The 49,541-nt window shown below is 67.4% G+C and carries 37 protein-coding genes and 1 tRNA gene; 32 read left to right on the top strand and 6 right to left on the bottom strand.

The annotated features are described in order from the left end of the window. On the bottom strand, window positions 1–1,297 hold a 1,297-nt coding region (locus tag BN423_RS10610; protein WP_019238679.1), incomplete at its 3' end, for an iron-containing alcohol dehydrogenase. 347 nt (window positions 1,298–1,644) lie between these two features. Between BN423_RS10610 and gdhA the strand changes: the two genes are divergently transcribed. Next, the gene (gene gdhA / locus BN423_RS02375) at window positions 1,645–3,000 is read left to right on the top strand and encodes an NADP-specific glutamate dehydrogenase (protein WP_019238678.1); all 1,356 of its coding nucleotides are present in this window, start codon (window positions 1,645–1,647) and stop codon (window positions 2,998–3,000) included. Between the two features lie 330 nt (window positions 3,001–3,330). Here gdhA and BN423_RS02370 read toward each other — a convergent pair whose 3' ends face one another. Next, window positions 3,331–4,386: an endonuclease domain-containing protein gene (locus tag BN423_RS02370; RefSeq protein ID WP_232385472.1), complete on the bottom strand. Its 1,056-nt coding sequence runs from the start codon at window positions 4,384–4,386 to the stop codon at window positions 3,331–3,333. Window positions 4,387–4,623: 237 nt separating this feature from the next. Between BN423_RS02370 and BN423_RS02365 the strand changes: the two genes are divergently transcribed. Beyond that, on the top strand, window positions 4,624–4,884 hold the full coding sequence (locus BN423_RS02365; protein ID WP_019238676.1) for a hypothetical protein: 261 nt from the start codon (window positions 4,624–4,626) through the stop codon (window positions 4,882–4,884). A gap of 107 nt (window positions 4,885–4,991) precedes the next feature. Then, on the top strand, window positions 4,992–6,890 hold the full coding sequence (locus BN423_RS02360; RefSeq protein ID WP_019238675.1) for an amylosucrase: 1,899 nt from the start codon (window positions 4,992–4,994) through the stop codon (window positions 6,888–6,890). 192 nt (window positions 6,891–7,082) lie between these two features. On the opposite strand, the gene BN423_RS02355 is transcribed toward BN423_RS02360, so the two are convergent. Further along, complete coding sequence (locus BN423_RS02355) at window positions 7,083–7,937, bottom strand: AraC family transcriptional regulator (protein ID WP_019238674.1); 855 nt, start codon at window positions 7,935–7,937, stop codon at window positions 7,083–7,085. Window positions 7,938–8,375: 438 nt separating this feature from the next. Between BN423_RS02355 and BN423_RS02350 the strand changes: the two genes are divergently transcribed. From BN423_RS02350 to BN423_RS02290, 13 genes are all read left to right on the top strand, one after another. Then, window positions 8,376–9,485: an ABC transporter ATP-binding protein gene (locus tag BN423_RS02350; RefSeq protein WP_019238673.1), complete on the top strand. Its 1,110-nt coding sequence runs from the start codon at window positions 8,376–8,378 to the stop codon at window positions 9,483–9,485. An 18-nt stretch (window positions 9,486–9,503) separates the two neighbouring features. Beyond that, on the top strand, window positions 9,504–10,832 hold the full coding sequence (locus BN423_RS02345; RefSeq protein WP_019238672.1) for an ABC transporter substrate-binding protein: 1,329 nt from the start codon (window positions 9,504–9,506) through the stop codon (window positions 10,830–10,832). Window positions 10,833–10,844: 12 nt separating this feature from the next. Then, complete coding sequence (locus tag BN423_RS02340) at window positions 10,845–11,717, top strand: carbohydrate ABC transporter permease (RefSeq protein WP_019238671.1); 873 nt, start codon at window positions 10,845–10,847, stop codon at window positions 11,715–11,717. Next, the gene (locus BN423_RS02335) at window positions 11,717–12,562 is read left to right on the top strand and encodes a carbohydrate ABC transporter permease (RefSeq protein ID WP_019238670.1); all 846 of its coding nucleotides are present in this window, start codon (window positions 11,717–11,719) and stop codon (window positions 12,560–12,562) included. Before BN423_RS02340 ends, BN423_RS02335 begins: the two co-directional genes overlap by 1 nt. Before the next feature lie 126 nt (window positions 12,563–12,688). Then, the gene (locus tag BN423_RS02330; protein WP_019238669.1) at window positions 12,689–14,881 is read left to right on the top strand and encodes an alpha-galactosidase; all 2,193 of its coding nucleotides are present in this window, start codon (window positions 12,689–12,691) and stop codon (window positions 14,879–14,881) included. Between the two features lie 79 nt (window positions 14,882–14,960). Continuing rightward, a complete protein-coding gene (locus BN423_RS02325; RefSeq protein WP_019238668.1) occupies window positions 14,961–16,916 on the top strand; it encodes a BMP family ABC transporter substrate-binding protein in 1,956 nt (651 codons plus the stop codon). Further along, the gene (locus BN423_RS02320) at window positions 16,913–17,503 is read left to right on the top strand and encodes a metallophosphoesterase family protein (protein WP_019238667.1); all 591 of its coding nucleotides are present in this window, start codon (window positions 16,913–16,915) and stop codon (window positions 17,501–17,503) included. The genes BN423_RS02325 and BN423_RS02320 overlap by 4 nt, the downstream gene beginning before the upstream one ends. A 144-nt stretch (window positions 17,504–17,647) precedes the next feature. After that, window positions 17,648–17,731 (top strand) — tRNA-Leu (locus BN423_RS02315). Window positions 17,732–17,829: 98 nt separating this feature from the next. Further along, the gene (gene tig / locus BN423_RS02310) at window positions 17,830–19,161 is read left to right on the top strand and encodes a trigger factor (protein ID WP_019238666.1); all 1,332 of its coding nucleotides are present in this window, start codon (window positions 17,830–17,832) and stop codon (window positions 19,159–19,161) included. 131 nt (window positions 19,162–19,292) lie between these two features. Further along, window positions 19,293–19,916 carry an ATP-dependent Clp protease proteolytic subunit gene (locus BN423_RS02305; RefSeq protein WP_019238665.1) on the top strand — a complete coding sequence of 208 codons (624 nt, stop codon included), beginning with the start codon at window positions 19,293–19,295 and terminating at the stop codon, window positions 19,914–19,916. Next, complete coding sequence (clpX, locus tag BN423_RS02300) at window positions 19,916–21,367, top strand: ATP-dependent Clp protease ATP-binding subunit ClpX (RefSeq protein ID WP_019238664.1); 1,452 nt, start codon at window positions 19,916–19,918, stop codon at window positions 21,365–21,367. The genes BN423_RS02305 and clpX overlap by 1 nt, the downstream gene beginning before the upstream one ends. 70 nt (window positions 21,368–21,437) lie before the next feature. Further along, window positions 21,438–24,173 (top strand): valine--tRNA ligase, encoded by a 2,736-nt coding sequence (locus BN423_RS02295; protein ID WP_019238663.1) that lies wholly within the window; start codon window positions 21,438–21,440, stop codon window positions 24,171–24,173. 299 nt (window positions 24,174–24,472) lie between these two features. Continuing rightward, complete coding sequence (locus tag BN423_RS02290) at window positions 24,473–25,393, top strand: LysR family transcriptional regulator (protein WP_019238662.1); 921 nt, start codon at window positions 24,473–24,475, stop codon at window positions 25,391–25,393. 122 nt (window positions 25,394–25,515) lie between these two features. On the opposite strand, the gene BN423_RS02280 is transcribed toward BN423_RS02290, so the two are convergent. After that, window positions 25,516–28,593, bottom strand: a complete 3,078-nt coding sequence (locus BN423_RS02280; RefSeq protein ID WP_019238661.1) for a mechanosensitive ion channel domain-containing protein — start codon at window positions 28,591–28,593, stop codon at window positions 25,516–25,518. 9 nt (window positions 28,594–28,602) lie between these two features. Next, the gene (locus BN423_RS02275) at window positions 28,603–29,460 is read right to left on the bottom strand and encodes a transporter substrate-binding domain-containing protein (RefSeq protein WP_019238660.1); all 858 of its coding nucleotides are present in this window, start codon (window positions 29,458–29,460) and stop codon (window positions 28,603–28,605) included. Window positions 29,461–29,761: 301 nt separating this feature from the next. On the opposite strand from BN423_RS02275, the gene BN423_RS02270 reads away from it, so the two are divergent. The 8 genes from BN423_RS02270 to thrS all read left to right on the top strand — a co-directional run bounded on the left by BN423_RS02270 (window position 29,762) and on the right by thrS (window position 38,908). Continuing rightward, window positions 29,762–31,435, top strand: a complete 1,674-nt coding sequence (locus tag BN423_RS02270) for a formate--tetrahydrofolate ligase (RefSeq protein WP_019238659.1) — start codon at window positions 29,762–29,764, stop codon at window positions 31,433–31,435. Between the two features lie 275 nt (window positions 31,436–31,710). Then, complete coding sequence (locus BN423_RS02265; RefSeq protein WP_019238658.1) at window positions 31,711–32,361, top strand: cyclodeaminase/cyclohydrolase family protein; 651 nt, start codon at window positions 31,711–31,713, stop codon at window positions 32,359–32,361. A gap of 2 nt (window positions 32,362–32,363) precedes the next feature. Next, on the top strand, window positions 32,364–33,233 hold the full coding sequence (locus BN423_RS02260) for a bifunctional 5,10-methylenetetrahydrofolate dehydrogenase/5,10-methenyltetrahydrofolate cyclohydrolase (RefSeq protein ID WP_019238657.1): 870 nt from the start codon (window positions 32,364–32,366) through the stop codon (window positions 33,231–33,233). Between the two features lie 145 nt (window positions 33,234–33,378). Continuing rightward, on the top strand, window positions 33,379–33,945 hold the full coding sequence (gene folE, locus BN423_RS02255; RefSeq protein ID WP_019238656.1) for a GTP cyclohydrolase I FolE: 567 nt from the start codon (window positions 33,379–33,381) through the stop codon (window positions 33,943–33,945). Window positions 33,946–33,997: 52 nt separating this feature from the next. Then, window positions 33,998–34,693: a 5-formyltetrahydrofolate cyclo-ligase gene (locus tag BN423_RS02250; protein WP_232385471.1), complete on the top strand. Its 696-nt coding sequence runs from the start codon at window positions 33,998–34,000 to the stop codon at window positions 34,691–34,693. A 249-nt stretch (window positions 34,694–34,942) separates the two neighbouring features. Continuing rightward, a complete protein-coding gene (locus tag BN423_RS02245; RefSeq protein ID WP_019238654.1) occupies window positions 34,943–36,325 on the top strand; it encodes a bifunctional folylpolyglutamate synthase/dihydrofolate synthase in 1,383 nt (460 codons plus the stop codon). A 96-nt stretch (window positions 36,326–36,421) separates the two neighbouring features. Further along, a complete protein-coding gene (locus BN423_RS02240; RefSeq protein ID WP_019238653.1) occupies window positions 36,422–36,853 on the top strand; it encodes a double zinc ribbon domain-containing protein in 432 nt (143 codons plus the stop codon). 291 nt (window positions 36,854–37,144) lie between these two features. Beyond that, window positions 37,145–38,908, top strand: a complete 1,764-nt coding sequence (thrS, locus tag BN423_RS02235) for a threonine--tRNA ligase (RefSeq protein ID WP_019238652.1) — start codon at window positions 37,145–37,147, stop codon at window positions 38,906–38,908. A 114-nt stretch (window positions 38,909–39,022) separates the two neighbouring features. On the opposite strand, the gene BN423_RS02230 is transcribed toward thrS, so the two are convergent. Continuing rightward, window positions 39,023–39,676 (bottom strand): hypothetical protein, encoded by a 654-nt coding sequence (locus BN423_RS02230; RefSeq protein ID WP_232385470.1) that lies wholly within the window; start codon window positions 39,674–39,676, stop codon window positions 39,023–39,025. Window positions 39,677–39,899: 223 nt separating this feature from the next. Here BN423_RS02230 and BN423_RS02225 point away from each other — a divergent pair, with 223 nt between their 5' ends. From BN423_RS02225 to BN423_RS11325, 8 genes are all read left to right on the top strand, one after another. Next, the gene (locus tag BN423_RS02225; protein WP_019238650.1) at window positions 39,900–41,027 is read left to right on the top strand and encodes a PLP-dependent transferase; all 1,128 of its coding nucleotides are present in this window, start codon (window positions 39,900–39,902) and stop codon (window positions 41,025–41,027) included. Window positions 41,028–41,146: 119 nt separating this feature from the next. Then, window positions 41,147–41,719 carry a manganese efflux pump MntP gene (locus BN423_RS02220; protein WP_019238649.1) on the top strand — a complete coding sequence of 191 codons (573 nt, stop codon included), beginning with the start codon at window positions 41,147–41,149 and terminating at the stop codon, window positions 41,717–41,719. A gap of 218 nt (window positions 41,720–41,937) precedes the next feature. Next, entirely contained in the window at window positions 41,938–43,452 is a 1,515-nt protein-coding gene (locus tag BN423_RS02215; RefSeq protein WP_019238648.1) for an IMP dehydrogenase, read from the top strand. A gap of 190 nt (window positions 43,453–43,642) precedes the next feature. Next, window positions 43,643–44,434 (top strand): hypothetical protein, encoded by a 792-nt coding sequence (locus BN423_RS02210; RefSeq protein WP_019238647.1) that lies wholly within the window; start codon window positions 43,643–43,645, stop codon window positions 44,432–44,434. A gap of 103 nt (window positions 44,435–44,537) precedes the next feature. Next, entirely contained in the window at window positions 44,538–47,129 is a 2,592-nt protein-coding gene (gene leuS, locus BN423_RS02205) for a leucine--tRNA ligase (RefSeq protein ID WP_019238646.1), read from the top strand. A 275-nt stretch (window positions 47,130–47,404) separates the two neighbouring features. Next, entirely contained in the window at window positions 47,405–47,899 is a 495-nt protein-coding gene (locus tag BN423_RS02200) for a ribosome maturation factor RimP (protein WP_019238645.1), read from the top strand. 1 nt (window position 47,900) lies between these two features. Next, window positions 47,901–49,139 (top strand): transcription termination factor NusA, encoded by a 1,239-nt coding sequence (nusA, locus tag BN423_RS02195; protein WP_019238644.1) that lies wholly within the window; start codon window positions 47,901–47,903, stop codon window positions 49,137–49,139. A gap of 84 nt (window positions 49,140–49,223) precedes the next feature. Further along, a partial coding sequence (locus BN423_RS11325) for a translation initiation factor IF-2 N-terminal domain-containing protein (RefSeq protein WP_187367798.1) occupies window positions 49,224–49,541 on the top strand: 318 nt, incomplete at its 3' end.

Here is a 49,541-nt window from a genome sequence, read left to right as displayed (position 1 = left end):
GCCCGCGGGTGAGGCCGGCGCGGGGCGCGGCGGTCGCGCTCGGGGCCGTGTGGGCGTCGCGGGTCTGCGCTGCTCCATCGGCCGCATCGCGCTCCCCGCGTTCCTGCACGAGATGATACAGGCGCTCGAGCTCGCGCGCATCCATGAGCTTCGGGACGGGGTAGAGCGGGTTGCCCTCGGCGTCGGCGTGGCGCGCCATCTCGGGGATATCCTCGTTGCGGATGCCCGCGAGCTTCGTCGGGATCTGCATGGCGGCGTTCATCTCGCGCACCCATTGGATGAACGCGGTCGACGCATCATGGTCGTTCATGGCACCCGGGACCACGCCGGCGCGGCGCGCGAGGTCGGCGAGGCGGTGCTCGCAGGACGCGCCGTACTCCTCCAGGACGTAGGGGAGCAGCACCGCGTTCGCGAGGCCGTGCGCGATGCCGTACTGCCCGCCGAGCGAGTGCGCCACGGCGTGCACGTAACCCACGTAGGATTTCGTGAACGCGAGCCCCGCGCGATAGGCGGCGTGGAGCATGTGCTCCCGCGCCTCGGCATCCGAGCCGTCGCGGTAGGCGCGCAGCAGGTAGGTGTGGATCTCGTGCACCGCCTGGATGGCGTTGGCGCGCGTGTCGCGCGTCGTGGAGCGCCCGATGTAGGCCTCGACCGCGTGCACGAGCGCGTCCATGCCGGTCGTCGCGGTGATGCGCGGCGGCAGGCCGAGCGTGGTGCGGTAGTCGAGGACGGCGTAGCGCGGGATGAGCGCGAAGTCGTTGATGGGATACTTGTAGTGCGTCTCGCCGTCGGTGATGACGGCGGCGAGCGTCGTTTCCGACCCGGTGCCCGCGGTGGTGGGCACGGCGATGAGGAGCGGTAGGGGAGCGAGCACCTTGAGGATCCCGCGCATGCGCTTGACGGGCTTGCGCGGGCGGGCGATGCGCGCACCGGCCGCCTTGGCGCAGTCCATGGCCGAGCCGCCGCCGAAGGCGATGATCGCCTCGCAGCCGTCGGCGAGGTAGCGCTCGCGCGCCGCCTCGACGTTCGCGATGGTGGGGTTCGGCACGACCTCGTCGAAGACGCTCGCCTCGATGCCGCGCGCGCTAAGCTCCCGGATGAGCGGGCGGGGGAGCCCGAGCTGCATGATGGTGGCGTCGGTCACGAGCAGCACGCGGCGGATGCCCTTCTCGTGCAGGAGCTCGGCCGTCTCCTCGAACGATCCGAGCGGTTTGGGTTCGCGATAGGGCAGAAGTGGGATCGCGAGGCGGAAACAGGTCTGGTAGGCACGGCACCAGAGCATGCGAACGGGATTCATGCGGCTCCTCTCCGTATGGGCAAGATAGGTATGGCGCGGCCGGGCGATGCGGCCTGCGGCGCAGCTGGGGCGATACGGCCTGCGGCGGCACACGGGCGCTCGGTTTCGAAATGCCAGCTGAGAAGGATAATTCATTGAATCTTTATGACAAAACGTCAACATGAGAGATGGAGGCTCCGTGAAGCGGGTTGCCGCGCCGCGCCGCTTGCCGGCTCGTTTCGGAAACGTTACACGTTGATGACGCGGCGAGGCCGAAAAATCGCTGCGGTACAATGCGGCAGGTACGATGGGCGGGTTTATGCACACCCGCCTCGCTGGGTATCCGTTTCGATTCAGATTGGAGCATCATGACCTATTCAGAGCGCGTCATCGAAGAGCTCAAGGCCCGCTATGCCGATCAGCCCGAGTTCATCCAGGCTGCCACCGAGGTGCTGGAGACCCTCCAGCCCGCCCTCGATGCGCACCCCGAGTACGAGGAGGCCTCGCTGCTCGAGCGCCTCGTCGAGCCGGAGCGCGTGATCATGTTCCGCGTGCCCTGGGTTGACGATTCCGGCAAGGTCCAGGTCAACCGCGGCTACCGCGTCGAGTTCAACTCGGCCATCGGGCCCTACAAGGGCGGCCTGCGCTTCAACCCCACGGTCACCCTCGGCATGCTCAAGTTCCTCGGCTTCGAGCAGATCTTCAAGAACGCGCTCACCACGCTACCCATGGGCGGCGGCAAGGGCGGTTCCGATTTCGACCCCAAGGGCAAGTCGAACCGCGAGGTCATGGCGTTCTGCCAGTCCTTCATGACCGAGCTCTCGCGCCACATCGGCCCCAACACCGACGTCCCGGCGGGCGACCTCGGCGTGGGCGGCCGCGAGGTCGCCTACCTCTTCGGCCAGTACAAGCGCCTCCGCAACGAGTGGTCCGGCGTACTCACCGGCAAGGGTCTCTCCTTCGGCGGCTCGCTCGCGCGCACCGAGGCCACCGGCTACGGCCTCGTGTACTTCGTCGACGAGTACCTCAAGAGCCAGGGCGATTCCTTCGAGGGCAAGAAGGTCGTCGTCCACGGCTCCGGCAACGTGGCGATCTACGCCATCCAGAAGGTCGCGCAGCTCGGCGGCACCGTGGTGGCCTGCTCCGACACCAAGGGCTGGGTCGAGGACCCCGAGGGCATCGACTACCAGGTGCTCGAGCACATCTACAACAAGAAGCGCTCCGGCCACGATGCCGGCGTGAGCCTTGCGATGTACGTCGACGAGCGTCCGGGTGCCACCTGGCACGAGGGCGACGGCCGCGGCGTCTGGCAGCTGCCCTGCGACGTCGCGCTGCCCTGCGCGCGCGAGAACACGCTGCTGCTCGAGGACGCGCGGGCGCTCGTGGCGAACGGCTGCAAGGTCGTCGGCGAGGGCGCGAACATGCCCACCACGCCGGATGCCACCACCTACCTCATGGAGCACGGCGTCGCCTTCATGCCCGGCAAGGCCGCGAACGCCGGCGGTGTGCTCGTGTCCGGCCTCGAGATGAGCCAGAACGCCGAGCACCTCTCCTGGACGTTCGAGGAGGTCGACGGCAAGCTCGAGAGCCTCATGCGCGGCATGTTCCACAACGTCGACGACACCGCGCGTGAGTACGGCCACGAGGGCAACTTCGTGATGGGCGCCAACATCGCCGGCTTCACCAAGGTCGCCGACGCCATGATGGCGCAGGGCGTGTGCTAGGGAGCACTGCATCGTCCCATCGGTTGGTATCGTAGGTTCCGGCCGGTCATATACCCATGACGTTGCGCGGCTCGCACCGTAGCGTGCGAGCCGCTTTGCTTTTGGGCCCGATGCCTCGCCTCAACGGGGCGGGGTGGCCATTATTTCCAGATTTGTGACACGTTATGTGGAATATGGGGGTGTGCTTCGCTTACCGCCCTGATAGACGGCGTGGTTATCCCAGCTCTGGAGCAACCCCACCCCGATTTCCGCTGGATGCATGTCGCAAATCTGGAAAAAATGGCCAGCTTGGTTTCGTCGGGCTCTGTTGCGGGCGCTGATGCACATCCGTCAGCACGGTTTGAGCCCGAACGCCTCGCGCATGCCGTTGAGCAACCGCACGCGCCGCGCTGCGCCCTCCCGTGAACGATCCCTATATCTCATCTTGGCGCGGTGAAAGATCGTACTGCCCACGGCCTCGAGCGCCTCGACATCGCGAAGCGTGTCGTGGTTGAGCGCGATGACGGTTATACCGAGGGCGTTGAGCCCCCGGTTCCGATTCTCGTCATGTATGCGGGAGACGGTTTCGGCGTGATAGCCGCCGTTGTACTCAAGATCTACCCGTGCGCTCGGGATGAACGCGTCGCAGATGGTATAGGGCATTCCTGAAGCGTTTGAGGCGAGTCGGTTGAAATCGATCCGGCGGTTGAGCTGCATCTCCTTGATCCCGATGCCTCCCAGGGAGATCGGCATATGGAAGACCCCCGCCACGATCGCCTCCATGGGGGAGCGCGCGCCGTCAAGCAGGTTCGCGATGACCGACCGCGCCATCTTGACGCCCCGTACGTGGGGCATGCGCGCAACGACTCGGGCAAGGGCGGCGACCGTGGTCGCGGGCTCCGTTTCGAGGTACCCGGATGGGTCGGTCGAACCCTCGTCGCAATCCCAGCCGTCCCAGATGCCCTCGCACATGGAAAAGGTGCCGCACAGCTCATAGCCCAAGGCGAGCGCCTTGGGAAACGACAGCGTGGCGCAGCATTGGATGAAGGCGAGCTCCACCGACACCGAGAAGATGCCAGGAGCTGCTTCGAGGAGGGTCGCGCCGCGCGGGCTCACGCCCATGGTGTGGATGGAAACGTTCTCGCGGCGTCGGCGTGATGCCGAGCTCGAGGCGAGGAGGTGCACCCGCCGGGTGTCCTCGTCGCCCGGGCAGAACCCATGGCGCGCAAGCTCATCCAAGTCGACCGAGCGCGCGCTCGCGCGGGCTCGCGCCATGACGTCGCGCACCTCGCGCGCGGAGAGCGGCCGCCAGGGGAGGGCGGCATAGCGGCAGCGCGCGAAGCGGATGCCGCGCAGCGCGGACTCGTGGGAGACCACTATGACGGAAGGCGCTCGGTTCGTATCCATAGGGAAGGTATAGCGGCTCCGCCGCCCGCCAGCAAGCCCGGTGCGTCGCGCGGCTCCAATCTCCAGCGTTTCGCTACGCGATCGTTGCAAAAAACGCGAAAAACGGCCTTTTACGTGCGGAAATCTGACAGCCTTAGGGAGTTGGTGTGGAAAACGCCTCGACCGGGTGCGCTGCCGGACGGCGTATACTGTCAGTGTCCTGTCATGCGCGCCGCGCCGAGGCGTTAGGGGTTTGGTATGCAGCATGAATACATCGCCATCGCGCTCGGGGCGGTTTCGATGGCGCTCTCGTTCGTCCCGTCCAGCATCGTCCAGATCATCGGCGTCCTCGTGGGCGTCGCGGCGTTCCGCCTGGCCCGCCGCGTCAAGCGCGAGGATTACCGCCGCGACATGCCCTGCACGATCGCCCAGGTCATGGGTGTCGCGGGCGCGGTCCTGTGCGCCGTCGTCCCCATACTCAACGTCGTGGGCTGGATCATCCTCTGGGTCACGGGCTGATTCATGGTATAGTTTCCTTGGCGACGGACATATGCGTGTGAAAGCACGGTTGCAGCGGGGATCGAGGTTGCTCGATGACCCGTTGTGCTGATTCATGAGGAGCGCATATGTCTACCCGGCGAAAAAAGACGACACAACCCAATCCGCGCGGTTCGAAGGCCGCCCATCCCGCACCGGACGCGTTCGACGAGCGGCTCGCGCGCCATCACGACGAGCTGCGCTGGCTCTATATGGAGCTGTACGGCAACGGCGACATGTTCGCCGAGCTTATCCACACCATGCGCTACTACTACGACGAGCGCCCGAAGGCGCTGCGCGCGCTCGATGCGAAGCGCGAGGCTGAGGGCGCCTGGTATCGCGACCAGAAGATGCTCGGCATGCAGATGTACATCGATAACTTCGCGGGCACCATCAAGGGGGTCGAGGAGAGGCTCCCGTACCTCGAGCGGTGCAACGTGACCTGCATCCACCTCATGCCGTTCCTTGACACGCCGCTCGACAAGAGCCGTTCGGACGGCGGCTACGCGGTGAGCGATTTCCGCCGCGTGCGACCCGACCTGGGCACCATGGACGACCTCGCGCACTTGGCGGCGACCTGCCATGAGCACGGCATCAGCCTGTGCATGGACTTCGTGATGAACCACACGTCCGGGGACCATGAGTGGGCGCGGCGGGCGCGCGCCGGCGAGGGCGAGTACATGAGCCGGTACTTCTTCGAGGCGAACCCCGCGGTGATCGAGCGCTATTCGCGTGACGTGCCCCAGGTGTTCCCCACGACGGCGCCGGGGCACTTCACCTACCTGCCCGAGCTCGGCCAGAGCGTCATGACGCAGTTCTACCCCTACCAATGGGACCTCAACTACCGCAACCCGCGCGTGTTCAACGAGATGATGTACAACTTCCTGTTCCTCGCGAACCAGGGCATGGACATCATCCGTCTCGATGCCGTCCCCTACATCTGGAAGGAGCTCGGCACGAATTGCCGCAACCTCCCGCAGGTCCACACCATCGTGCGCATGATGCGCATGATCGGCGAGGTCGTCTGTCCCGGCATCGCGCTGCTGGGCGAAGTGGTCATGGCGCCCGTAGAGGTCGTGCCCTACTTCGGCACCCCGGAGAAGCCCGAGTGCCACATGCTCTACAACGTGACCACGATGGCCACGACCTGGCACACCGTCGCCACGCGCGACACGCGCCTGCTGCGCAGCCAGCTCGGCGCCGTGTGCTCGCTGCCCGCCTCGTACACCTTCCTCAACTACCTGCGCTGCCACGACGACATCGGCTGGGGCCTCGACTATCCGCTCCTCGCGTCCTGGGGCCAGCGCGAGGTGGAGCACAAGCGCTTCCTCAACGACTACTTCCTGGGGTGGGCGCCGGGCAGCTCGAGCCGCGGCGCGCTCTACAACGCCGATCCCGTCACGGGCGACGCGCGCTTCTGCGGCACGACGGCCTCGATGTGCGGTATCGAGGCGGCGGGCTTCGAGGGCGACGCGGCGAAGATGGACGTCGCCATCGCGCAGGACCTCATGCTCCACGCCTACATGCTCACCCAGTCCGGCCTCCCCATCATCTACAGCGGCGATGAGGTCGCCCAGGTGAACGACTACAGCTACGTCGAGGATCCCGAGCGCGCGGACGATTCGCGCTACATCCACCGCGGCCGCTTCCCCTGGGAGCTCACCGAGCGCATCGACGAGGAGGGGAGCGTCCAGCAGCGCATCTTCGACGGGCTGCAGCTCCTCGAGCGCGTGCGCCGCGAGGACCCGGTGTTCTCGGCCGGGGCGCGCGTGTGGCCGAAGGACTACAGCGACCCCGCGATCCTGTGGATCGTGCGCGAGGTCGACGGCGAGACGTTGCACGCCGTGTTCAACTTCAGCGACCAGCCCAAGACCGTGTGGATGCCCGAGCCCGCCGAGTACACCGACCTCGTAGCCGGCACAAATGAGGAAGTCGCCACCGTCGACCTCCCCGCCTGGGGCTTCACCTGGCTCAAGCACATCTGGTAGGAACCCGTTTGCGAGTACGTAACCCGCTCATCTGAGATACGTTCTCCGCATCAACGGCCGAGCCATCCGCCCTCCCGCCGGGGCAGGCGCTCGCTCCGGCGCAGTTCCGCAGAAACGGCCCTCCCAGGGCCGTTTCGAGGACTGTCTGAGCACGGAGGGAGCGCCGGCCCCGGCGGGAGGGCGGAGCGCTCGCTACCGTTGCGCGTGCTGCTGGCGCCAAGCCCTGGGCGAGAGCCCGCGGGCGTTCTTGAACGCGCGCGAGAAGTGCAGCTGGTTGGGGTACCCCACCGCGCGGCCCACCTCGCCCACGGAAAGGTTCGAGAGCTTGAGCAGCTCGCAGGCCTTCTCGATGCGGAACCCGATGAGGAACTGCTGCGGCGAGACGCCCATCGCGTCGCGGAACACCTTGCCGAAGTAGCTGCGGTTGAGCCCGGCGTTGCGCGCGATGTCCTCGACCGTGATGTCGCCCTGGTAGTTCTGCTCGATGTAGGCGAGGGCGTTGTCCACGTAGAAGCTGTGCAGGCGGCTCGAGGCGCCCGAGCGGTGCGGCCGCGCTGACCCGAGGAAGGCGTCGAAGAACAGGTAGGCGCACGCCACGAGGTAGAACTGCGAGGCGCTGCGGTGCTCGAGCAGGCTGCGCATGGCGTCGACCATCTGCTCGCAGCGCTCCTCGTCTTGCGCCTGGTACACCGGGGAGGCGGGGGAGAAGCCCAGGCGGTCGAGGTTGGACTTCACATGCGCGCCGTCGAACTCGATCCAGATGTACTCCCAGGGCTCATCGAGGTCGGCGACATAGGTGGTGATCTGGCCGGGGAAGATGAGGAACCCCTCGCCCGCGTGGAGCTCGTGGACGGTCGCGCTCCCCATCTCGTCGGTGGCGGTGAGCGACCCTTTCCCCTCAAGAATGAAATGGAAGAGGTAGTGGCTTCGGCGCGCGGGACCGAAGGCGTGCCCCGGCGTGCACACCTCGCGGCCGTACTGGTAGGGCATGAGGTCGGTGAAGACACCGCCCTCGAAGGTTGAAAACTCGATCTCGTGTGGACGCATGACATCCTCCATCGCGTCGTGACCGGCTGCGTCGCTGTGCCGTGCACTTATGGCGTACTATATACCAAAATGCGATAAATAATCAACAAGGGTATATAATTCCTCTATAGATGTCGCAATATGATATATAAGCCTAATACATCATAAAACGTCGGCAATTACGTGGGCAAATACAGTATAGCGCTCCTGTGAAGACCTCCATCTGGTAGGGGAAATTTGATACCGTTGACCCCTCCTTTTCGACCGTCTATCGAATTTCCGGTAAAACTATACAAACTATTTACCCATATTTACCAGCGCTAACAAGAATTAAGTAAGTATTTATAGCTAAGTATGTGTATAACCTAGCAAAAGGATAATTTTTACTATGGACACATACGCTTTGTCTGTCGCCTACGTCAAAGCAGGTCAAGAGCTCACGTTGGAAGGGGAAGCTCGATGGCAGGACTCACGCTCGAACACGTTGGCAAGAAGTACCCCAATGGCTATGAGGGGGTGAAGGACTTCAACCTCGAGATCGCCGACAAGGAATTCATCATCTTCGTCGGTCCCTCTGGGTGCGGCAAGTCCACGACCCTCCGCATGATCGCCGGCCTCGAGGACATCACCTCGGGCACGCTCAAGATCGACGGCCGCGTTGTGAACGACGTCGAGCCGAGCGAGCGCGACATCGCTATGGTCTTCCAGAACTATGCCCTCTACCCGCACATGACGGTCTACGAGAACATGGCCTTCCCGCTGCGCTTGCGCAAGGTGGACAAGGCCGAGATCGACAAGGCCGTCCACGAGGCCGCGCGCATCCTCGACCTCGAGAAGCTGCTCGACCGCAAGCCGTCGGCGCTCTCCGGCGGCCAGCGCCAGCGCGTCGCCATGGGTCGCGCCATCGTGCGCAAGCCCAAGGTCTACCTCATGGACGAGCCGCTCTCGAACCTCGACGCCAAGCTGCGCGTCCAGATGCGCGCCGAGATCTCGAAGCTCCACGACCGCCTGGGCGCCACGATCATCTACGTCACGCACGACCAGACGGAGGCCATGACGCTCGGCACGCGCATCGTCGTCATGAAGGAAGGCGTCATGCAGCAGGTGGACACGCCGTCCAAGCTCTACGCCGAGCCCTGCAACCTCTTCGTCGCCGGCTTCATCGGCAGCCCCCAGATGAACTTCATCGATGCCACGGTGGGCGAGGCCGAGGGCAAGATCACGCTCACCTTCGGCGGGAACACCATCTCCGTGCCCGAGTCGAAGGCCGAGGCGCTCAAGCCCTACATCGGCCGGGTCGTCATCGCCGGCATCCGCCCGGAGGACGTCATCGAGGAGCACGAGCACGCCGAGGACAAGCGCCTCTCCGAGCCCATCGACTCGCTCGTCACGGTCTACGAGCTCCTGGGCGCCGAGGCCATGATCTACGGCGACGTGGACGGCGGCGCCATCTCCGCGCACGTGTCCGCCACGAACCCCGCGCGCACCGGCAGCCGCATCAGGGTCGCCTTCGACATGGACAAGCTCCATGTATTCGACAAGGAGACCGAGCTGGCCATCGTCCACTAGCCCGAGAGGAGAGCAGATATGCTGAGCAAACCCATATCGCGGCGCTCGCTTCTGGGCCTCACCGCAGCGGGCGCGGCCTCGCTCATGTTCGCCGGCTGCACCAAGGAGCGCTCGGACGGCAAGATCGAGGTCGAGATCGTGAGCTACAAGCAGGAGGCCGTGAGCATCTTCGAGCAGATCATGGCCGACTTCAACGCGACCCACGACGACATCTACCTCAACATCCAGAGCCCCGCGGACGCCGTGACCGTCATGAAGACGCGCTTCGTGCGCGAGAACTACCCGGACGTGATCGGCATCGGCGGCGACGCGGACTACGCGAGCTTCGTCGACTCCGAGATCCTCGCCGACGTGAGCGATTACCCCGGCATGGATTCCGTGAGCCCGGCCTACATTGACATCCTGAAGAGCGTCACGTACATCCCGATGGAGGGCGTCTACGGCGTGCCGTACGTGGCGAACGCCGCCGGCATGCTCTACAACAAGCAGATGTTCGCCGATAAGGGCTGGGCCATCCCCGAAACCTGGGACGAGCTCATCGCGCTCTGCGACGAGATCGTCGCCGAGGGTGAGGTCGCCCCGTTCTACCTGGGCTACGCCGACACCTGGACGATCCTCTCGCCGTGGAACTCCATCGCGGTGAACATGGTGCCGAGCGACCTCGCGCGCCAGGTGAACGCCGGCGAGGCCACCTTCGCCGAGTACTACGGCGCGCCCGCCCGCCGCATGCGCCAGATGCTGAAGTACAGCCAGACCACCATCGGCGACCCCGGTCCCTTCTCCATCCAGTACAACGACGCCTGCACCCGCTTCGGCAACGGCATGTCGGCGATGTACCCCTGCGGCAGCTTCGCGGTCCCGCAGATCCTGCGCGCCGGCACCGACATCCAGGTCGGGATGTTCCCCATGCCCTCGGCCGAGAACCCGGAGGACCGCATCGTCGTCTCCGGCGTCGACCTGCAGTGGTGCGTGGCCGAGACCTGCAAGCACAAGGATGCCGTCTACGAGGTGCTCGACTTCTTGAGCTCGCCGGATTACCTGCAGACCTACATCTCCGACCAGCGCGCCATCTCGTGCATCGAGGGCGACTTCGAGCTCGACCCGCTGTTCGACGACATCAAGCCCTGGCTCGAGGAGGGTCGCGTCCTCGACTACCTGGACCACTCCTACCAGAGCGCCATGGCGGTCGACGCGCAGCTCCAGACCATGCTGCAGGACAACGACGGCACCGAGGACGAGATCATCGACCGCTTCCTCAAGAAGTTCGATTCGGATTGGCAGCGCTACAACCGCAACGTCATCCGCCAGGTCCAGGAGTACGACCGCCAGCACGGTATCGAGAGCTAAGGGGGAACCTCAATGGCCACACGTGCGCAGGGCAAGGTCGGCACGAACCGCATGAGGACGTTCTACGCGATCCTCATCCCCGTGCTCATCTTGTTCGTTGCCTTCAACACCTACCCGCTCATCACGGGCTTTCTGTACAGCTTCACCGATTCGAAGGGCTACGGCGCCTTCAACATCGTCGGCCTGCAGAACTACGCCGACCTCTTCACCGACACGCGCGTCCTGAACTCCTACCTCTTCACGTTCAAGGTCGCCGTCGTCGCCACCATCCTCACGAACGTGTTCTCGCTCATGCTCGCGATGGCGCTCTCGAGCAAGATCAAGTTCAAGAGCGCGCTGCGCGGCCTGTTCTTCGTGCCGCAGATCCTCGGCGCGCTCGTCGTGGGCTACGTGTTCCAGTTCCTGTTCACCTGGCTCATCCCGGCGCTCTTCAACACCGACTACACGATCCTCGGCGACCCCACGTGGGCGTGGGTGGCCATCGTGGTGGTGCTCGTGTGGCAGAGCTGCGCGCAGACCACGATCATCTACATCACCGGATTGTCGTCGGTGCCCGAGGACGTCTACGAGGCGGCCGCGCTCGACGGCGCGAAGGGCTGGAACAAGTTCCGCTACATCACGTTCCCGCTCATCATGCCCTCCGTCACCACGAACATGGTGCTCGTGATGAAGAACATGCTCATGGTGTTCGACCAGATCATCGCCATGACGAACGGCGGCCCGTCGCAGTCCACGGAATCCATCTCCTTCCTCATCTACAACAATGGCCTGTCCGGCGGGCAGTTCGGGTTCCAGTGCGCCAACGCCGTCATCTTCTTCATCCTCATCGCCGCGATCTCGGTTATCCAGACGCGCTTTTTGAATAGCAGAGAGGAGCAGCTGTAATGGCACGCAACGCTACGGCGAAGGTCTCGGAGCGGGTCAACTGGCCCATTACCATCGCCCTGATCGTCCTCGCGGCGGTCACCATCATCTTCCCGCTGTACATGACGGTGCGTATCGCCGTGTCCGAGCGCTATCCCATGGGTCTCGAGATCTTCACGCTGCCCGAAACCTGGGACTTTGCGAACTTCCTCGAGGCCATCGAGGCCACGGACTTCTTCGTCACGTTCATGAACTCGCTCATCATCACGGCCGTGGCCGTGGTCGTGTCCATCGTGGTGCACAGCCTCGCGGCGTACGCCATCGGGCGCAACATGGAGAAGAAGCCCTTCAAGCTGAGCTACTACTTCATCGTCGCCGGCATGTACGTGCCGTTCGCGATCCTCATGATGCCGCTCGTGAAGCAGACCGCCGTGCTCCATCTGGACAACATGGTGGGCGTCATGATCCTCTACGTGGTGTTCTACATGCCCATGAACGTCATGCTCTACACGGGCTACCTGCGCAACATCCCGCTCGCGCTCGAGGAGGCCGCGCGCGTGGACGGCGCCCGCACCTGGACGACGTTCTGGAAGGTCATCTTCCCCATCATGAAGCCCATGCACGCCACCGTGGCGGTGCTCACCGGCCTCGCGGTGTGGAACGACGTCATGACCCCGCTCGTCATCATGGGCGGCTCGGGCGTGAACACGCTGCCGCTCGCGCAGATGACGTTCCAGACGACGTTCGGCACTGATTACTCGCTCGCCTTCGCGTCGTATCTGCTCGCCATGCTGCCCATGATCATCTTCTACATCTTCGCGCAGAAGCAGATCATCGGCGGCGTCACGAACGGCGCGGTTAAGTAGTTTCTCTTGCGTGCCCGGCGCGCTCCCGCGGGCGTGCCGGGCGCGACGTATACTGTCGGTGACCCCGGCCGGGCTGCGCCCCGACCGGGGCTTCGCACGAATATCTTGCTCGAAAGGCTGGCGATCATGCCCATCAGCTTCGACGAATCCACCCGCGTCTTCACGCTCACCACCCGATCGACCACCTACCAGATGCTTGCGGACTCCTACGGTTTCCTGCTGCACCTCTACTACGGCGCGCGCTCGGACGGCTTCATGGCCTACCTCGTGACCTATGCGGACCGGAGCGGCATGTGCGGCTGCCCCTACGATGTGAACGACCGCACCTACTCGCTCGACGTCCTGCCGCAGGAGTACCCGTTCCAGGGCGCGGGCGACATGCGCAGCCCGCTGCTCGTGGTGCGCGACGAGAGCGGCGCCTTCGGATGCGACTTGCGCTACGACGGTTACGAGATTCGTCCGGGCAAGTACGCCCTGCCGGGCCTGCCGGCGGTCTACAGCGACGATGAGGCCGACGGCGCCGAGACCCTTATGGTGCGCCTGCGCGACGCGCGCCTGGGCCTCGTGGTCGAGCTCCTCTACGGCGTCATGCCCGAGCTCGACGTTATCACCCGCGCCGCCGTGATCAGGAACGAGGGCACCGGGCGCATCACCGTCGACCGGGCGCAGACCGCCTGCCTCGACTTCGTGCACGGCGACTTCGACGTCATCTCGTTCCACGGCCGCCACGCCATGGAGCGCATCCCCGACCGGCACCGCGTGGGCCACGGCACGTTCTCGGTTGGGAGCCGCCGCGGCATGTCGTCGAACCAGTACAGCCCGGTCATGCTGCTCTGCGACCACGACGCCACGGAATCGACCGGCCGCGCCTGGGGCATGAACTTCGTGTACAGCGGCGGCTTCGAGGCCGAGGTGACCGGCGAGCAGTTCGACCAGACCCGCATGCAGATGGGCCTTTCGGACGATCGCTTCTCCTATCCCTTGGAGCCCGGCGAGCAGCTCGTGGCGCCCGAGGTCATCATGACGTACTCGAGCGAGGGCATCGAGCGCGTGTCGCAGAACTTCCACCGCTGCATCCGCACGCGCGTGTGCCGCGGCATCTGGCGCGACGCCGCCCGCCCCGTGCTCATCAACAGCTGGGAGGCGTTCTACTTCGACTTCACGGGCGAGTGCCTCGTGAAGCTCGCGGAGCGCGCCGCGAGCCTGGGCATCGAGATGCTCGTCATGGACGACGGCTGGTTCTCCACGCGCCGCGACGACCTGCGCGCCCTCGGCGACTGGACGGTGAACGAGGGGAAGCTCGGAGGGACGCTCGCCGAGCTCGTCGACCGGGTGAACGCCCTGGGCGTGAAGTTCGGCATCTGGGTGGAGCCCGAGATGGTGAGCGAGGACAGCGAGCTGTACCGCGAGCATCCCGACTGGGTGCTCGCCGTGCCCGGCAAGGGCCCTGTGCTCGGCCGCGACCAGCTCGTGCTCGACCTCTCGCGCGAGGAGGTGCGCGACAACCTCTTCGAGCAGCTCTGCCGCGTGCTCGACCAGGCGAACATCGAGTACGTGAAGTGGGATTACAACCGCAGCATCGTCGACACGTACTCGCGCGCCTCGAACGACCAGGGCAAGGTTCTCTACGACTACATGCTCGGCCTCTACGACCTGCTCGAGCGCCTCGTCGAGCGCTACCCGAAGATCCTGTTCGAGGGGTGCTCCGCGGGCGGCGGCCGCTTCGACGCCGGCATGCTCTACTACATGCCGCAGATCTGGACGAGCGACAACACCGACGCCGTCAACCGCCTGAAGATCCAGTACGGCACCTCGTTCGGCTTCCCGAGCTCCGCCATGGGCGCGCACGTCTCGGCCTGCCCGAACGAGATCAACGGCCGCAGCGTCCCGCTCACCACGCGCGGCATCACCGCCATGCAGGGCGCGGCCTTCGGCTACGAGCTCGACCTCATGAAGCTCCCGGAGCGCGCCTGCGAGCACATCCGCCGGCAGGTGAAGCGCTTCCACGAGATCGAGCCCATCGTGCGCGAGGGGCTCCTGTACCGCCTCGACTCGCCGCAGACGGACGCGATCTGCGCATGGGAGTACGTGACCGAGGACGGCGCGCAGGCCGTGGTGAGCGCGGTGCGCCTCGAGGTTGAGGGCTACGGCGTGGCGAACTACGTGGTGCCGCGCGGGCTCACCCCGGGCGCGAGCTATCGCGACCTGGATTCCGGCGTGGTGTACCCGGCGGACGCCCTCATGGACATGGGTTTCCCGCTGCCCGTGCGGCTCGAGGCGAACGCCGCGGTGATGTACCGCTTCGAGCGCGTGGACTAGCGCGCCCGTTCCTGGCCGGCTGCCCGGTTCGCCTGACCGGGCAGCCGGCGTGACCGTTCGCGATTGAGAAGGGGAGCGTATGCTCGATGATTATCGCCGGGCGCGCAAGCTCGCGGCCAAGCAGTTGCAGGTGGATGTCGAGGCGGGGCGCTACCCCTACCTGCCCGCGCTCGACGACATCCTGAAGGGCGAGGGCTGCCAGGGCGAGATCCCCATCGGCACCACCGAGATCGACATCGCCCTCATCGCGGGCACGCGCACGCACGGCCGCCAGAACAGCTTCGCCACGAACTTCATGCCCCTGCCCGAGGCCTCGAGCGAGTTCGCGATGAAGTGGAGCGACCTCATCGATTCTCAACGCGAGGAGGGCATCCGCGACCCCATCCTCGTCTACGAGTTCTTCCAGCGCTTCTACGTACAGGAAGGCAACAAGCGCGTCTCGGTGCTGCGCTTTTTGGGACAGCCGACCATCACGGCGCAGGTCGTCCGCGTGGTACCCATGGCGTCGGACTCCAAGGCGTACCGCGTCTACCAGGAGTTCATGCGCTTCTACAGCGTCGCGCCCATCTACGGCATCGTGCTCACCGAGGAGGGCTCCTACGCGAAGCTCGCCGCCTTCGCCGGGCGCGACCTCGAGGAGGCGTGGCCGGACGAGGTGGTGCACGACCTGCGCCAGGCGTTCGACTCCTTCCTCATGGCGTTCAAGAAGCACGGCGGGGAGCACCTGGGCGTGACCGCGGGCGACGCGTTCCTCGTCTACCTCAAGATCTTCGGCTTCCACCAGGCGGTCGAATCGCTGCCGAGCGAGGTGTCGCGCCATGTGGCGCGCATCTGGGACGAGTTCGTCGTGGCGCGCGACGGCGGCAAGGTCGCCTACCTGGAGGATCCCGCCGAGGGCAAGACCCCTGTCATCAGCGAGCTCAAGAGCCTCCTGCCCGTGAGCTCCTACAAGCCCTTCCGCGTCTCGTTCATCTACGAGCGCTCGCCCGAGACGGACGGGTGGTGCGCCCTGCACGACAAGGGCAGACTCATGCTCGAGCGCTACATGGGCTCCACGGTGGAGACGCGCGCCCATCCCTTCTGCGCGGAGGACGACGCCTTCGACGAGGCGGTCGATCGCGCGATCGCCGCGGGCTCCGACCTCGTGGTGACGATCTCGCCCACGCAGATGCATTCCTGCCTGCACGCGGCCGTCCTGCATCCGGACACGCCCTTCATCAACTGCTCCGTGAGCCTCTCGCACAGCGCGGTGCGCACGTTCAGCGGCCGGCTCTACGAGGCGAAGTTCCTGCTTGGCGCGCTCGCGGCGACCCTCGCGGAGAACCATCGCATCGGGTATGTGGCGGAGGTGCCGACCTTCGGCAGCGTCTCGGCGATCAACGCCTTCGCCATCGGGGCGGCCATGGTCGACCCCGCCTCGACCATCTACCTCAAGTGGTTCTCGGCGAAGGACTACGACTGGAAGCGCGAGCTCGCGGAGGCGGACGTGCGCATCGTCTCGGCGCGCGACTACCTCGACCCGCTCGCGCCCGACGAGCCGTGGGGCCTCTACCGCATCGAGGACGACGGCACGTCCACGCACCTCGCCGAGCCCGTCTGGAAGTGGGGGCGCTACTACCGGCTCATCGTCCAGTCCATCCGCAACCAGACCTGGAAGCGCGTGGGGGAGTCCATCTCCGGTGCCGCGCTCAACTACTGGTGGGGCATGTCGGCGGGCATCCTCGACGTGCACCTCTCCGAGGCGCTGCCGTACGGCCAACGCACGCTCATCGACGTCCTGCGCCAGTCCATCTTGACGCACCGCATCGACCCGTTCGCCGGCGAGCTCGTGAGCCAGGAGGGCGTCGTGCAGCTCGACGGCGCGGGGCGCCTGCCGAGCTCCGAGATCGTGCGGATGCGCTGGCTCAACGCCAACGTCGTGGGGCGTCTGCCCGAGCAGCGCGAGCTCTCCTGGAACGGCCTCGAGCAGGTCGAGGTGAGCGGCCTCATCCCGCTCGACGTGGAGAAGCTGCCCCATAAGGGGACGACATCATGAGGATCCTCGCCATCTCGGACACCGAGGAGGACCGCCTCACGACGCGCGCCGGCCTCGAGGCGCTCGGCCCGCTCGACTTCATCGTGTCGTGCGGCGACCTCCCCGCGACGTACCTCGAGACGATCGTCACGCTCGCGAACGTGCCTCTGCTCTACGTGCCGGGCAACCACGACACCTCGTACGCGGAGCACCCGCCGCTCGGGTGCATGCCCATCGACGGGAAGCTCATCTCGTGCTGCGGCCTGCGCATCGTCGGCCTCGGGGGGTCGCTGCGCTACAACGACCGCGTCTACGGCTTCACGGAGCAGGAGATGCGCTGGCGCATGTACAAGATCGCGCTGCGGGCGAAGTGGTCGGGCGGCGCGGACCTCATGGTGACGCACGCCCCGCCGCGCGGCTTCGGCGACCTCGACGACTACCCGCACCGGGGCTTCGAATCATTCAACGTGGCGCTCGACATGCTCCGGCCGCGCCTGCTCGTCCACGGCCACGTGCACATGGAGTACGGCCGCATCGAGCGCGAGCGCGACCACCCGTCGGGCGCGCGCCTCGTGAACGCCTGCGGCTCGCGGATCATCGAATTCTGAGCGCGCGTCCCCGCGCCCGGCGCCCGCGCGCGCCCGGGTGGGGGAGCGACGCATGTGGGCGCGGCGTGTGAGCGCGCCCGTGCGCGAGCTTTACCGTGTGCACGCAGGCGGTATCTGCTATCATACGAGAGCTGTGCGCGACACGCGGGCGTGGCGGAATTGGTAGACGCGCTGGATTTAGGTTCCAGTGGGCTTCCCGTGAAGGTTCGAGTCCTTTCGCCCGCACCAGCGCAGACGCCCCTCGGGGCTTCCGCCGCACGCGGCGGTGAGAGAGAAAAACAGGTTCCAGCGCCTGAGGCTATGCTGGGTAGGTTAGAGGAGGAACGTTGAACATCACTGCATCTGACGTCGAGAACGGCATCCTGACCGCGACGGTGACCATCCCCGCCGCCGACGTCGACGACGCGATCAAGAAGGCCTATCGCGATGCCGCCAAGCGGTACAACTTCCCGGGCTTCCGCCGCGGCAAGGCCCCGCGCCCGGTCATCGACCGCATGCTCGGCGAGGGCGCCGTGCTCGCGATCGCGACCGAGGACGCGGTGAACGCCGTCGCGCCCGAGATCCTCGAGGACCTCGACATCGTCCCCGTCAAGGACGGCGAGTTCAAGGTCGACGCCATCGTCAAGGACCACGAGGACTTCACCTTCTCGGTCGACTACAAGATGCGCCCCGAGCCCGCCCTCTCGTCCTACGAGCCCGTCTCCATCGAGATGCCGCCCGCCGAGGTCACCGACGCCGAGATCGACGCCCAGATCAACATGCTCCTGGCCTACCAGGTGAAGTTCGAGGACGTCGAGGATCGCGGCGTGGAGGCCGAGGACTTCGTCACCGTCGACATCAAGGACGTGAAGAACGCCGAGTCCCTCGCCGGCGAGGGCCGCGCGGTCTTCGTGGGCTCCGGCTCGATGCCCGAGGCCGTCGAGGAGGGCCTCAAGGGCATGAAGGCCGGCGAGTCCAAGGAGATCTCCTGGACGCCTGAGGGCGAGGACGCCGAGGAGGCCACGGTCGAGGTCACCGTCAAGTCCATCCGCGCCCGCATCACCCCCGAGCTCACCGATGAGCTCGCCAAGGAGACCTTCGGCTTCGACAGCGTCGAGGCCATGCGCGACGCCGTGAAGCTCGAGATCGAGCAGGACAAGCAGTCCCGCCTGCCCGGCATCAAGGAGAGCCGCTGCGTGGCCGCCCTCGCCGAGCGCCTCGAGCTCGAGGAGATGGACGAGGACTACGAGCAGTCCGTCTTCCAGGAGCTCGGCCAGCAGTTCCTCTCGAACCTCTCCGCGCGCGGCATGAGCCTCGACCAGTGGCTCCAGGCCAACCGCCTCACCTCCGAGCAGTTCATCTCCGACCTGCATCACCAGGCCGACGACGTCGCCCGCGAGTCGCTCGCCCTCGACGCGCTCGCCCGCGAGCTCAAGATCGAGGTCACCGATGAGGACATCGACGCCGAGTTCGAGCGCGCCGGCGTGGAGGACGTCGAGGTCTCGAAGGCCAGCTTCGTCACCGAGGGCCGCATGCCCGCCGTGCGCGACTCCATCCGCCGCTCGAAGGCCTGCGACTGGCTCGTCGAGAACGCCCAGGTGACCGAGGTCGACGAGGTGGCCCGCGCCGCCGAGGCCGAGGACAGCGAGGAGGGCGCCTCCGAGGAGGCCGCCGAGTAGCGGTATAGCCTTCCCCCGATATGGGTACCGTCCCGTATCGGTAAACCGACGCATTCGTACGGTGGTCGACCGCGCCCGGCGCAGGTTCCGGCCACCGTACGCGTTTCTCGAACCTTGAAGGAAGGAGCCCCATGATTTCCCGGATCGATTCCGCCCTCGTCCCCTACGTCATCGAGCAGACGCCGCGGGGCGAGCGCAGCTACGACATCTACTCGCGCCTCCTGAACGACCGCATCGTCTTTCTGGGCGAGGAGATCAACTCCGTGACGGCGAACCTCGTGATCGCCCAGCTCCTGCATCTTGAGAGCCAGGACGCGGAGAAGGACATCTCGCTCTACATCAACTCGCCCGGCGGCGAGGTGTACTCGGGCCTCGCGATCCTCGACACCATGAACTTCATCAAGCCCGACGTCTCCACCATCTGCGTGGGCATGGCGGCCTCCATGGCCGCGGTGCTGCTCGCGTGCGGCGCGCGCGGCAAGCGCTTCTGCCTGCCGAACTCCATGGTGATGATCCACCAGCCGAGCGGCGGTGCCCAGGGCCAGCAGACCGAGATCGAGATCGTGGCGCAGGAGATCAAGGAGACGCGCCACAACCTCAACCGCATCCTCGCCGACGCGACCGGCCAGTCCATCAAGAAGGTCGAGCGCGACACCGAGCGCGACCACTACCTGCGCGCCGACGCCGCCCTCGAGTACGGCCTCGTCGACCGCATCATCGCGTCCCGCTCCGACGCTGCGAAGGGTGCTGAGTAATGGCCAGGGACACGCATACCATGCCGCCGCGGGGGCCGCACGACCCGAGCATGCCCGCCAACCCCATCCGCTGCTCGTTCTGCGGCAAGGAGCAGGGGCAGGTCCGCAAGCTCGTGAAGGGCCCCACCAACACCTACATCTGCGATGAGTGCGTGGCCGCCTGCGTCGAGATCCTCGAGGAGTCGCTCGCGAGCGACTTCATGGCCGAGCACCCCGACTTCGACCCCGGCCTGTACGGCGACCTGCGCCATGCGTTCGCCGCGGACGCCGAGGAGGCGGAGGCCGTCGAGGAGGAGCCCGAGCAGAAGCAGGTCATCAGCCGCGTGCCCACGCCGCACGAGATCTACGACGAGCTCTCCCAGTACGTGATGGGGCAGGAGGACGCCAAGCGCGCCATGTCCGTCGCCGTCTACAACCACTACCGCCGCGTGCTCGAGGGCGGCGCCGCCGAGGGCGCGCGCGACGAGAGCGACGGCATGACGCCCCTGGAGCCGCTCGGCAAGCACTCCGCGCCTGCGGACGACCTCTCGGCCGTGGAGCTCGCGAAGTCGAACATCCTCTTGCTCGGGCCCACCGGCACGGGCAAGACGCTCCTCGCGCAGACGCTCGCCCGCATCCTCGAGGTGCCGTTCGCCATCGCGGACGCCACGGCCTTGACCGAGGCGGGCTACGTGGGCGAGGACGTGGAGAACATCCTGCTCAAGCTCATCACCGCGGCGGACGGCGACATCTCCCGCGCCGAGGTGGGCATCATCTACATCGACGAGATCGACAAGATCGCGCGCAAGGCGGAGAACCTCTCCATCACGCGCGACGTCTCCGGCGAGGGCGTGCAGCAGGCGCTGCTCAAGATCCTCGAGGGCACCGTCGCGAGCGTGCCGCCCCAGGGCGGTCGCAAGCACCCCCAGCAGGAGTTGCTGCAGATCGACACCACGAACATCCTGTTCATCTGCGGTGGCGCGTTCGTGGGCCTCGACAAGATCGTGGCCGACCGCGTGGGCAACAAGGGCATCGGCTTCAACTCCGAGATCGCCGGTCCCAGCTCCACCGACGAGAACGATCTGCTGCGCCAGGTGCTGCCGCAGGACCTGAACGCCTTCGGCATGATCCCCGAGTTCATCGGCCGCACGCCCGTCATCACCGAGACGCGCGCGCTCGACGAGGACGACCTCGTGCGGATCCTCACCGAGCCCCGCAACGCCATCGTGAAGCAGTACCGCCGCATGTTCCAGCTCGAGGGCGTGGACCTCGAGTTCGAGCCCGAGGCCCTGCGCGAGGTGGCCCGCATGGCGCTCGCCCGCAAGACCGGCGCGCGCGGCCTGCGCTCCATCTGCGAGGACGTGCTCCAGCAGACGATGTTCGACCTGCCGAGCGAGCGGGGCGTGGCGAAGGTCGTCGTCACCGCCGCGGCCGTCCGCGGCGAGGAGCAGCCGCTCCGCGTGGCCGCCTAACCCCACCTGATAAAATGGTGTCAGTCACCTTTTTATCACGTCCAGATCACCAAGGAAGGGATTGACCTCCATGGAAGAGATGCCGAAGACCTACGATCCGCAGGAGACGGAGCCCAAGATCTTGGCGAAGTGGCTCGGCGGCGGGTACTACCGTCGCAGCCCCGAGCGCCGTCCGGGCGCGGGCGACTGCACGATCGTCATTCCGCCGCCGAACGTGACCGGCAAGCTCCACATGGGGCACGCCCTCGACGACTCCATCCAGGATGCCATCGTGCGCTGCGCGCGCATGCGCGGCAAGTCCACGCGCTGGATCTTCGGTACCGACCACGCCGGCATCGCCACGCAGACGAAGGTCGATAAGAAGCTGAAGGCCGAGGGCGTGAGCCGCCTCGAGCTGGGCCGCGAGAAGTTCATCGACGCCTGCTGGGATTGGACGCACGAGTACGGCGGCATCATCCAGCAGCAGATCCGCCGCATGGGCTGCTCCATCGACTTCGAGGACGAGCGCTTCACCATGGACCCGGAGTACGCCCACGCCGTGCGCCGCGTGTTCTGCGATTGGTACCACGACGGCCTCATCTACCGCGGCAAGCGCATCGTGAACTGGTGCCCGAGCTGCACGACCGCCATCTCGGACGACGAGGCGGAGTACAAGGACGAGCACGGCCACCTGTGGTACCTGCGCTACCCGCTCACCGAGCCGGTGGATGGCCAGGAGTACATCGTCGTGGCCACGACGCGCCCCGAGACCATGCTCGGCGACACGGGCGTGGCGGTGAGCCCGAAGGATCCGGAGAAGGCGGCGTTCATCGGCAAGACCGTGAAGCTGCCCATCGTCGACCGCGAGATCCCCATCTTCTCCGACTACCACGTGGACGCGGGCTTCGGCACCGGCTTCGTGAAGGTCACGCCCGCGCATGACCCGAACGACTACGCGATGGGTCAGGCGCACGACCTGCCGCAGATCAACATCTTCGACGAGCACGCCGTCGTGGTCGACGGCTACGGCGCGTTCTCCGGCATGACGCGCGACGAGTGCCGCGAGGCCGTCGTCGCCTGGTTCGAGGAGCACGGCCTGCTCGACCACATCGAGGAGCACGACCACTCCGTCATGCACTGCTACCGCTGTGACACCACGCTCGAGCCCTGGCTCTCCGAGCAGTGGTTCGTGGCCGTGGACAAGCTCAAGGGCCCGGCCATCGAGGCGGTGACCTCGGGCAAGGTGCGCTTCAACGCCGAGCGCTGGCGTCAGAGCTACCTCACGTGGATGGAGAACCTCAAGGACTGGTGCATCTCGCGCCAGCTGTGGTGGGGCCACCGCATCCCGGTCTTCTACTGCGAGGACTGCGGCTGGGAGGACGCCCTCATGGAGGACACCGACGTGTGCCCGAAGTGCGGCGGCCACCATGTGCACCAGGACGAGAACGTGCTCGACACCTGGTTCAGCTCGCAGCTGTGGACGTTCGCCACGCAGGGCTGGCCGGAGCACCCCGAGCGCCTCAAGGGGCATCATCCCACCACGGCGCTCGTCACCGCGCGCGACATCATCGCGCTCTGGGTGGCGCGCATGATCATGAGCTCGCTCTACTTCCTGGACGAGGTGCCGTTCCACGACGTCGTGATCTACCCCACGGTGCTCGCCAAGGACGGCAGCCGCATGTCCAAGAGCAAGGGCAACGGCGTCGACCCCATGGACCTCATGGACATGTACGGCGCGGACGCCATGCGCTTCAACCTGCTCTCGCTCTTCACGGCGAACCAGGACGTGCGCTTCGACGCCGACTTCGACAAGGACAAGCGTTTCATCGGCTCCGCCCGCACCGAGCAGGCGAAGGCCTTCATCACGAAGATCTGGAACGCGAGCCGCTTTTTGCTCATGAACATGGAGGGCTACACCCCCGGCGCGCCGTGCGCGGAGACGCCGGCCGACGCCTGGATGCTCTCCCGCCTGGCCAAGACCGTGGCCGCGGTGACCGAGGGCATCGAGCACTACGCCTTCGGCGACGTGGCGCGCACCGTCCAGAGCTTCTTCTGGAACGAGGTGTGCGACTGGTACATCGAGGTCACGAAGACGCGGCTGAACGGCCAGGGCGAGGACGGCGCCGCCGAGCGCCTGCAGGCGCAGCGCAACCTCATCTTCGTGCTCGACACGAGCCTGCGCCTCATGCACCCGCTCATGCCGTTCGCGACCGAGGCCATCTGGGACGTCATGCCGGTGAGCTGGCTCGACATCGACCCCGAGACGGGGGAGGGCGAGAAGGCCGCTGCGCTCATGGTGGCCGAGTGGCCGGAGCCCGAGCGCTTCGCCGCCTACATCGACGACGCGGGCGAGCACGCCTTCGAGCTCGCGCGCGCCGTGGTGACGGACGTGCGCTCGACGCGCGCCCGCTACCGCATCAGCCCCAAGGAGCAGCTCGACGTGACCATCCGCGCGACGTCGCAGGAGGTCGCCGATGCCATCAACGGCATGGGGGCGTTTATCTGCATGTTCGCGCGCGTGGGGCAGCTCGGCATCACGACCGACGAGATCGCCGAGAAGCCCGCGGGCTCGATCGTGCTCACCGGCCCCGATTTCGACGCCTACGTGTTCGTGGGCGACCTTGTGGACTTCGCGGCCGAGCGCGCGCGCATCGAGAAGACCATCGCAAAGGCCGAGAAGGAGCTTGCCGGCGTGCGCAAGACCCTTGCGAACGAGGGCTTTATCGCCAAGGCCGCGCCCGATGTCGTGGCCAAGAAGCGCGAGCGCGCGGAGGAGCTCGAGGCGCAGCTCGAGGCGCTCGCCGCCCAGCTCGCCGACTTCGCCTAACGCGGGCGCCGCGCCGTTCTCGCGGATCGGTTCGCGTGCTTCGCTGAGCGCGGCAGAAAGCGTCGCATATCTCGATAGTCAAGGCTGAAATCCGGCCCCACTACCGAGCTATGCGACGCTTTGTTCATCCGGAGCGGCCGTCTGCACCACCCAGATAGGCCGGTTGTTATCAAACAGCGGTTGACGGTAGCGCAAGGACGCATCCCTGACCGGGGCTTTCGTACAATTATGTGCGGCTCTGTATCGGTTGCTGACGATCCGCTTGGCGTATGCCGGCGGATGCCATGGTGGTTGCGTCTATGAACATTCAACAACTTCGCTATTTCTGCTCCGTCATGAAGGCGGGCACGTTCTCGGCTGCGGCGCGCGAGGAGGGCGTGTCGGTCCAGGCCGTCTCGAAGGCGCTTGCCGCGCTCGAGGATGAGGTCGGACGGCCGCTCTTCCTCCGCAAGAACAAGGGTGTCATCGCCACCACCCAAGCGCATCGGTTCCAGGAGCGCGCCCAGCGGGCGGTCGTCGCGTTCGACGAGGCGGAGGCCTTCGTCCGCGCGAGCCGGGACGAGCTTCCCCGGGAGCGCGACGCGCTCAGCATCCTCATCGCCGTGCCGTCGTTCAACAACCATGTCGCCGTGTGCCGCGGGCTCGAGCGCTTCCTGTCCGGCAGGCTCGGCATGGCGGTGAGCGTGGGCATCTGCTCGGGCGCCGATGCCATCCCGCACCTGCTCTCGCATGAGCTCGACGTCCTCATCGCGGTGGGGGAGTACGAGGACGCGCGCTGCGACGCCACCGTGTTCGGCTCGCTTCCCACGGGCGCGTTCGTCACGGGCTCCCACCCGCTCGCCGTCCGCGGTTCCGTTACACTCGCGGACCTCGCGCCGTACCCCGTGTGCCATGCGAGTGGCCTCGACGACTTCAACGAGACCATCCTCAACCGCTACCGCGCGCACGGCCTGGCTTCGCCGGTGCGCGTCGTGCGCTCCCAGGAGGCGTTCGAGCACCTCGTGCTCGAGGAGCGGGGCTATGCGTTCGGCGTGGGCATCCAGAGCCTTTCCGCGGTGCCCGACGGCAGGCTGCTGCGCATCGACGAGCCGGGTGCCCTGAGCGTGCCCGTGTGCGCCATCACCGCCCGCGATTTCAAGAGCGATCGCTACCGCGCCCTCGAGCGCTTCATGCTCAAAGAGTTCCCCCAGTTCATGGCCGCGTTCGCCGCCGGATCGTAGCGTCGCCGCAACCGCGTCTCCCCGAAACCCGGCCTTCCCACGCCGTAAAACGAAGCGCCGCCCGCCCCGATGCCAGTCGGGACGGGCGGCGCTCGTGCGTTCATGCACCTCGGCCGGCGCGGTTAGCTCTGCTCTGTGCCCTCGAGCTTGTCGATGGACGCGCCCTGGCGCTCCACGAATTCGTCGGCCTGCTCGAGCTCCTCGACCTCGTTCGGGTCGTCGAGGATGTCCTGTGCGTCCTCGTGCGTGAACTGCTGCTGGTAGGGGGCGATGCCGTAGCGCGTGAGCATGAGGCGCATCTCGCGCTTGAGGTTGCGCTCGAGCGCGCCGCGGTTCCGCTCTGAGCAGCGCGCCATGATGCGCAGGGTCATCGTGGAACCCGTGAGCGCCACCACGCCGCGGTAGAACGGGCCGTCGAGCACCAGGGGCTGGCGCGCTGCGATGCTCGGCAGCTCGCGCTCGAGGATGGTCTCCAGATAGGGCAGGTCCTCGCCCACGGCGATGTCGACGTCGATGACGGCGAAGGAGTCGAGCTTCGTGCGGTTCACCACGTTCGAGATGGCGCTGTTGCGCAGCACGATGACGTTGTCGCTGCCGTCGTTGATCTTGGTGGTGCGGATGCCGATCTCCATGACGGTGCCCGTGTTGCCGCCCACCGAGATGGTGTCGCCCACGCGGAACTCGCCCTCGAAGATGATGAACAGACCGCAGAGCAGGTCGGTCACGAGGTCTTTCGCGCCGAAGCTGATGGCGAGCGTGAGCAGGCCCGCGCTCGCGAGGAGCGTCGCGGTGTCCACACCCACGGTGGCCAGGCACCAGTAGAGCGTGCCGAGGATCGCTCCGTACTTCGTGAGGCTCACGAGCAGGCGGCAGACGGTCTCGCCGCGGGCGGAGAGCACGGTCGAGAGCAGGTGGAGCAGCTTCTGGACGATCCAGGAGACGGTGAAGATCACGCAGGCGGTCATGATGCTCGCCGTGATGGCGAAGATGTTGAGCCCGCGCTCCCAGCCGCCGCCCAGGATGTAGCCGAAGACGGAGTCGCTGCCGAAGATCGCGTCGCGGAAGAGCACCGAGATGAACACCGCGAGCACCGCGAAGCCCATGAAGATGCGCAGGACGAAGGCGAGCTTCTGCTCGGGCGTCATCTCGTCCCAGTCGAACGAGCGGCTGAGCCAGCGGCTCGCGGCGGATTCGGTGCGCGCGCGGCGTCCCGAGGGGGTCTCGATGTCGAAGACGCGCCCGTCGGCGTCCTGCGCGGCGCCCGTGGCCTCGGGCGCGGCCGCGTCGATGGAGATGATGCAGAAGACGAGCGCCATGCAGACGGCGGCGATGCCCACGGTCGCCAGGGTGAGCGGCAGGCGCTGCGCCATGAGCTCGCCCTCGGGGCCGGCGACGTAGACGTAGTAATCGTCCGTCTCGACCGAGGAGGCGTAGTAGGTCTCGCCGTTCACGGTGAGGTAGTCGTCGTAGCCGCCCTTGAGCTGGCCCTCGGCGAGGCCCACGGCGGTCGCGGCCTTCCCCTGCACCAAGGGGTCGGGGTAATACGCGATGGTGCCGTCCGCCTTGCTCACCGCGAAGGCGAAGCCGCCGGCGCCCGCCTGGACGCCATCGAGCACGCGGTCGATCTGCACGCTCTCAAGGAGCGTCTCGAGGCGGCTCGAGCGGATGCCGATCTGCACGAACCCGTCGACGAAGCCCGCCTCGTCATAGGTCGCGATGCCGATGTACTGGCGGAGCGCCCCCGTGGTGTCGTCCGGCATGGGCTCCTGGATGTACTCGTCCACGCCCTGCAGCAGCTGGCGGAAGGCGTAGGACTGGTCGTCGGGGTCCTCGGAAAGCGAGAAGTGCTCATAGGGCGCGTTGGATGCCACCATATCGCCGTTGAGGTCGAAGACGTAGACGTTCACGATCTGCAGCGCGTCGGCGAGCTCCTGCAGCTTCTGCTTCTCGGCGAGCGCCGGGTTCTGCTCGAGGATGTAGGCGGCCGCGCGCGCCTTCGAGAGGTAGCGCTCGTTGTACTGCTCGGTGAGGTCGTCGGCGCGCTCGTTCGTGCGCTCGATGGTCTCGGCGATGGAGGCCGCGCGATCCTTGTTGGCCACCGACTGGGAGGAGAGCGCGAAGAGCGTCTGCATGTAGAGGGAGACGATGACGATCGCGATGAGGCCGGTCAGGGCGAGCACCGCGGTGCGCCGCCCGATCGAGGCGTCGAAGCGCAGCCGCCGCGACGGCGCGGAGCTCCCCGCCGTGCCCGCGCCCCCGTGGCGCTCCCGGTCGCGCAGGACGAAGACGCCGTAGAGCGCGACGGTCGCCATGACGACGAAGAACACGAAGAGGATCACGGCCACGGTGACCGTGCGCGCCGAGGCCATGTCGCTCGCCGGGATGGCGCAGATGTAGTAGGTGTCGCCGATGAGGCTCACGCGGCAGTAGAGCTCCTGGCCGTCGAGCGTCATCCAGGTCGTGGCGCCGTCCTCGAGGTCGGTGACGTCGATGCCCGCGTCGAGGGCGTCCGCGCCCACGAGCGCGGCGTCCGGGTGGTATTCGATGACGTAGGTCTGGGCGGAGAGCGCGAACACGTAGCCACCCTGGCCCACGGAGATGTTGCCGAGGACGCTCGCGAGCGACCCGGTGTCCTCCACGAGCTCGCGGAGCTCGACGGGGCTCTGCTCGATCACGACCATGGTGTCGGCATCGAGGCGGGCGGCGTAGTAGCGCGCGAGCCAGTCCTCGTCGGGCAGCTCGATCTCCACGGCGCGCGAGGGCTCGCCGGTGGACAGGCATTCCCGCAGGTAGTTGAAGCGCGCATAGGAGAAGTCCGCGTGCGTCTCGGCGGCCTCGGCCACGATGGCGCCGTCGGCGTCCACGACCAGGATGTTGTCGACATCGAGGAGCTGCTGGTACTCGCGCATCTTGGCGTCGGTCGCCGCGAAGCCGGTGTCGTTGGCCGCCATGAACGCGACCGTCTGGGCCTTCGACTGGTAGATGGCGTCGAAGGTCTCCTTGTTCTGGGCGTTCTCCTCCTCGGCCGCGGCGAGGACGGCCTCCAGCTGCGCCGCCTCCTCGTCCATCTCGGCGGTGTAGCTCGCGAGGGAGAGGCTCTGCTGCATCTGGGACAGGAGGATGCCCATCGCGACCATGCTCGCCGCGACGACGGCGACGAGCAGGACGATCTTGCGCTTGAGCTTACGAGACATCTGCATCGGCTCCTCCTAGTTCCATTTGTCGGTCAGGGCCTCGACGGTGCCGTCGTCGAGCATCGCCTGCACGGCCTCGGCCACGGGCGCGGAGAGCGCGGAACCCTTCTGGGTGGCGATGCCGAACAACTGCTCGGCGACCTCGAAGCCCTCGATGATGGCGCGCTTGTCGTTCATGTAGGTCTTGGCGATGGCGCCGTCGAGCACCATCGCGTCCACGACGCCCTCCTCGAGCGCGTCGGAGAGCTCCTGGTAGCTCGGGAATTGCAGGAGGCGCCACGTATCGAACTGGACGTCGAGGTCCGCGCCTCCCAAGATCTTGTCCGTGCCCGCGCTGAAGCCGATCTCCTGAAGCTTCGCGTTGAGCAGCGGGGCGGCGTTCGCGCCGGCCATGGTGCCGAAGGTGCGCCCGCGCATGTCCTCGATCGTGGTGATGAGGGACGAGTTCTGGACGACGGCGATGACGTGGTCGGTGTAGTAGGCGGGCGAGAAATCGAAGTTCTCGAGACGCGTGCTCGCGATGGAGTAGCACGCGGCGATGAGGTCGATCTCGCCGGATAGGAGCATCTCCTTGCGGTCGTCGGGCGTGACGGTCACGAACTCCACGTCGTCGTAGCCCACGCGCTCGGCAAGCTCGCGCACCAGGTCGATCTCGAGCCCGTAGTACTTGCCCGTCTCCTCGTTCAGATACCCGAAGCCCATGACGTCCGCGCGCACGCCGGCGCGGAGCGCCGTGCCCGTATCGAGCGGCTTCGCGGGCGCGCTGCCCGATCCAGCCCGTGCGCCGCCCGCGCAACCGGAAAGCGCCGCCTGGATGGGAAGCAGCCCCGCGGCGAGCGCGAGCGCACCGAATGACCTCCTCGTGAGATTCACGGTTCCTCCTCAGTTCAGCATTGGTTCAGCCTCGCTGCAAAACGAATATCAGCGGTCGCCCATTCTATCGGTATCCTCAAGCGCCGTCCCAGCTCAGCGGCATTTTCCGCTCCCGTCAACCAGCGGGTGAGGATGGGTGCGGGGAGCATAGGGGACTGTGTCCGTTCAGGCCTTCATGCGTCGGCAGCGAGGGCTCGCATGCCCGGTTTTTTACTGTTTGGGTGTGCGGCCGCGCGAGCGCGTCCCGCGCGGCGGAATGGGATACGATGGGAGCGCACGTTCTAGAGTGAGGGGAGCGCACATGGCAGCATACAAGTCCGACATCGAGATCGCCCAGGAAGCGGAGATGCTTCCCATCTCCGAGGTCGCCGCGAAGGTGGGCCTTCATGAGGAGCAGCTCGAGCATTACGGGACGTACAAGGCCAAGGTCGACATCCATGCCCTGCGCGACCTGCCGCGGAAGGCGAAACTCGTGCTCGTGACCGCCATCAACCCCACGCCCGCGGGCGAGGGCAAGACCACGACGTCGGTGGGCCTGGCGGACGCGCTCTCGCGCTTGGGCAAGAAGGCCGTGCTCGCGCTGCGCGAGCCGTCGCTCGGCCCCGTCTTCGGCATCAAGGGCGGCGCGGCCGGCGGCGGGTATGCGCAGGTCGTTCCCATGGAGGACATCAACCTGCACTTCACCGGCGACTTCCATGCCATCGGCGCGGCGAACAACCTGCTCGCGGCCATGCTCGACAACCACATCCAGCAGGGCAACGCGCTCGGCATCGACCCGAAGCAGATCGTGTGGAAGCGCGCCGTCGACATGAACGACCGGCAGCTCCGCCATATCGTGGACGGCCTCGGCGGCAAGGCGCAGGGCGTGCCGCGCGAGGACGGCTTCGACATCACCGTCGCCTCCGAGGTCATGGCCGCCTTCTGCCTGGCGAGCGGCCTCATGGACCTGAAGGAGCGCCTGGGCCGCATGGTCGTGGCCTACACCTACGACGGCAGGCCCGTCACCGCCTCCGACCTGCATGCGCAGGGCGCCATGGCGGCGCTGCTCAAGGACGCCATCAAGCCGAACCTCGTGCAGACGCTCGAGCACACCCCCGCCTTCGTGCACGGCGGCCCCTTCGCCAACATCGCCCACGGCTGCAACTCCGTGCAGGCCACCGAGTGTGCTCTCAAGCTCGGCGAGTACGTGGTGACCGAGGCGGGCTTCGGCGCCGACCTGGGTGCGGAGAAGTTCCTCGACATCAAGTGCCGCATGGCCGGGCTCGACCCGGACGCGGTGGTGATCGTCGCCACGGTGCGCGCCCTCAAGTACAACGGCGGCGTGCCGAAGGCCGAGCTCTCGACCGAGAACCTCGAGGCGCTCGAGGCGGGCCTGCCGAACCTGCTGCGCCACGTGTCGAACATCCGCGACGTGTACGGACTGCCGTGCGTCGTCGCCATCAACGCGTTCCCCACGGATACGGAGGCGGAGCTCGCACTCGTGGAGCGGAAGTGCCGCGAGCTCGGGGTGAACGTCGCGCTCTCCGAGGTGTGGGCGAAGGGCGGCGCAGGCGGCGAGGCGCTCGCGACCGAGGTCATGCGCCTCTGCGAGCAGCCGCACGCGTTCACGTACTCCTATGAGACGGGCGTTCCGGTGGAGGAGGCGCTCGAGGCCATCGCCACCAAGATCTACCATGCGGACGGCGTGGACTACACGCCCGCCGCGAAGCGCCAGCTCAAGCAGCTGAAGGACAACGGCTTCGGCAACCTGCCGGTCTGCGTGGCGAAGACGCAGTACTCCTTCACCGACGACCAGACGAAGCTCGGCGCGCCCGAGAACTTCCGCATCACGGTGCGCAACCTCAAGGTTTCCGCCGGCGCGGGCTTCGTCGTGGCGCTCACGGGCGACATCATGACGATGCCCGGCCTGCCGAAGGTGCCGGCGGCCGAGAAGATCGACGTGGACGAGAACGGCGTGATTACCGGGCTGTTCTAGGACGTTCCTCCTGTCGGCCTCCCGTCGGATTTCCCGCGGGGCTTGTCCTCGCTTCGCTGCGGAATCGCCCCGCGGGATAATCCGGCGGAAGGCCTGAGGTGACGTGCATGTACGGCGCGGGTGCTCGCCGCGCGACACCTCGGGCTGCTCGGAGGGGGCACCTTCGGCAGGGCGGGGTGGGAGGCTTTGGTTTTTATATGAGGGGTGGCCTGCGGTGGGTGGGTCGCGGCGCGTGGTGCATCACGGGGTGATGCGGAAGGAGCTAGGGAGGTTCCATGACCGGTACCCATACGGCTGAGGGGTCGATCGCCGACCTCAGCTGCCGCGCGTTCGCCGCGGACCTGGCGGCCAAGCTCCCCGTGCCCGGTGGCGGCGGCGCGTCGGCGCTCGTCGGGGCGCTCGGCGCCGCGCTCTGCTCGATGGCGGGAAACTTCACCGCGGGCAAGAAGCGCTTCGCCGCCGTCGAAGACGACGTGCAGCGCATCCTTGCGGAGGCCGAGGGCCTGCGCCACGAGCTCATCGGTCTCATCGAGGCGGACGCGGCGGCATTCGAGCCGGTCTCGCGCGCCTACCGTATGCCGAAAGAGGATCCCGCCCGCGCCCAGGTGCTCGAGGTCGCCACCAAGACGGCGTGCTCGGCGCCCATCGAGACCATGCGGGTCTGCGCGCGCGTCATCGAGCTGCTCGAGGAGATGGGCGGCATATGCAGCCCGATGCTCCTCTCCGACGTGGGGTGCGGCGCGGTGCTCGGCGCGGCGGCGCTCCGCGCGGCGAGCGTCAACGTCTTCGTGAACACGAGCGCGCTCACCGACCGCGCCTATGCCGAGGCGCTCGAGCGCGAGGCGGACGGCCTGCTCGAGGCCTACATCCCGCGCGCCGAGGCGCTTGCCGCGCGCGTGACCGACCATATCCGGGGAAGGGGATAGCCATGGCGGAGCTGCTGCGCGGCGTGCCCGTCGCCGCCGCCATCACCGGGGAGCTCACGGCGCGGGTCGAGGCGCTCAAGGCGCGGGGCGTCATGCCCACGCTCGCCATCGTGCGCGTGGGCGAGCGCCCGGACGACCTCTCCTACGAGCGCGGCGCCTGCAAGCGCGCGGAGAAGGTGGGCATCGCCGTCGAGCGCTTCGTCCTCCCCGCGGACTGCACGCAGGGGGAGCTGCTCGCGGTGATCGGCCGGGTGAACGCAGACCCCGCCATCCACGGGTGCCTCATGTTCCGCCCGCTTCCCGCCACGCTTGACGAGGCGGCCGCGTGCGCGGCGCTCGACCCCGCGAAGGACGTGGACGGCATCACGCAGGGCTCGCTCTACGGCGTGTTCGCCAACGAGCCGACGGGCTTTCCTCCCTGCACGGCCGAGGCGGTGATCGAGCTGCTCGAGCGCTCCGGCATCGCGCTCGAGGGCGCGCGGGTGACGGTCGTGGGGCGCTCGCTCGTCATCGGCAAACCGGTCGCGATGATGCTCCAAGCCCGCCACGCCACTGTGACCATGTGCCACACGAGGACCCGCGACCTCGCCGCCGCCTGCCGTGGCGCCGAGGTGCTCGTGGTCGCTGCCGGCCATGCGGGCACCGTGGGCGCGGACGCCGCGGCTCCCGGCCAGGCGGTGGTTGACGTTGGCATCAACTGGGACGAGGCCGCGGGCAAGCTCGTGGGCGACGTCGCCTTCGACGAGGTCGAGCCCATCGTCGCCGCGATCACCCCGGTTCCCGGCGGCGTGGGCGCGGTGACGACGGCGGTGCTCGCCCAGCACGTCGTCACGGCCGCCGAGCGCTCGTGCGCCGCGGCAGCATCCGAATAGGGCGAATAGGGCGTTTGTCTCCGTTTTACGGCGTATCGGCGGAATGGGCCGCCGGGCGCTGCGGCGCGCGTGGATGAGCGCTACAATGGGTGGCTCGTTTCGATACCGGCGCGGCACAGGCCATGCGAGCGAGAGGGGCTAGAGGATGGCAGTCGACAGGGCGCGTGCGGAGCGCGCGATTCGCGAGTTCCTGATCGCGGTGGGCGAGGATCCCGACCGGCCCGGCCTCACGGAGACGCCGAACCGGGTGGCGCGCGCCGCCGAGGAGGTCTTGGGCGGATACGACGACGACCCGGCGCACCACCTGCGCAAGCAGTTCCAGGAGTCCGAGAGCGACGACATGGTCATCGTCCGCGACATCCCGTTCTCCTCGCTCTGCGAGCACCACATCCTGCCGTTCACCGGCCGCGCGCATGTGGCCTACATCCCGCGCGGCGGCCGCATCACCGGCCTCTCCAAGATCGCGCGGTGCGTGATGGGGTTCGCCCGCCGTCTGCAGCTGCAGGAGCGCCTGACCTCGCAGATCGCCGACGCCCTCATGGAGGAGCTCGATCCCCAGGGGGTGCTCGTCGTGCTCGAGGCGGAGCACATGTGCATGACGATGCGCGGCGTGAAGAGCGCGGGCGCCCTTACCATGACCTCCGCCGTGCGCGGCGCGTTCCGCAAGGATATCAAGACGCGCGAGGAGGCGCTTCGCCTGCTCGGCCTGTAAATGATAAAAACCAGACAGGCTGGATTTTATCATTTCGCTTGGGGGAGATGCCTTGATCCGGGAAGCTCATCTGAAAGCCCTCGTGCGCACGCCGGACGAGGTGGAGGCGGCCCGCGAGGGCAAGGACGGCCTCCGTGCGCGCTGCAAGGAGCTTAGGGCGCGCCGCTCGGCCGCTGAGCGCGCCGCCGCCGACAGCGCCATCGCAGCGCGCCTTTTCGACCTGCCGGCATTTCAGGCCGCGCGCGTCATCGCGCCGTACCTCTCCTTTGGCACGGAGGTGGAGACGCGCGCCATCATCGAGCGCGTATGGGCGGCGGGCAAGATGGTCGCGCTGCCGCGCTGCGTGCCCGGTACCCGCGCGATGCGCTGGTACGCCGTCACGTCCCTGGCAGGCCTTGCGCGCGGCCCGCGCGGCGTGCTCGAACCCGCTGAAGACCCCGCGCGCGAGCTCGACCTTTCCGCGCGCGCCGACGCCCTCGCCGTGGTACCCGGCCTCGCCTTCGATGCCCGGGGCTTTCGCCTGGGGTATGGCGGCGGCTACTTCGATGCGTTCCTGTCCGCGTTCCCCGGTGTGTCCGTGGGGCTCTGCCGCGAGGCGCAGCTCGTCGAGAGCCTGCGGGCACTTGGCGCCGTCGATGCGCACGACGTGCCGGTGGACCTCGTCGTCACGGAGGCGCGCGTGCTCGCGTCGGCACAACCCGCGCAGATACGGGGCATACGGGACATACGGGGCATGCGGGACGAATGACGCTCGGAGCCAAATTCGAGCACTTCTGCCCCCAAAATGTGCTCGAAATTGGCTCCTATGGCTGAGGGTGTAAGCAGCATCCGAGTTGCGGTACCATCGGCGGGCAGCATGTTTCGGTGCGCGGCCTCCTGCGAGGATGCGCGCGTGCCGCCCATGCCCCGTGCGGTGCCCAGCGAAGCGCCCCCATGCCGCCCGCGCCCCGTGCGCTCGCATCCCGTCCCGACGATCGACAGAAAGCCCTGTTGCCCGATGACGCATAGCTCCCAAGCATCCCCGTATACCCCGCCCTTCGCGGTGCCCGAGCTCCCCTTCGAGGAGGCCGTGCGGCGCGCGGCGGACACGGGGACCATCCCCGGTGACGCCGGCCCCTTGCTCGAGACCGTGGTCGACATACTCGACGAGCTCGACCGCCCGGACAAGCACTTCGACGTGCTCCAGGTCGCCGGGACGAACGGGAAGAGCTCCACGACGCGCTTCGCGGCGGCGATCCTCGCGGGCGAGGGGCTCCGCACGGCGCTCTACACCTCACCGCACCTCGTGCGCTACCCGGAGCGCATGGAGGTCTGCGGCCGCGTCGTCTCGGATGCGGCCTTCGCCCACGGCGTGTCGGCGGCCTTCGAGGCGGGCCGGCGCGTGAACGCCCGCCGGCAGCACGCGGGTCTCGCGACCTACACCATCACGCCCTTCGACCTGCTCACCGTGGCCGCGCTCGTCATCTTCGCCGAGGCCGAGGTCGATGTCGCCGTGCTCGAGGTGGGGCTCGGCGGTCGCTGGGATGCGACGAGCGCCACGAACCCCGTGGGCGTGGCGGTCACGGGCATCGGCCTCGACCATATGCGCATCCTGGGCGACACGCTCGCCCAGATCGCAGGCGAGAAGGCGGCCGTCATCCAACCGGGGCGCTTCGCGGTGCTCGGCGAGGGGGTGCACCAGCCCGAGGTCTGGCCGATCATGCGCGGGCGCTGCGCGGAGACCGGCGTCGTCCCGGATATGCCCGTCTTCCGTGTGCTCCACGAGCCGGCGACGCTCGGCGACGAGCTCCGCGTCGAGGTGCGCACGCGTCGCGCCGCCTACGAGGCCGCCCTCGTAAAGCCGCTCTACCAGGCGCAGAACGCCGCATGCGCCATCCAGCTCGCCGAGCGCTACCTCGACCGGCCGCTCGACGCGGGGGCGCTCGCGCGCAGCCTCGCCGCCTGCCCCACGCCCGGCCGCTTCGAGGTCGTGCGCCGCGAGCCGCTCGTGCTCATCGACGCCTGCCATAACCCGCAGTCGTGCGCCTCGTTCATATCGTCGGTGGGGGAGATCGAGCCTGCGCGCGCCGAGCGCCCCACGCTCCTCATCGCGGCGCTCGCGGACAAGGACGCCGAGGGCATCGTGCGCGCCCTCGTCCCGGCCTTTCCGCACGTGCGCGTGACGCAGACGGACTCGCCCCGCGCCCGTCCCGTCCGGGAGCTCGCCGCTCTCGTCGCCGACGAGCTCGCGCGCGAGGGGCGCCCGCCGGAAGACCTCGTCGCGACGCATGCCTCGGTCACCGAGGCGCTCGACGCCGTCACGCGCGCGGGCGAGGCCATCGTCGCCGCCGGCACCATCACGCTCGCCGGCGAGGTTGCCGCGCGCTTCGCGGCATGGTGATTTCATCCCGGGTGTTGGATATCCACCGTTTGGTATACAATGCCATATTGGTATACGCCCGTTCGCGTTCGAGCAGCTGAAAGGTATTGATCGCTCATGATGGAATATATCCAGGAGCTCATGACGCCGCAGGTCATGTTCGTCATCTATCTCTTCCTCGCGTTCATCGTCGCACTGTACGTGCTGTCTGTCGTCTACGTCTTCATCGACGCGCGGCGCCGCGGCTCGCAGTACTTCTGGGCGTGGGGGCTGCTCGCGCTCATCCCGTTCGTCGGCCTCATCGCCTACAACGTCCTGCGCCCGAGCACCTACCTCGCCGACCGCGAGGAGCAGGAGCTCGACATGGCGCTGCGCGAGCGCCAGCTCGCCCAGTACGGCACCTGCCCGCGCTGCGGCTCGCCCATCGAGAAGGACTTCGTCGTGTGCCCCGTGTGCAACACGCAGGTGCGCAACGTCTGCCCCAGCTGCCATCGCCCGCTCGACGCGCATTGGAAGGTGTGCCCGTACTGCCGGACGCACATCCAGTAAGGTTTCGGAAGCCCCCGCGCGCGGGGGCTTTCTTTATGGCGCGGGGGTCGGGTTGCCCGTTGGGTATGGGCAACGCCGCCCGGTTGTGGTAAACCTGTACCTGTTCGCGAGGAAAGGATCGAGCGCGTGATTCGCCGCTTGCTTGAACAAGGTATCCGAACTCAGACTATCTAGGCGTCTGTCCATCCCGCTGGCCTCGCGCCAGGGGCAGGCGCCACATGCCGCTCGTGCCCTTCGGCCGGGCGCTTTTTGTTTTCGACCATCCATCATCCGATCATCGAGGAGCGAGCAATGAAGGTTCTATACAACGACGGCCATGTGGACGAGTGCCCGACTGACGAGGTCACCCATGTGGTGCGGCACAGCGCGGCGCACATCATGGCGCAGGCCGTGAAGCGCCTCTACCCCGAGGCGGACTTCGCCTACGGCCCCGCCACGGATAACGGCTTCTACTACGACATCGACCTGCCCGAGGGCCAGAAGATCTCCGAGGACGATTTCCCCGCCATCGAGGCCGAGATGAAGAAGATCGTGAAGGAGAACCTCAAGTTCCAGGTCTTCGAGCTCCCGCGCGAGGAGGCCATCGCCCTCATGGAGGAGCGCGGCGAGAAGTACAAGGTCGAGCACATCGGCGACCTGCCGGATGACGCCCGCATCACCTTCTACCAGCAGGGCGAGTACATCGACATGTGCGTGGGCCCGCACCTCACCTACACCAAGGCGCTCAAGGCCTTCAAGCTCACGGGCGTCTCGGGCGCCTACTGGAAGGGCGACAAGGACAACAAGATGCTCACCCGCGTGAACGGCACGGCCTTCGCCACGAAGGAGGAGCTCGACGAGCACCTGCGCCTCATCGAGGAGGCCAAGAAGCGCGACCACCGCAAGATCGGCCGCGAGATGGACATCTTCATGATGCGCGACGAGGCACCGGGTTTCCCGTTCTTCCTGCCGAACGGCATGATCTTGAAGAACGAGCTGCTGAATTACTGGCGCGAGATCCATCACAAGGCCGGCTACGTGGAGATCTCGACCCCGCAGATCATGAGCAAGAGCCTGTGGGAGACCTCCGGCCACTGGGACCACTACAAGGACAACATGTACTCCACCATCATCGATGACGAGGAGTACTGCATCAAGCCCATGAACTGCCCGGGCGGCGTGCTCGTGTACAAGTCCCGCCCGCACAGCTACCGTGAGCTGCCCATCCGCGCCGGCGAGATCGGCCTCGTGCACCGCCACGAGATGCGCGGCGCGCTGCACGGCCTGTTCCGTGTGCGCTGCTTCAACCAGGACGACGCGCACCTGTTCGTCCGCCCCGACCAGCTCACGGACGAGATCGTGGGCGTGGTGAACCTCATCGACTCGGTGTACCAGAAGTTCGGCTTCACCTACCACCTCGAGCTCTCCACGCGCCCCGAGGATTCCATGGGCTCCGATGAGGACTGGGAGCGCGCCGAGGCGGGCCTGCGCGAGGCGCTCGAGCGCCTGGGCAAGGACTACGTGGTGAACGAGGGCGACGGCGCCTTCTACGGCCCCAAGATCGACTTCCACCTCGAGGACTCGCTCGGCCGCACCTGGCAGTGCGGCACCGTGCAGCTCGACTTCCAGATGCCGCTCAATTTCGACCTCGAGTACACCGACGCCGACGGCTCCAAGCAGCGCCCCATCATGCTGCACCGCGTGTGCTTCGGCTCCATCGAGCGCTTCATCGGCATCCTGATCGAGCACTTCGCGGGCAAGTTCCCCACGTGGCTCGCGCCGGTGCAGGTGAAGGTGCTGCCCGTGTCCGAGAAGAGCCGCTACTACGCGCGCAGCGTGACCGACGCGCTCGAGGCCGCCGGCATTCGCGCCGTGCTCGACGAGCGCGACGAGAAGATCGGCTACAAGATCCGCGAGGCGCGCAACATCGACCGCCCGCCCTACATGCTCATCCTGGGCGAGCAGGAGGTCGAGGCCGGCAACATCTCCGTGCGCGACCGCTCGAACGAGACGCACGTGCGCGAGCTCACCGAGTTCATCGCCGACGTGAAGGACGAGATTGCCGAGCGCCGCTAGGAGTCAATGGGGACGGGTTCATTTGACTCGCTGAGTCAATGGGGACGGGTTCAATTGACTCATCCTCGACGCATGCGGGCGCCCTCGGTTTGCCGCCGGGGGCGCCCGTCGTTTCTATGCGTGCTGCTCCGCGCCGCCGTCCGGTTTTCCGTCTGCTCGATGCTTGCGTCGCCGCACGCGATGCGCGATCTGGTACCCGCCCGCGAACAGGGCGATCGCCACGATGCCGACAATGATGAGGCGGACGCTTCCATCATTGACGATGGTGTGGCCGTTGCGCGTGAGAGCGATCTGCTTCCCGTCGCGCACCGTGACCTCATCGTGGGAGAACAGGGGCTTGTCGATGCGCAGGCGCTCTTCTCCCGACCCCGAGATGGGGGTCTTCGACGCTCCGGCGACGCGCCAGCGCGCGAGGAGCGGGCAGGCCTCGATGCCGACAACGTAGAGGCCGCCCGCTGCGTCGCGTACGAGCGCGTACTCGCGCCCGCCGCCCAGGGTGCGGTCGGTATCAAGGAACTGCGCGAGCGTCCCCACCGGTTCACGGAGCCGCGCGTTGCTGCTCGTCATGCCCACCACCTCGTAGTCCGAGAGCTCGGGAGTCTCGCGCAGGTCGGCGATCGTGACGGGAAGGTTGTACGGGTAGATGAGGAAGAGCGCCGTATAGATGAGGGCGAATGCGAGCACGATGCTCGCAAGTCCCGCCGCGACCCAGGCTACCATGCGAAGGACGATGTGAGCGCCCTCGTTCATAGGGGATTTCGCGTCCATAGCGGCCTCCTCCTTACCCGGCAGCGCGCATCGGCGCGGGGCGTGTGGGTTTTCGGCATTGTACCCGCGCGAGCGCGGGCTTGGGCGCTGGGTGTCGAGCGGCCGTTTGGTGTCGGTATACGGTGAGCTTCCCGCGCGCCCGGTTATACCGCGGCCCATGACGTTGGCAGCGGGCGGCGCTTGTCGGTATACTGGTCGGGTCGCGCTAAAGAAGGGGGAGTGCATGTCGCAGCAACTGAGTGAGCTTTGTGACAGGTACGCGGCTGCCCACGGTGCGCGCGCCTCGTGGATCGTGCGGGCGGGCGACGGCGCCGATGTGCTCGCGCAGACGGGGATCGTCGGCGCGCACGACCGCATCGTGGCGTTCTCGGGCGCGGGTCGCGCGCGCTTGGCAGAGCTGTTCCGCTGGCAGCACCTCTCGTTCGCCGACGAGCTCACACCCCAGGCGTTCTTCGCCGCCTCAGAGCTGGTCGATGCCGAGCAGGCCGAGCGCGACCGCCTCGTCCCGCAGGGGTCTCCCGCCTCGTACGCGCATCCCGCGGGCATCTCGTCCGGGCGGCTCTTCTGGTTCGCGCCCTCGATCGACGCCGCGACTTTGCGCGTGGCCGATATCCGCGCGCTCGCCGCCGCGGCGCAAAGGGTCGGCGCCATCCTCGTGATCGACAACACCCTGCCCACGCCCTTCGGCTGCCGGCCGCTCGCCCAGGGGGCGCTCATCGTGGTCGAGGCGCTCGAAGGCATGGCGCCGGGTATGCTCTCCACGCCGCTCGTCGCGGTATCCGTCGCCCGTTCCCAGGTGGCGCATGGCCGCCGTCGGTCGGTGAACCCTGCCGCCGAGGACGCCTACCGCCTCCTCTCCTTCGGGCTGGGCGCGCCGGGCGCCGCGTCCGCCGCCTGCGCCCCGGGCACGTCCGACGTCGCCGCCCTCAGTGCCGCGCTCGATACCCTCGCCGAGCGCGAGCAGGCGAGCTTCGACCATGCCCGCGCCATCGCCTCCTACCTGTCCTGCCACCCGGCCGTGGGCTGCGTGCGCTACCCGGGCCTCGCGACGCATCCCGACCGCGCCGTCGCCGCACGCACGCTGGAGCACGGGTTCGGATCGGTCGTGGGCTTCTGCCTCACGGGCAGCTGCGATGAGGCGCCCCGGGCGCGCTGCGAGCGCCTCCGCGCCCTCTTCGAGCATGTCCATGCCGCGCGGCGCAGCATCGAGGACGCCCGCGCGACCATCTCGATCGTCGATGCGGACGAGGTCTGCTACCTGCAGCTGTATGCCGGCGTCGACGACCCCATCGATGTGGTCGACAGCCTCGACCAGGCGCTGCGCCTCTTCTGCAATCCCCCCGAGCCGTAAAGGCGGCGCGGGCTCGCCCCGCTTCCCGCTCGATACGCTCATCGCGGCGCGGTGCCCCGGGCCCGCGCCTGCATCGTGTGCGCGGCGCGTCCGTCGTGCCCGGTTCGAAGGGATTCACGATGATGGGATTCACCCTCGCCAACCTGATCGAGAGCCTGTTTCTGGGTATCGCGCTCGCCATGGACGCCATGGCGGTGACGCTTTCGAACACGCTTTGCGAGCCCGACATGCCTCCTGCCAAGAAGCTCGCCATGCCCGTGCTCTTCGCGCTCTTCCAGATGGCCATGCCCATTGCCGGTTTCTTCGGCGGAACGCTCATCGCGCCCGTCATCGAGGCGTACGCGGGCATCGTCTCGCTCGCGATCCTCGCGTTCGTGGGCGGGAAGATGATCGTCGAGGCCGTGCGCGAGCTGCGCGACCCCGAGGCCTGCGCGACGACGCGCCTCACGTATGGCACGATCCTCGCCGAGGCCGTCGCCACCTCCATCGACGCCTTCGTCGTGGGCGTCTCGCTCGCGGCGAGCGGCGCGAACATCGTGCTCTACGGCGGGATGATCGGCGTCGCCACGTTCGCCTGCTGCCTCGCGATGCTTTTCGCGGGCCGTCGGCTCGGCGCGCGCTTCGGCAGCCACGCGCAGGTCGCGGGCGGCATCGTGCTCATCATCATCGGCCTCAAGGCGTTTTTCGGGTAGCCTCGGCGCGCCATGCAGGGGAGGGGAACGTCGCCCCTCCGTCGCTCCGTGCAGGTTTTTCGCAGCCCGGCAGGGTCGCGCGAGCCGCGCCCGGCCTGCGCTACAATGGCCTGCGAGGTCGCTCGGTCAGGCGACCCCATTCGCGAAGACGCGCGACGTGGAGGCGGCGCCGCTGAGCCCGCCCCTGGATCGCGCCCAACCCCAGAGGAGGAGTATCCATGGCCATGTTCTTTCCCGGTGAATCCCATACGTTCTCTGAGTACCTGCTGGTGCCCGGCTACTCGTCCTCGGAGTGCATCCCGACGAATGTGAACCTCAAGACCCCGCTCGTCAAGTACAAGCGCGGCGAGGAGCCCGCCATCAGCCTGAACATCCCCATGGTCTCGGCCATCATGCAGTCCGTCTCCGGCGAGGAGATGGGCATCGCGCTCGCCACCGAGGGCGGCATGAGCTTCATCTACGGCAACCAGACCCCCGAGTCCGAGGCGGCCATGGTCAAGGCCGTGAAGGATCACAAGGCCGGCTTCGTGGTCTCCGACTCCACCCTCACGCCCGACATGACGATGGCCGAGGTCATGGACCTCAAGAACCGCACCGGCCATTCCACCATGCCCGTCACCGAGGACGGCACGGCGCACGGGAAGCTCCTCGGCATCGTGACGAGCCGCGACTACCGCCCCAGCCGCGACGACCCGAACATGAAGGTCGCCACGTTCATGACCCCGCGCGAGCAGCTCATCGTGGGCGACAAGGACATCACCCTCAAGAAGGCCAACGACGTCATCTGGGACAACAAGCTCAACGCCCTGCCCGTGGTGGACGAGAACGACCACCTCGTGGGCATCGTGTTTCGCAAGGACTACGACAGCCACAAGTCCAACCCCAACGAGCTCCTCGACGCGAACAAGCGCTACATGGTGGGCGCGGGCATCAACACGCGCGACTACGAGAAGCGCGTGCCGCTGCTGCTCGAGGCCGGCGCCGATGTGCTGTGCATCGACTCCTCCGAGGGCTTCAGCGAGTGGCAGAAGCGCACCATCGAGTGGATCCGCGCCTGCTACGGTGACGACGTCAAGGTCGGCGCCGGCAACGTCGTGGACGGCGACGGCTTCCGCTTCCTCGCCGACTGCGGCGCGGACTTCGTGAAGGTGGGCATCGGCGGCGGCTCCATCTGCATCACGCGCGAGACGAAGGGCATCGGCCGCGGCCAGGCCACGGCGCTCATCGATGTGTGCCGCGCGCGCGACGAGTACTTCGAGGAGACCGGCGTCTACGTGCCCGTCTGCTCCGACGGCGGCATCGTCTACGACTACCACATGACGCTCGCGCTCGCCATGGGCGCCGACTTCATGATGCTCGGCCGCTACTTCGCCCGCTTCGACGAGAGCCCCACGGCGCGCGTGAACGTGAACGGCCAGTACATGAAGGAGTACTGGGGCGAGGGCTCGGCGCGTGCCCGCAACTGGCAGCGCTATGACCTCGGCGGTGCCTCGAAGCTCGCCTTCGAGGAGGGCGTCGACTCCTACGTGCCCTACGCGGGCTCGCTCAAGGACGGCGTGAACGCCACGCTCTACAAGATCAAGTCGACGATGTGCAACTGCGGCGCCCTCTCCATCAAGGAGCTGCAGCAGAAGGCGCGCCTCACGCTCGTCTCGGCCACCTCGATCGTCGAGGGCGGCGCGCACGACGTCGTCGTGAAGGACCGCAACCATCAGACGGTGAGCTACCAGTAAGCGCGCGTCGTGCCGCCCGTTTTGGCGGGACGCGGACACAAGGTCGCGAGCACGGGGCGTCCGGGAGGGCGCCCCGTCGCCACCGGTGCCCCAAATAGCCGTTCAGCGCGGCCCCGTACCGCATGCGCGCGCAGCCGGTAGCGGCAGATTTGCTACACTGGGTTCCAACGCATGCCGAAAGGGGGTTGCCATGGAATGGGATCAGGAAGAGGACGGGATCGCGGCGTCCGCCGACGCCGATGATGGCGCGCCCGCCGGTGCCGGTGCCGAGAGCAAGGCCGGGGGCGCGGCCGAGGCCGAGCCGTCCGTGCTCGATGACGATGCGCTTGATGACGCCATCTTCGACGACGATTCCTTCGAGGCCGATCCCTTCGAGGCCGACCCGGACGTCGCCCACCCGGACGACGACCCCGCTGATGCCGGCCCCGCGGAGGGGGGCTCCGACGCCCCCGCAGCGCTCCGCCGCCTGCGCGAGCTCACCGCCCGGCATGGGACGGCCTCGCTCGTCATCGCCGCCGCGGTCGCCCTCGTGCTCGTGCTCGGCTGCTTCGCCCTCGTGTACGGCGTCGTGCTCTCCGGCGTGACCGTGGAGAAGGACGCGCCCGACGATGCGTCCGAGGCGCTCCAGCCGGTCGAGAACCACGAGCTCCCGCACCTCGCCCTGCGTGTGACGGATATCTCCGCGACTGAGTACCCCGTCGTCTCGGTCACCCTCGCCCTCAGCCCGGACGATGGGGGCGCCGTCCCCGCGCTCGACGCGTCGTCGTTCTCCATCGCGGCGCGCGATGCGGACGGCGCCGAGGTGGAGGCGTCCATCGAGGGCGTCGAGGCGGCGGGCTCCGATGCGGTGCGCGTCCTGTGCCGGTTGGGCGAGGCCGCGCCCGGCACGGAGCAGCGCATCGACCTTACGCTCGATCCCTCGTGCGGCTACCGCGGGGGCGTTACGCCGGGATTCATCGTTCCCGGTGAGCCTACGGCATAGCGCGCCGCCCGCGTCACCGCGCGCTTCGGGTTCGAGGGGACACGTCCCGGGAAAACCTGCTAGAATCTCGAACGTTACCGTTTTTGACCCAAGGAGCGCCCGCATGTGCGACCATTGCAGCGATTCGCGAAAACCCGGCGGGATCCCCGCCTATGATGCCCAGGCCATCGAGGCCAAGTGGCAGAAGGCGTGGAAGGACGAGAACCTCTTCGCCGTGGATGAAGACCCCGCCAAGCCCAAGAAGTACGTCCTCGAGATGTTCCCGTACCCCTCGGGCGACCTGCACATGGGCCATGCGCGCAACTACACCATCGGCGACGCCATGGCGCGCCAGGCGCGCATGCGCGGCTTCGACGTGCTGCACCCCATCGGCTTCGACGCGTTCGGCCTGCCGGCCGAGAACGCCGCCATCAAGCACAACACCCAGGCGGGCGAGTGGACGTATAAGAACATGGACCAGGCGCTCGCCACGATGAAGCGCATGGGCTTCTCCTACGACATGGACCGCCTCGTGAAGACCTGCGACCCCGACTACTACAAGTGGGGCCAGTGGATCTTCGAGAAGCTCTGGGAGCGCGGCCTCGTCTATCGCAAGAAGAGCCCGGTGAACTGGTGCCCCAGCTGCAACACCGTGCTCGCCAACGAGCAGGTCACGGAGGGGCATTGCTGGCGCTGCGGCTCGGTGCCCGAGAAGCGCGACCTCGAGCAGTGGTACTTCAAGATCACCGACTACGCCCAGGAGCTCCTGGACGACCTCGAGAAGCTTCCCGGCTGGCCCGAGCGCGTGAAGCAGATGCAGGCCAACTGGATCGGCCGCTCGGAGGGCGCGGAGGTGGACTTCAGGCTCTGCGACGCCGCCGGCCAGCCCATCCCCGGCGACGAGGGCAAGATCACCGTCTTCACCACGCGCGCCGACACGCTCTTCGGCTGCACGTTCTTCCTGCTCGCCCCCGAGTACAAGGGTCTTCTCGAGCTCGTCGAGGGGACGGAGTACGAGGCCGACGTGCGCGCCGTTATCGCGCGCGCCGAGAAAGTCTCGGCGGTGGAGCGCGCCCAGGGCGCCCTCGAGAAGCACGGCGCCTTCACGGGCCGCTACGTGGTGAACCCGGTATCCGGCCAGAAGGTGCCCGTCTGGGTGGCCGACTACGTCGTCTCTGATTACGGCACGGGCGCCGTTATGGCCGTGCCCTGCGGCGACCAGCGCGACTTCGAGTTCGCCCGCAAGTACGACCTGCCCATCGTGCCCATCATCCTCATGGACGATGAGCGCGCCGCCCTCGAGGAGGCGGGCGAGTCCATCGACACCTACCATGCCGAGACCGTCGACTGGGACGAGGCGCATGTGGCGGAGGGCACGCTCGTGCAGAGCGGCAAGTACACCGGCATGCGCGGCGGCAAGCACTCCGAGGGCGAGGCCGCGATCGTGGCCGACCTCGAGGCCGCGGGCACCGGCCGCCGCAAGGTGGAGTACCGCCTGCGCGACTGGCTCATCAGCCGCCAGCGCTATTGGGGCAACCCCATCCCCGCCGTCCACTGCGAGCACTGCGGGATCGTGCCCGTGCCCGAGGACCAGCTGCCCGTGATGCTGCCCGCGAACCTCGACCTGGGCGCCGGCGAGACGCTCGCCGAGTGCCGCGAGTTCTACGAGACCACGTGCCCGGTGTGCGGCCGCCCGGCGCGGCGCGAGACCGACACCATGGACACGTTCACGTGCTCGAGCTGGTACTACCTGCGCTACTGCGACCCGCACAACACCGAGCTGCCGTTCTCCCGCGAGGCGGCCGCGCGCTGGATGCCCGTCGACAACTACATCGGCGGCATCGAGCACGCCATCCTGCACCTGCTCTACTCGCGCTTCTTCACGAAGGCCCTGCGCGACCTGGGGCTGCTCGACGTGGACGAGCCCTTCACCAACCTGCTCTGCCAGGGCATGGTGAAGGATGCGAACGGCGAGACGATGTCCAAGAGCAAGGGCAACGTCGTGCCGCCGTCCTCGGTCATCGAGCCGTACGGCGCGGACACCATGCGCCTCGCGATCCTCTTCATCGCCCCGCCCGAGAAGGACTTCGACTGGGACGAGGACGCCGTGGCCGGCGCGAACCGCTTCATCAAGCGCGCCTGGCGCATCGTGTGGCAGCTCGCCCAGGCGGGCGACGCCTCCGCGCGCCTCACGCCCGGCTCGCTCGACGCGGTGGCCAAGCAGCTCTACCGCGAGCGGCACCGCACGCTCGCCAAGTGCACCGAGGACTTCGACCGCCAGCAGTTCAACACGGCCATCTCCGCCATCATGGAGCTCGTGAACGCCGCGAGCGCCTACCTCAACGCCACCGAGGCCGACCCGGCGGCGCGCGACGCCGCGCTCACGTGGCTCGTCGCGACCGACATCGTGAGCGTGCTCGCGCCCATCTGCCCGTTCTGGGCGGACGAGCTCTGGCACGCGGCGCTCGGCCACACCGAGAGCGTCTACACGGCGCCGTGGCCGGAGTTCGACCTGGCAGAGGCCGCGAGCGACACCGTGGAGATCGCGGTGCAGGTGCTCGGCAAGGTCCGCGCGCGCGTGGAGGTCTCCACCAACGCGACCCAGGACGAGATGCGCGCCGTCGCGGAGGAGGCCGCCGCGAAGTGGATCGAGGGTAAGACCGTCGTCAAGGCCATCTGCGTGCCGGGCAAACTCGTGAACCTCGTGGTGAAGTAGGTTTTGGCGCGCATGTAAAATTACCCCAGGGGTTATTTTACATGCGCAGCCCGGTGGGTCTGCGGTGAGCGATGTCCTGCGGCATGCATGTAAAATAACCCCTGGGGTAATTTTACATGTGGAGCAATTGAGGAGACGATTGCCTTCCCGGGGCGCGCGCAGGGGGAGATGTTACCTGTCTGACCTGCTTGTGCTATAGTTTTACACGGTAATTGACGTGTTGTGAGAGGAGTGCGGGTTTTGCCCGTGCTCCTTTTTGTTGCAAGGAGGTGCGCATGGTCAAGAGCAAGACCGAGCAGCTCATCATCGATGAGCTGGAGCGGCTCGCCCCGACCCATGGCGTCGACATCGTCGACGTCGAGATCACCGGCGCCACGAAGGCGCCCTGCGTCCGCGTGCGCCTCGAGGGGGCGGAGGGCGCGTCGCTCTCGCTCGACGAGGTATGCGCGCAGACCGCGTGGGTGAGCGACGCCGTCGAGGCGCTCGACCCCATCGCGAGCTCCTACACGCTCGAGGTGTCCTCGCCCGGCCTCGACCGGCCGCTGCGCCGCCCGAGCGACTTCATGCGCTTCCAGGGTGAGGCCTGCGAGCTCACGACCACCGCGACCGAGGGGCGCCGGCGCTTCAAGGGCGTCATCGCCGCCGCGTCCGACACCTCCGCCACGCTCGAGCTCGAGGACGGGGAGCGCCTCGAGTTCGCTTTCGACGACATCAAGAAATGCACCCTGAAGCCGGTCTTCGACTTCAAGCAGAAGGAAGGGAAGAACTAACATGGCATCCGAGATGATGGAAGCTCTCATGGAGCTCTGCCAGGAGAAGCACCTGAACCAGCTCGCGCTCATCGACGAGCTCGAGCGCTCGCTCGCCGAGAGCTACCGCACCATCCTGCACCTCCCCTTCGGCGCCGAGGTCACCATCGACCGCGCGAGCGGCAAGATCTACGTCTACGAGCTCGTGCCCGTCGAGGAGTCCTACGATGAGGAGACCGACGAGTACACCGAGTTCACCAAGCGCGACGTGACCCCCAAGGACACGAGCCGCATCGCCGCCAAGCACGCGAAGGAGGCCATCAACACCCTCGTGCGCAAGTCCGCTCGCGAGCAGATCTACGAGGAGTTCTCCGACCGCATCGGCGACATCATCACGGGCACGGTGCTCCAGTCCACGCCCGACTTCACCATCGTGAAGATCCGCGAGGGCGTCGAGTCCGAGCTGCCCCACTTCGACCAGCGCCGCTACCCCGAGGAGCGCAACGAGCGTCCCGCGGGCGAGCGTTACCTGCACAACCAGCGCCTGCGCGCCGTCATCATCGACGTCCGCGACCCCAACTCCACCGAGCCCGCCACCAAGGGCGAGCACTCCCGCCCGCCGATCGTCATCTCCCGCACCCACCCGGCGCTCATCCGCTGCCTCTTCGAGCTCGAGGTGCCCGAGATCTACGAGGGCACGGTCGAGATCAAGTCCATCGCCCGCGAGCCCGGCCGCCGCTCGAAGGTCGCCGTCCGCTCGCTCGACGACCGCCTCGACCCCGTGGGCGCCTGCGTGGGCCCGAAGGGCAGCCGCGTGCGCACCGTCGTGTCCGAGCTGCGCGGCGAGCGCGTCGACGTGATCCTGTGGGACGCGGACCCGGCGCGCTACGTGGCCAACGCGCTCTCGCCGGCGAAGGTCTCGCGCGTGCTCATCGACGCCGAGAAGGGCTATGCGGGCGTGATCGTCCCCGATGACCAGCTCTCGCTTGCCATCGGCAAGGACGGCCAGAACGCGCGCCTCGCCGCCCGCCTCACCGGCTGGCACATCGATATCAAGAACGAGCGCCTCGCGGCGGAGATCCTCGGCAACCTCCACATGGGCGACGAGGCCGACGACGACCTCATCGGCGAGGACGACGACAACCGCTGCGCGTTCGTGAGCGCCGACGGCATCCGCTGCCGCAACCAGGCGCGCCCCGGTTCCCGGTTCTGCGGCGTCCACGACCCGGAGGCCGCCGATACCGAGGAGGAGGGGATCTAGCGGGTCGGGTGCCCCGGCACCCCGCATCGCAGACCCGTTGGATGTCACGGCGCGCACCGCGCGCGAGAGGTAGGTGATTGGCACATGGCGAACGTTCGCATCTCAAGCCTGGCCAAAGAATTCGGAATGTCGTCCAAGGAGCTCCTGGAGCACCTGGATCGGTTGATGATCCCGGCGAAGTCGGCGTCCTCCACGCTGAGCCAGCAGTACGTCTCGCTGGTCCGCAAGGAGCTCGCGCCCGTGCTCAAGGCGCGCGAGGCCGAGATCGAGGCCCAGCGCCGCGCCGAGGAGGAGCGCGCTGCCGCGGAGGAGGCCGCCGAGGCGGCCAAGGAAGAGGAGCGGCGCCTGGCCGTCGAGGCGCGCCGCGAGGAGGAGCGCCGCCTCGCCGCGTCCGCCCGCGCC

Source organism: Enorma timonensis, assembly GCF_000321165.1.
Lineage (GTDB): Bacteria > Actinomycetota > Coriobacteriia > Coriobacteriales > Coriobacteriaceae > Enorma.
The sequence above is the reverse complement of the archived record's forward strand: the minus strand, read 5'-3'. Positions and strand labels throughout refer to the sequence as shown.

Coding starts and splice junctions, on each gene's coding strand:
- BN423_RS02210 (WP_019238647.1), top strand. CDS start 43,643: ATGGAATGGGATCAGGAAGAGGACGGGATCGCGGCGTCCGCCGACGCC.
- BN423_RS02355 (WP_019238674.1), bottom strand. CDS start 7,937: ATGCGTCCACACGAGATCGAGTTTTCAACCTTCGAGGGCGGTGTCTTC.
- BN423_RS02265 (WP_019238658.1), top strand. CDS start 31,711: ATGACCGGTACCCATACGGCTGAGGGGTCGATCGCCGACCTCAGCTGC.
- BN423_RS02350 (WP_019238673.1), top strand. CDS start 8,376: ATGGCAGGACTCACGCTCGAACACGTTGGCAAGAAGTACCCCAATGGC.
- BN423_RS02360 (WP_019238675.1), top strand. CDS start 4,992: ATGTCTACCCGGCGAAAAAAGACGACACAACCCAATCCGCGCGGTTCG.
- folE (WP_019238656.1), top strand. CDS start 33,379: ATGGCAGTCGACAGGGCGCGTGCGGAGCGCGCGATTCGCGAGTTCCTG.
- BN423_RS02225 (WP_019238650.1), top strand. CDS start 39,900: ATGTCGCAGCAACTGAGTGAGCTTTGTGACAGGTACGCGGCTGCCCAC.
- leuS (WP_019238646.1), top strand. CDS start 44,538: ATGTGCGACCATTGCAGCGATTCGCGAAAACCCGGCGGGATCCCCGCC.
- BN423_RS02330 (WP_019238669.1), top strand. CDS start 12,689: ATGCCCATCAGCTTCGACGAATCCACCCGCGTCTTCACGCTCACCACC.
- BN423_RS02335 (WP_019238670.1), top strand. CDS start 11,717: ATGGCACGCAACGCTACGGCGAAGGTCTCGGAGCGGGTCAACTGGCCC.
- nusA (WP_019238644.1), top strand. CDS start 47,901: ATGGCATCCGAGATGATGGAAGCTCTCATGGAGCTCTGCCAGGAGAAG.
- BN423_RS02240 (WP_019238653.1), top strand. CDS start 36,422: ATGATGGAATATATCCAGGAGCTCATGACGCCGCAGGTCATGTTCGTC.
- thrS (WP_019238652.1), top strand. CDS start 37,145: ATGAAGGTTCTATACAACGACGGCCATGTGGACGAGTGCCCGACTGAC.
- BN423_RS02365 (WP_019238676.1), top strand. CDS start 4,624: ATGCAGCATGAATACATCGCCATCGCGCTCGGGGCGGTTTCGATGGCG.
- BN423_RS02220 (WP_019238649.1), top strand. CDS start 41,147: ATGATGGGATTCACCCTCGCCAACCTGATCGAGAGCCTGTTTCTGGGT.
- clpX (WP_019238664.1), top strand. CDS start 19,916: ATGGCCAGGGACACGCATACCATGCCGCCGCGGGGGCCGCACGACCCG.
- BN423_RS02215 (WP_019238648.1), top strand. CDS start 41,938: ATGGCCATGTTCTTTCCCGGTGAATCCCATACGTTCTCTGAGTACCTG.
- BN423_RS02290 (WP_019238662.1), top strand. CDS start 24,473: ATGAACATTCAACAACTTCGCTATTTCTGCTCCGTCATGAAGGCGGGC.
- BN423_RS02340 (WP_019238671.1), top strand. CDS start 10,845: ATGGCCACACGTGCGCAGGGCAAGGTCGGCACGAACCGCATGAGGACG.
- BN423_RS02200 (WP_019238645.1), top strand. CDS start 47,405: ATGGTCAAGAGCAAGACCGAGCAGCTCATCATCGATGAGCTGGAGCGG.
- BN423_RS02370 (WP_232385472.1), bottom strand. CDS start 4,386: ATGGATACGAACCGAGCGCCTTCCGTCATAGTGGTCTCCCACGAGTCC.
- BN423_RS02295 (WP_019238663.1), top strand. CDS start 21,438: ATGGAAGAGATGCCGAAGACCTACGATCCGCAGGAGACGGAGCCCAAG.
- BN423_RS02270 (WP_019238659.1), top strand. CDS start 29,762: ATGGCAGCATACAAGTCCGACATCGAGATCGCCCAGGAAGCGGAGATG.
- BN423_RS02305 (WP_019238665.1), top strand. CDS start 19,293: ATGATTTCCCGGATCGATTCCGCCCTCGTCCCCTACGTCATCGAGCAG.
- BN423_RS02345 (WP_019238672.1), top strand. CDS start 9,504: ATGCTGAGCAAACCCATATCGCGGCGCTCGCTTCTGGGCCTCACCGCA.
- BN423_RS02245 (WP_019238654.1), top strand. CDS start 34,943: ATGACGCATAGCTCCCAAGCATCCCCGTATACCCCGCCCTTCGCGGTG.
- BN423_RS02320 (WP_019238667.1), top strand. CDS start 16,913: ATGAGGATCCTCGCCATCTCGGACACCGAGGAGGACCGCCTCACGACG.
- BN423_RS02280 (WP_019238661.1), bottom strand. CDS start 28,593: ATGCAGATGTCTCGTAAGCTCAAGCGCAAGATCGTCCTGCTCGTCGCC.
- BN423_RS02230 (WP_232385470.1), bottom strand. CDS start 39,676: ATGGACGCGAAATCCCCTATGAACGAGGGCGCTCACATCGTCCTTCGC.
- BN423_RS02325 (WP_019238668.1), top strand. CDS start 14,961: ATGCTCGATGATTATCGCCGGGCGCGCAAGCTCGCGGCCAAGCAGTTG.
- BN423_RS02260 (WP_019238657.1), top strand. CDS start 32,364: ATGGCGGAGCTGCTGCGCGGCGTGCCCGTCGCCGCCGCCATCACCGGG.
- gdhA (WP_019238678.1), top strand. CDS start 1,645: ATGACCTATTCAGAGCGCGTCATCGAAGAGCTCAAGGCCCGCTATGCC.